56 protein-coding genes, 1 tRNA gene and 1 pseudogene (1 of these 58 cut by a window edge) are annotated in these 57,671 nt (G+C 53.4%); 22 read left to right on the top strand and 36 right to left on the bottom strand.

The features are described 5' to 3' along the window. Positions 1-18: 18 nt before the first annotated feature. The 3 genes from A3193_RS18095 (at position 19) to A3193_RS18085 (ending at position 4,991) form a co-directional block, all read left to right on the top strand. Complete coding sequence (locus tag A3193_RS18095; protein ID WP_069002739.1) at positions 19-1,842, top strand: PhnD/SsuA/transferrin family substrate-binding protein; 1,824 nt, start codon at positions 19-21, stop codon at positions 1,840-1,842. After that, positions 1,839-4,178 carry a sensor domain-containing diguanylate cyclase gene (locus A3193_RS18090; RefSeq protein WP_069015438.1) on the top strand — a complete coding sequence of 780 codons (2,340 nt, stop codon included), beginning with the start codon at positions 1,839-1,841 and terminating at the stop codon, positions 4,176-4,178. The genes A3193_RS18095 and A3193_RS18090 overlap by 4 nt, the downstream gene beginning before the upstream one ends. A 504-nt stretch (positions 4,179-4,682) precedes the next feature. Then, a complete protein-coding gene (locus tag A3193_RS18085; protein WP_069002737.1) occupies positions 4,683-4,991 on the top strand; it encodes a c-type cytochrome in 309 nt (102 codons plus the stop codon). A gap of 6 nt (positions 4,992-4,997) precedes the next feature. Here A3193_RS18085 and A3193_RS18080 read toward each other — a convergent pair whose 3' ends face one another. The 12 genes from A3193_RS18080 to A3193_RS18025 form a co-directional block, all read right to left on the bottom strand. Next, positions 4,998-5,609, bottom strand: coding sequence for a flavin prenyltransferase UbiX (locus A3193_RS18080; protein ID WP_069002736.1), 612 nt, complete (start codon positions 5,607-5,609; stop codon positions 4,998-5,000). Positions 5,610-5,614: 5 nt separating this feature from the next. Beyond that, positions 5,615-6,970 carry a UDP-N-acetylmuramate:L-alanyl-gamma-D-glutamyl-meso-diaminopimelate ligase gene (gene mpl, locus A3193_RS18075; RefSeq protein ID WP_069015437.1) on the bottom strand — a complete coding sequence of 452 codons (1,356 nt, stop codon included), beginning with the start codon at positions 6,968-6,970 and terminating at the stop codon, positions 5,615-5,617. Next, positions 6,970-7,473, bottom strand: a complete 504-nt coding sequence (locus A3193_RS18070; RefSeq protein ID WP_069002734.1) for a hypothetical protein — start codon at positions 7,471-7,473, stop codon at positions 6,970-6,972. The genes mpl and A3193_RS18070 overlap by 1 nt, the downstream gene beginning before the upstream one ends. Then, complete coding sequence (locus tag A3193_RS18065) at positions 7,470-8,240, bottom strand: SDR family oxidoreductase (protein WP_069015436.1); 771 nt, start codon at positions 8,238-8,240, stop codon at positions 7,470-7,472. The genes A3193_RS18070 and A3193_RS18065 overlap by 4 nt, the downstream gene beginning before the upstream one ends. 139 nt (positions 8,241-8,379) lie before the next feature. Continuing rightward, positions 8,380-9,891, bottom strand: coding sequence for an apolipoprotein N-acyltransferase (lnt, locus tag A3193_RS18060; RefSeq protein ID WP_069015435.1), 1,512 nt, complete (start codon positions 9,889-9,891; stop codon positions 8,380-8,382). Positions 9,892-10,057: 166 nt separating this feature from the next. Further along, on the bottom strand, positions 10,058-10,501 hold the full coding sequence (locus tag A3193_RS18055; RefSeq protein ID WP_069015530.1) for a bacteriohemerythrin: 444 nt from the start codon (positions 10,499-10,501) through the stop codon (positions 10,058-10,060). Positions 10,502-10,617: 116 nt separating this feature from the next. After that, the gene (locus A3193_RS18050) at positions 10,618-11,235 is read right to left on the bottom strand and encodes a CBS domain-containing protein (RefSeq protein ID WP_069002730.1); all 618 of its coding nucleotides are present in this window, start codon (positions 11,233-11,235) and stop codon (positions 10,618-10,620) included. Next, on the bottom strand, positions 11,235-11,699 hold the full coding sequence (ybeY, locus tag A3193_RS18045) for an rRNA maturation RNase YbeY (RefSeq protein WP_069002729.1): 465 nt from the start codon (positions 11,697-11,699) through the stop codon (positions 11,235-11,237). Before ybeY ends, A3193_RS18050 begins: the two co-directional genes overlap by 1 nt. A gap of 8 nt (positions 11,700-11,707) precedes the next feature. Continuing rightward, positions 11,708-12,682 (bottom strand): PhoH family protein, encoded by a 975-nt coding sequence (locus A3193_RS18040; protein ID WP_069002728.1) that lies wholly within the window; start codon positions 12,680-12,682, stop codon positions 11,708-11,710. Continuing rightward, on the bottom strand, positions 12,675-14,024 hold the full coding sequence (gene miaB, locus A3193_RS18035) for a tRNA (N6-isopentenyl adenosine(37)-C2)-methylthiotransferase MiaB (protein WP_069015434.1): 1,350 nt from the start codon (positions 14,022-14,024) through the stop codon (positions 12,675-12,677). The genes A3193_RS18040 and miaB overlap by 8 nt, the downstream gene beginning before the upstream one ends. Positions 14,025-14,095: 71 nt before the next feature. After that, a complete protein-coding gene (gene gmk / locus A3193_RS18030) occupies positions 14,096-14,713 on the bottom strand; it encodes a guanylate kinase (RefSeq protein ID WP_069002726.1) in 618 nt (205 codons plus the stop codon). A gap of 55 nt (positions 14,714-14,768) precedes the next feature. After that, positions 14,769-15,575: a M48 family metallopeptidase gene (locus tag A3193_RS18025; protein ID WP_069002725.1), complete on the bottom strand. Its 807-nt coding sequence runs from the start codon at positions 15,573-15,575 to the stop codon at positions 14,769-14,771. Between the two features lie 340 nt (positions 15,576-15,915). Here A3193_RS18025 and A3193_RS18020 point away from each other — a divergent pair, with 340 nt between their 5' ends. Both A3193_RS18020 and A3193_RS18015 read left to right on the top strand, forming a co-directional pair. Continuing rightward, complete coding sequence (locus A3193_RS18020) at positions 15,916-19,632, top strand: DUF1631 family protein (RefSeq protein WP_139116853.1); 3,717 nt, start codon at positions 15,916-15,918, stop codon at positions 19,630-19,632. 135 nt (positions 19,633-19,767) lie between these two features. After that, on the top strand, positions 19,768-20,235 hold the full coding sequence (locus A3193_RS18015) for a hypothetical protein (RefSeq protein ID WP_069015433.1): 468 nt from the start codon (positions 19,768-19,770) through the stop codon (positions 20,233-20,235). A gap of 22 nt (positions 20,236-20,257) precedes the next feature. Here the strand turns inward: A3193_RS18015 and A3193_RS18010 are convergent, their stop codons facing one another. From A3193_RS18010 to A3193_RS17980, 7 genes and pseudogenes are all read right to left on the bottom strand, one after another. Beyond that, entirely contained in the window at positions 20,258-20,560 is a 303-nt protein-coding gene (locus A3193_RS18010) for a hypothetical protein (RefSeq protein ID WP_069002722.1), read from the bottom strand. 181 nt (positions 20,561-20,741) lie between these two features. Beyond that, a complete protein-coding gene (locus A3193_RS18005; RefSeq protein ID WP_083218840.1) occupies positions 20,742-21,269 on the bottom strand; it encodes a pentapeptide repeat-containing protein in 528 nt (175 codons plus the stop codon). Between the two features lie 304 nt (positions 21,270-21,573). Next, positions 21,574-22,008 carry a hypothetical protein gene (locus A3193_RS18000; protein ID WP_069002720.1) on the bottom strand — a complete coding sequence of 145 codons (435 nt, stop codon included), beginning with the start codon at positions 22,006-22,008 and terminating at the stop codon, positions 21,574-21,576. 108 nt (positions 22,009-22,116) lie between these two features. Then, complete coding sequence (locus A3193_RS17995) at positions 22,117-22,488, bottom strand: hypothetical protein (protein WP_069002719.1); 372 nt, start codon at positions 22,486-22,488, stop codon at positions 22,117-22,119. Between the two features lie 126 nt (positions 22,489-22,614). Further along, positions 22,615-23,472, bottom strand: coding sequence for an SDR family oxidoreductase (locus A3193_RS17990; RefSeq protein ID WP_069015432.1), 858 nt, complete (start codon positions 23,470-23,472; stop codon positions 22,615-22,617). 96 nt (positions 23,473-23,568) lie between these two features. Next, positions 23,569-23,885 (bottom strand): annotated as a pseudogene (locus A3193_RS21135) (GNAT family N-acetyltransferase). Between the two features lie 157 nt (positions 23,886-24,042). After that, complete coding sequence (locus A3193_RS17980; protein ID WP_069015430.1) at positions 24,043-24,675, bottom strand: cation efflux transmembrane domain-containing protein; 633 nt, start codon at positions 24,673-24,675, stop codon at positions 24,043-24,045. 695 nt (positions 24,676-25,370) lie between these two features. On the opposite strand from A3193_RS17980, the gene A3193_RS17975 reads away from it, so the two are divergent. Then, entirely contained in the window at positions 25,371-25,889 is a 519-nt protein-coding gene (locus tag A3193_RS17975) for a DUF302 domain-containing protein (RefSeq protein WP_069002715.1), read from the top strand. Between the two features lie 156 nt (positions 25,890-26,045). Here the strand turns inward: A3193_RS17975 and folE are convergent, their stop codons facing one another. Both folE and A3193_RS17965 read right to left on the bottom strand, forming a co-directional pair. Next, positions 26,046-26,720, bottom strand: coding sequence for a GTP cyclohydrolase I FolE (gene folE / locus A3193_RS17970; RefSeq protein WP_069015429.1), 675 nt, complete (start codon positions 26,718-26,720; stop codon positions 26,046-26,048). 442 nt (positions 26,721-27,162) lie between these two features. Continuing rightward, a complete protein-coding gene (locus A3193_RS17965) occupies positions 27,163-28,029 on the bottom strand; it encodes a YicC/YloC family endoribonuclease (protein WP_069002713.1) in 867 nt (288 codons plus the stop codon). Positions 28,030-28,422: 393 nt separating this feature from the next. On the opposite strand from A3193_RS17965, the gene A3193_RS17960 reads away from it, so the two are divergent. After that, complete coding sequence (locus tag A3193_RS17960) at positions 28,423-29,352, top strand: serine/threonine protein kinase (protein ID WP_069002712.1); 930 nt, start codon at positions 28,423-28,425, stop codon at positions 29,350-29,352. Continuing rightward, positions 29,349-30,236, top strand: a complete 888-nt coding sequence (locus A3193_RS17955) for a PP2C family protein-serine/threonine phosphatase (RefSeq protein WP_069002711.1) — start codon at positions 29,349-29,351, stop codon at positions 30,234-30,236. Before A3193_RS17960 ends, A3193_RS17955 begins: the two co-directional genes overlap by 4 nt. A 32-nt stretch (positions 30,237-30,268) precedes the next feature. Here A3193_RS17955 and A3193_RS17950 read toward each other — a convergent pair whose 3' ends face one another. From A3193_RS17950 to A3193_RS17940, 3 genes are read right to left on the bottom strand one after another with little or no spacing between them, the layout of a single operon-like run. Then, entirely contained in the window at positions 30,269-30,556 is a 288-nt protein-coding gene (locus tag A3193_RS17950) for a GlsB/YeaQ/YmgE family stress response membrane protein (protein WP_069002710.1), read from the bottom strand. A gap of 34 nt (positions 30,557-30,590) precedes the next feature. Continuing rightward, a complete protein-coding gene (gene ypfJ / locus A3193_RS17945) occupies positions 30,591-31,511 on the bottom strand; it encodes a KPN_02809 family neutral zinc metallopeptidase (RefSeq protein ID WP_069002709.1) in 921 nt (306 codons plus the stop codon). A 10-nt stretch (positions 31,512-31,521) separates the two neighbouring features. Next, positions 31,522-31,914 carry a DUF2780 domain-containing protein gene (locus tag A3193_RS17940; RefSeq protein WP_305782051.1) on the bottom strand — a complete coding sequence of 131 codons (393 nt, stop codon included), beginning with the start codon at positions 31,912-31,914 and terminating at the stop codon, positions 31,522-31,524. 197 nt (positions 31,915-32,111) lie between these two features. Between A3193_RS17940 and A3193_RS17935 the strand changes: the two genes are divergently transcribed. From A3193_RS17935 to rdgB, 4 genes are all read left to right on the top strand, one after another. After that, the gene (locus A3193_RS17935; protein WP_069002708.1) at positions 32,112-33,593 is read left to right on the top strand and encodes a helicase HerA-like domain-containing protein; all 1,482 of its coding nucleotides are present in this window, start codon (positions 32,112-32,114) and stop codon (positions 33,591-33,593) included. Positions 33,594-33,607: 14 nt separating this feature from the next. Then, complete coding sequence (locus A3193_RS17930; RefSeq protein ID WP_069002707.1) at positions 33,608-34,300, top strand: SOS response-associated peptidase; 693 nt, start codon at positions 33,608-33,610, stop codon at positions 34,298-34,300. A 159-nt stretch (positions 34,301-34,459) separates the two neighbouring features. Further along, positions 34,460-35,176, top strand: coding sequence for a ribonuclease PH (rph, locus tag A3193_RS17925; RefSeq protein ID WP_069002706.1), 717 nt, complete (start codon positions 34,460-34,462; stop codon positions 35,174-35,176). 158 nt (positions 35,177-35,334) lie between these two features. After that, the gene (gene rdgB, locus A3193_RS17920) at positions 35,335-35,943 is read left to right on the top strand and encodes an RdgB/HAM1 family non-canonical purine NTP pyrophosphatase (protein ID WP_069002705.1); all 609 of its coding nucleotides are present in this window, start codon (positions 35,335-35,337) and stop codon (positions 35,941-35,943) included. Between the two features lie 1,005 nt (positions 35,944-36,948). Here the strand turns inward: rdgB and A3193_RS17915 are convergent. From A3193_RS17915 to A3193_RS17890, 6 genes are all read right to left on the bottom strand, one after another. Then, positions 36,949-37,383 (bottom strand): hypothetical protein, encoded by a 435-nt coding sequence (locus A3193_RS17915; RefSeq protein ID WP_069004024.1) that lies wholly within the window; start codon positions 37,381-37,383, stop codon positions 36,949-36,951. Between the two features lie 406 nt (positions 37,384-37,789). Then, on the bottom strand, positions 37,790-38,095 hold the full coding sequence (locus A3193_RS17910; protein WP_069002906.1) for a DUF1330 domain-containing protein: 306 nt from the start codon (positions 38,093-38,095) through the stop codon (positions 37,790-37,792). Between the two features lie 63 nt (positions 38,096-38,158). Further along, the gene (locus A3193_RS17905; RefSeq protein WP_201258715.1) at positions 38,159-39,538 is read right to left on the bottom strand and encodes a TRAP transporter large permease; all 1,380 of its coding nucleotides are present in this window, start codon (positions 39,536-39,538) and stop codon (positions 38,159-38,161) included. Continuing rightward, on the bottom strand, positions 39,538-40,083 hold the full coding sequence (locus A3193_RS17900; RefSeq protein ID WP_069002908.1) for a TRAP transporter small permease subunit: 546 nt from the start codon (positions 40,081-40,083) through the stop codon (positions 39,538-39,540). The genes A3193_RS17905 and A3193_RS17900 overlap by 1 nt, the downstream gene beginning before the upstream one ends. Before the next feature lie 10 nt (positions 40,084-40,093). Beyond that, a complete protein-coding gene (locus tag A3193_RS17895; RefSeq protein WP_083218108.1) occupies positions 40,094-40,441 on the bottom strand; it encodes a DUF2782 domain-containing protein in 348 nt (115 codons plus the stop codon). A 22-nt stretch (positions 40,442-40,463) separates the two neighbouring features. Beyond that, on the bottom strand, positions 40,464-41,186 hold the full coding sequence (locus tag A3193_RS17890) for an LOG family protein (RefSeq protein WP_069002909.1): 723 nt from the start codon (positions 41,184-41,186) through the stop codon (positions 40,464-40,466). A gap of 164 nt (positions 41,187-41,350) precedes the next feature. Between A3193_RS17890 and rep the strand changes: the two genes are divergently transcribed. Then, complete coding sequence (gene rep, locus A3193_RS17885; RefSeq protein WP_069015428.1) at positions 41,351-43,354, top strand: DNA helicase Rep; 2,004 nt, start codon at positions 41,351-41,353, stop codon at positions 43,352-43,354. A gap of 42 nt (positions 43,355-43,396) precedes the next feature. Here the strand turns inward: rep and A3193_RS17880 are convergent, their stop codons facing one another. Then, positions 43,397-43,927 (bottom strand): c-type cytochrome, encoded by a 531-nt coding sequence (locus tag A3193_RS17880; RefSeq protein ID WP_235615035.1) that lies wholly within the window; start codon positions 43,925-43,927, stop codon positions 43,397-43,399. A 229-nt stretch (positions 43,928-44,156) separates the two neighbouring features. Between A3193_RS17880 and A3193_RS17875 the strand changes: the two genes are divergently transcribed. Further along, positions 44,157-44,233, top strand: a tRNA-Arg gene (locus tag A3193_RS17875). Positions 44,234-44,395: 162 nt separating this feature from the next. On the opposite strand, the gene A3193_RS17870 is transcribed toward A3193_RS17875, so the two are convergent. After that, a complete protein-coding gene (locus tag A3193_RS17870; protein WP_069015427.1) occupies positions 44,396-45,088 on the bottom strand; it encodes an Lcl C-terminal domain-containing protein in 693 nt (230 codons plus the stop codon). Between the two features lie 392 nt (positions 45,089-45,480). Between A3193_RS17870 and A3193_RS17865 the strand changes: the two genes are divergently transcribed. Continuing rightward, a complete protein-coding gene (locus A3193_RS17865) occupies positions 45,481-46,191 on the top strand; it encodes a GDSL-type esterase/lipase family protein (protein WP_162272422.1) in 711 nt (236 codons plus the stop codon). An 87-nt stretch (positions 46,192-46,278) separates the two neighbouring features. On the opposite strand, the gene A3193_RS17860 is transcribed toward A3193_RS17865, so the two are convergent. Continuing rightward, positions 46,279-46,746, bottom strand: a complete 468-nt coding sequence (locus A3193_RS17860; protein WP_069002914.1) for a hypothetical protein — start codon at positions 46,744-46,746, stop codon at positions 46,279-46,281. A 344-nt stretch (positions 46,747-47,090) separates the two neighbouring features. Between A3193_RS17860 and A3193_RS17855 the strand changes: the two genes are divergently transcribed. Then, entirely contained in the window at positions 47,091-47,672 is a 582-nt protein-coding gene (locus A3193_RS17855; RefSeq protein WP_069002915.1) for a PEGA domain-containing protein, read from the top strand. A gap of 105 nt (positions 47,673-47,777) precedes the next feature. Here A3193_RS17855 and A3193_RS17850 read toward each other — a convergent pair whose 3' ends face one another. Both A3193_RS17850 and A3193_RS17845 read right to left on the bottom strand, forming a co-directional pair. Then, a complete protein-coding gene (locus tag A3193_RS17850; protein ID WP_069015425.1) occupies positions 47,778-48,425 on the bottom strand; it encodes a c-type cytochrome in 648 nt (215 codons plus the stop codon). 87 nt (positions 48,426-48,512) lie between these two features. Beyond that, a complete protein-coding gene (locus tag A3193_RS17845) occupies positions 48,513-49,775 on the bottom strand; it encodes a hypothetical protein (protein WP_069015424.1) in 1,263 nt (420 codons plus the stop codon). A 715-nt stretch (positions 49,776-50,490) separates the two neighbouring features. Here A3193_RS17845 and A3193_RS17840 point away from each other — a divergent pair. From A3193_RS17840 to A3193_RS17825, 4 genes are all read left to right on the top strand, one after another. Then, on the top strand, positions 50,491-50,715 hold the full coding sequence (locus A3193_RS17840) for a DUF6116 family protein (protein ID WP_069015423.1): 225 nt from the start codon (positions 50,491-50,493) through the stop codon (positions 50,713-50,715). A 110-nt stretch (positions 50,716-50,825) separates the two neighbouring features. After that, on the top strand, positions 50,826-51,557 hold the full coding sequence (locus tag A3193_RS17835; protein WP_069015422.1) for an ABC transporter ATP-binding protein: 732 nt from the start codon (positions 50,826-50,828) through the stop codon (positions 51,555-51,557). Between the two features lie 7 nt (positions 51,558-51,564). Beyond that, positions 51,565-53,928, top strand: a complete 2,364-nt coding sequence (locus A3193_RS17830; RefSeq protein WP_069015421.1) for an ABC transporter permease — start codon at positions 51,565-51,567, stop codon at positions 53,926-53,928. A 2-nt stretch (positions 53,929-53,930) separates the two neighbouring features. Continuing rightward, positions 53,931-55,139 carry an efflux RND transporter periplasmic adaptor subunit gene (locus A3193_RS17825; RefSeq protein ID WP_069002921.1) on the top strand — a complete coding sequence of 403 codons (1,209 nt, stop codon included), beginning with the start codon at positions 53,931-53,933 and terminating at the stop codon, positions 55,137-55,139. Between the two features lie 2 nt (positions 55,140-55,141). Here A3193_RS17825 and A3193_RS17820 read toward each other — a convergent pair whose 3' ends face one another. Next, complete coding sequence (locus tag A3193_RS17820) at positions 55,142-56,263, bottom strand: GGDEF domain-containing protein (RefSeq protein ID WP_162273667.1); 1,122 nt, start codon at positions 56,261-56,263, stop codon at positions 55,142-55,144. 566 nt (positions 56,264-56,829) lie between these two features. On the opposite strand from A3193_RS17820, the gene A3193_RS17815 reads away from it, so the two are divergent. Together A3193_RS17815 and A3193_RS17810 are read left to right on the top strand one after the other, a co-directional pair. Continuing rightward, positions 56,830-57,615, top strand: coding sequence for a PEP-CTERM/exosortase system-associated acyltransferase (locus A3193_RS17815; protein ID WP_083218838.1), 786 nt, complete (start codon positions 56,830-56,832; stop codon positions 57,613-57,615). Beyond that, on the top strand, positions 57,602-57,671 hold the 5' portion of the coding sequence (locus tag A3193_RS17810) for a ThiF family adenylyltransferase (RefSeq protein ID WP_069015420.1). It continues 818 nt past the right edge of the window; only the first 70 of its 888 coding nucleotides appear in the window; its start codon is at positions 57,602-57,604; its stop codon lies beyond the right edge, outside the window. The genes A3193_RS17815 and A3193_RS17810 overlap by 14 nt, the downstream gene beginning before the upstream one ends.

Here is a 57,671-nt window from a genome sequence, read left to right as displayed (position 1 = left end):
TCCACAACCAAACTAGCCATGGCGATCAGGTCACTGAGCCTACTGTTTTGCCTGCTGATCATCAGTTCCAATGCTTGGGCTGATGCTACCGAGGTAAACATCGGGGTGCTGGCGAAACGCGGCTATGAAAAAAGCCATCAACGCTGGGATGCGACCGCTGCCTACCTGTCGGAACAACTGCCCGAGTATAAATTTACCATCATACCGATGGGTTTTGACGATATTCCGATCATCGTTAAAAACCGACTGGTCGATTTTGTCATCGTCAACTCCGGGATCTACGTCGATCTGTCCGTCAGCTATGGCGCACGACGTATCCTCACACTGGTTAATGAACTCTCATCCGAGACTGGCAGCTCCAAATTCGGCAGCGTGATTTTCACCCTGGCCGACAATCCAGAGATCCAGAACCTGACCGACCTGAAAAACCATCGGGTTGCCGCCGTACATCCCACTTCGTTAGGCGGCTGGAATATGGCCCAACGTGAACTGCTGTACGCTGACCTGGACCGCTGGGACTTCGCCTCCCTGATGTTCCTCAATACCCATGATGCGGTAGTCAACGCAATTCAGCAGCGCAAAGCCGATGCGGGCATTGTCAGGACGGATACCCTTGAGAGGATGTCCAATGAGGGCCTGTTGGATATCACCAGCCTCCGGGTACTTTCGCCCAAGAAATTCAACCACTTTCCCTATCGGATCAGTACGCCCCTATACCCGGAGTGGCCATTGGCGATGCTGTCGCACACCCCTTTGGAATTGGCGCGCAAGGTTGCCATTACACTGCTAAGCATGCCGGAGGATCATCCGGCGACAACCGATGCCAACATACTCGGCTGGACCATCCCGGAAAACTATCAGCCGGTTGACGATCTGCTAAGGCTGTTAGCACTGCCGCCCTATGACATGCAGATCGATGAAAAATTCTTCAAAAGCCTGCTTCAACATTGGCATTGGTACCTGCTGACACTGATCGTACTGCTATCCATTGCCGCTCTCAGCTTCAGGATCATCCGCCTCAACCGCAGCTTGTCCGAACACAGAACGACCCTGGAACTCAGCCGCGAAGCCCAGTTGGCCACATTTGAAAAAGCCGCGGTAGGATTAGCCCATGTCACCCCATCCGGGCGTTTTTTGCAGATGAATCAGAAACTCTGCGATATCATTTCACTCGACAAGCAGCTGCTGCAGGATATCAATCTGAAAGACATCCTCTACAGCAGCGATCTTCCGACCTGCATCAAAGCAATTGATCAACTCTGCAAAAACAAGCTCTCCAGCACGTCGTTACAGCTGCGCATCAACTGCTCAAATGGGCAAAAAAAATGGATCCAGCTCTCCCTCTCCACAAAACCGGATGCCAATAAACAAGTCGATTATCTGGTCGCCGTAATCGATGACATCGATCAATACAAAAAGCTCGAAGCCGAAAGTCATCTCGCTCAACAGCAGAAAGAGCTGATCCTCAATATCGCCGGCGACGGCATCATCGGCCTCGATAGTGAAGCCAGGTATACATTCGTCAATCCGGCGGCTGCGGAACTGTTGGGATACGAAGTCGCAGAGATGATCGGCGAAGAGAGTCGCAGCCTGGGTAACCACGCCAGTGAGGGCAACATAGATACAATTTCCGGCCATTCACCGATTCTGGATGTGTTGAAGAGTGGGGAGACCCGTCATGGAGAACGGGACACCATTTGGAACAAGGATGGCAATCCACTGCAGATTGAGTATACCAGCACACCGATCATGAAGGGTGATATGGTAGACGGTGCAGTCATCGTTCTTCATGCAGTGACCTCTGATCAGCCACAATCCGAATCGCCTCAAACGGCCCCATGAACATCGGCAGATTCATCCGCTACTATCTTCTGTTTCTTATTCCATTGGGCGTTTTGACCAGTCTGACCTTCTGGATGATCCACAATCAGACCATGGACCGGGTAACAAGTGAGTTAAAGCTTGAATCCAATATTCTCGCCGGCCAGGTGAGAGACCAACTCAACTTGTCATTTGCGGAAATTCACTCAGACCTGAAACTGCTGACAGAGCACTACAAACTGCATCAACTGGATAGCCTCATCAAACCCAGAAATGTGATCAATGAGCTGCAGGAGTTATGGATATCCGTAGCGGAACAGAGAGCGCGATATGATCAGATTCGTTTTCTCGACGATCAGGGGCAGGAGACCATAAGGATCAACTACAGCAATCAAAAAGCGGCCGCCACACCCGAGCAGAAATTGCAGTCGAAACGCCATCGCTACTACTTCATCGAGGCCATCAACACCCCCAGCGGAGAGATCTGGAACTCACTACTCGATCTGAACATAGAAAGGAAACAGATCGAACTGCCGCTGAAACCAACAATCCGCTTCAGTACCCGGGTCAACCGCCATGACGGCCAGCCTGACGGGGTGATCATCATCAACTATCTTGCAAAAAATCTGCTGGATAAGTTTCGCCGTGTTACCGCCAGCTATTCGGGGCATGCTTTGCTGCTCAACTGGCAGGGGTATAGCCTGGTCAGCCCCAATGCCGCCAATGACTGGGGATTCATGTTTCCCGACAGCCCGCAGTCAAGAGTCTCCCTGGAGCACGAGACTGCCTGGCAAGCCACCCAGAACAACAAGCAGGGCCAACTGCTCAATCAAATGGGTCTCTATACCTACAATCAGATCGATCCATCCGGGAACAACGAAGCTGCATCAAAATGTAACAGCTGCTTGTGGTTGATGCTGCATGTTCCCAATCAACTGATCGAGGTAAAACTCTGGAGAGAGCTCTCTAAAACCATACCACTGCTGCTGTTGAGCTTCTTCCTGTTTGCAATCATACTGGGCGTGGCTTTGTGGCACAGGGAAAAACGGCAGGCTCATGAGCGACAGATTCAGGAGTTGAATCGCAATATATCCTATGAACACGAACTTTTTCTGAACAGTCCCGGCGTCATCGCCAAGTTACGCAATGAAATCGGCTGGCCGATTGAGTTTATCTCATCCAATATCGAAGAGTTACTCGATTACGATGCCGATTACTTCGCGTCAGGCAAGGTCACTTACTCCAGCATGATCGACAGTCGCTACCTGGAAAAATATACTCAGGAGACGTTGGAGGCCGAGAACAAAGGATCGAATTCATTCAGCCACTCCCCCTACCTGATTGTCGGGCGCAACAAGCGAAGTCGATGGATACAGGAAACAGTCCATGCGATCCGCGACAAACTGGGAAAATTGACCGGCTTCTATGTCCATATCAATGATGTCACCCCACTGAAAGAGGCAGAGGAGCGCCTTACCCAATCCCGGGACTATATCCAGAAAGTGGTCGACACCATACCCGATCCAACCATGGTCATCGACATCGACAGCCACGAACTGAAACTAATCAATCAGTCGGCACTCGATCTTTATAACAATGGTCAAGCCATTGATCCCGAGATAACCTGCTATCGCCTTTCGCACAAGCGCAGTAATCCGTGCAGAGGCCAGTTGGATCCCTGCCCAATCAAGCAGATCATGGAGAAGAGAACCGCCGTATCGGTGGTCCATAAACACTATGACCATCAGGGCAACATCATCCATGTGGATGTCCGGGCCACCCCCATATTCGATGACAGTGGAGAAAATATCGTTCAGATCATCGAGTCGCATCGGGATATCACCGAGACGGTGGAGATGGAGAAGCAACTGCAGCACATCGCTGAAACAGACCGGCTGACCCAGATCTACAATCGCATGAAATTCGATGAAGAGCTGAAAAATCAGATCGCCTGGGCCAGCCTGACCAACAACCGTTTCGGCTTGATCATGTTCGATCTGGACCACTTCAAAAAGATCAACGACACATACGGCCACGACATGGGGGACAAGGTATTAATAAACACCGTTGATCTTTTAAACGGGAGAATTCGTAAATCCGATGTTCTGGCCCGTTGGGGTGGTGAAGAGTTTATGATCATCGCACCGTTAATCGACACCAAAGAGCTGAGATCCCTGGTTGAATCCCTGCGCAATGCCGTACAACAGTATGAACATGAAGGGGTCGGCTCTATCACGGCCAGCTTTGGCGCCAGTGTGGTCAGGCCCTCAGACAACATTCACTCCCTGCTGAAAAGGGTTGACAGCGCCCTCTACGAATCCAAGCAGAAGGGACGCAACCGCAGCACGGTCTTCTGATCCTGAACAACATAAACGTCTCTTTCAGTCGTCGAAACACTCTACGTGAGATGACAAAGCTGTCCGGAAAAATCAGTGCGTCTGCGCTTATTCGATGAGCATGGCGATGCTTCACCTGATTACTAACCCGACCATCAACATTAAAACGGATCGTGGCTCAGTAAGCACCAAGGCGCTTCATTGTGTTTATTCAAAGCGTATTTGGTGGGGCCATGCCCCACCAATTACTGATCCTGCACAACATAACGTCTCTTTCAGTCGTCGAAGCACTCTACTGGGATGACAAAATTGTAACCAATGCGAAATGTTTGACCCTATTCACTGAATCCTTAAACCACTCGCCCCTGAAGCAGCCCCAGCCTATCCCTGGCAGTTGAAAAAAAGTACTATCTGCGCCGTCGGCTGCTTACACAAACTTATAAACAGTCGGGTTAATAATAATTTAATGGCTCAGCCAAACATGAATGTAGCAGAACAGCGCTTATTTGATTCAGAGGTTTCAAGATGAAGAAAACGACTTACCTGTCAGGTGTCAGCCTACTGGCCCTGTCGCTCAGCGGATGCAGTGACTCGAACGATTTCAAACCCATCACCGGCATGGATGGCATGGATATCTATGCCAACGCCTGTGCAAGCTGCCATGGTGAGAATGGTCAGGGCAAGTTCGGACTGCTCCTCAAACTCGCAGACAGTGAGGCAAGCCCGGAGGAGATCTCTGCGAAGATCATCAATGGCGGTCAACTGATGCCCGCATTCCCCAACATCAGTCAAGCCCAGGCTGAGCAGATTGCCGCTTACCTGAAAGCTCAGTAATCCCCGCTACTCTCCCCATCTCGGGGAGAGGCGGTTCTCCACACCCAGCTGATCGAGAATGCGTGACACCATGAAGTCAACGATATCCTCAACACGTTGCGGATTATGGTAGAAGCCTGGATTGGCCGGCATGATCACCGCCCCCATACGACTCAGTTTCAGCATATTTTCCAGATGGATCTCTGAAAAGGGGGTCTCCCTGACCACCAGAATCAATTTACGTCGCTCTTTCAGCACCACATCGGCCGCCCGTTCCATCAGATCGTTGCTGGCGCCACAGGCAATCGCGGAGAGGGCTCCCACGGTGCAGGGACAGACCACCATCGCCCTGGGAGGATTGGAGCCACTGGCTACCGGCGCCATCCACTGCTGTCGACCAAACACCTGCAGCTGTTCCGCTGTGGCATTGAATCGCTCACAGAGTATTCTCTGAATCTCTGCAGGCTGGGAAGGCAACTCCAGGCCGGACTCCATTCGCAACACCACTTGCGCGGCCTGACTGACCATCAGATAGAGTGGCTCACCCGCCTGCAGCAGGGATTCGATAAGGCGCAGCGCATAGGCACTGCCGGACGCCCCGGTAATCGCCACCGCAATAGGATTGGTCTCGATACTCATAGACACTATTGTAAAGCATCCAGCAAGCGTTGATGAATCGCTTCGAATCCGCCATTACTCATCACCAGGACATGGTCACCCGGTTCAGCCATCGCCTTTACCCGCTCAACCATCCCCTGGGTTGTCTGAAACACCTCTGCCCGGTCACCCAGCGGGGCCATCACGGCAGCGGCATCCCACTGCAGATCCTGTGGGGCAAACAGCAGAATTCGGTCAGCCGCTTCGAGTGAACCACTCAGACGCCCGGTATGGATATCCTGCTTCATGGTGTTTGAGCGGGGCTCAAGCAGCGCAATGATGCGTGCCTCACCAACCCGTTTACGCAAACCGTCCAAGGTGGTCTCGATGGCGGTGGGATGGTGTGCGAAGTCATCATAGACCCTGATACCGGCCACCTCTCCACGCAGTTCCATGCGCCGTTTAACGTTCTTGAAACTCGACAGCGCTGCTATCGAGACACTGGGAGGAACCCCGGCATGACGGGCTGCAGCAATCGCCGCCAGGGCATTGGCCAGATTATGCTGACCCAGCAGATCCCATTCGACACGACCCTGTGGCTTGTTATCGCAAACCACATCGAAAGCCTGTCCATCCGGCGTCGCATTGACCCCATGCCAATCCGTCTCTTCGATCGGGTCAAAGCGTTCAATCGGTGTCCAGGCGCCCATCCCGATCACCTCGTCCAGGGCTTGATCACGACTCGGGCAGATAATCAGACCCTGGGCAGGGACAGTCCTCACCAGATGGTGAAACTGACGTTGAATCATTGCCAGATCATCGAAGATATCCGCATGATCGAACTCCAGGTTGTTCAGCACCAGGGTTCGGGATCTGTAGTGGACAAACTTCGAGCGTTTGTCGAAAAAAGCGGTATCGTACTCATCCGCCTCGACCACGAAGAAGGGGGGGTTTCCCAGGCGTGCGGAGACGCCGAAATTCTCCGGTACGCCGCCAATCAGAAAGCCGGGCTCCAGCCCCGCCTCCTGCAGAATCCAGGCGAGCAGGCTGGAGGTACTGGTTTTACCATGGGTACCCGCAACAGCCAGCACCCAGCGATCCTGCAACACATGTTCGGCCAGCCACTGGGGCCCGGAGGTATAGACCAGGCCCTGATCGAGCATATACTCCACCGCCGGATTTCCCCGTGACATGGCATTGCCCACGACCACCACATCCGGCGCCGGCTGCAACTGTTCCGCTTCGAACCCCTCCATCAGTTTGATGCCAGCCTGTTCCAGCTGGGTGCTCATCGGCGGATAGACATTGGCATCGGAACCACTGACCTGATGGCCAAGCGCCCTCGCCAATAGTGCGATGCCCCCCATGAAGGTCCCGCAGATTCCAAGGATATGTAGATGCATCAGCCAGTTACCGGAAAGATCAGAGCCACCAGAGTACCGGCAAGCAGGGTATAGAGCAATGCGATGGCGATCCCAACATTGAGCGAGAACTCAAAGGTGTGTCTGAGGATATGACCGATCACAACCACACCCCAGGCAAATACCACCAGGAACAGAATACCGGCTTCTGCAGACTGGTTCTGTTTACCCCAGGCGATCAGAGGCAGTGCCAACATACCCAGCAGAAAGCCACACATCATCAGCGCGGTTGCCGACTGGATGAATCGCTCCAGTCGCCCATTCAGCAGCAGAGCGGCGTACAAGGCACTCATCATCAGAGCCAATTCGAACAGGGTCTGGCCAATCGCCTTTGCCGGACTCGAATCCGCATCCATCAACATCAAGACCCCGGCCAGCAGATTCAGTATGGCGGTAATCCACAACAGAACGGAGGAAGCCGGAAGATCCTGGGGACTCCGCCGTAACAGACAGAGTTCGATTGCTGCGCTGATCAGTGCCTTCAAAGATCGTCACCCAGCGTCCGGTCAACTGCAAAAGGACTCCACGCCTGACAAACGGGCATCACTTCCAAGGCATTGATATTGACATGGGGCGGCACTGCCGTGACCCAGTAGACGATTTCAGCGATATCCGGCCCGGTCAGAGGCTGGGTACCCTGATAGACATCGGCAGCCTGTTGCGCATCACCTTTCATGCGCACCAGGGAAAACTCGGTCTCTGCCAGCCCAGGTTCGATATTGGTTACCCGCAGCGGGGTGCCGACCAGATCCGCCTTCAGACCACGGCTGAACTGCTGCACGAACGCCTTGGTCGCCCCATAGGCATTACCACCCGGATAGGGCCAGCTGCCGGCCACCGAACCGATATTGATAATGTGCCCCCGGCGTCGCTGCACCATACCTGGCAGGATCAGCCGGGTCATATGCATCAATCCCTTGATATTGGTATCCACCATTGTCTGCCAATCCTGCAGGTCCGCTTCGTGTGCGGGCTGCAACCCCAACGCCAATCCCGCATTATTGACCAGCACATCAATCTCCCGACTCGCTTCCGGCAGCGCATCGAGGAAACCTTCCACCGCCTGTGGATCGGTCACATCCAGGGTCTGGATCACCACTTCAGACTGGCCGGAGAGCTCCTCACTCAGAGCCTGCAATCGATCCATTCGCCTGGCGCATAGCACCAGATCATCACCAGCCTCAGAGAAGCGGCGTGCACAAGCTTCACCGAACCCGGATGAAGCACCGGTAATCAAAACACGTTTTTTCATGTGTCAATCAAAGGGTAGTCAGTTGCTGGCCCTAAGGCCTGTTAACGCTAATTCAATCACAATAGATTACGCTTTTGAACCTTCGTCATCCGGTGGTGATTCTCAAATTTAACCAATCGTTTTTCCAATCCTGAACCGGTCAGCGACCACGCTTTGCAATGCCCCCAACCAAGGCCGGAATCAGGCTCATCAGTAACAGCAGCAGAACTGCCGGATTGCCAATCCGGGCATATGGGGTTTGACCACTCAAGGGCACAATCTCACCTTGCAGGACATCCTCTTCGAGCAGCGGTGAGACAGCCCCAAGTTTGCCACTCGGCGCAATGATCGCCGAGACACCGGTATTGGTCGATCGTAACAGATAGCGACTGCTCTCCAGGGCGCGCATGCGGGCGATCTGCAGATGTTGATGAGGGGCCAGTGAGTCACCGAACCAGGCATCGTTGCTGACATTGATCAGATAGGCCGCCTCAGGCAGTGCCTGGATCATTTCGCTACCGAAAGCATCCTCATAACAGATCGACATACCCACCGTATGATCGCCAACCCGCATCAATGGTTTGCGTGCCTGTCGTGCCGAGAAATCCGACATCGGGATGGTGAACAGATCCACCAGAGGCCACAGCAGGGACTTCAGCGGCAGATATTCGGTGAACGGCACCAGATGACCTTTGTAGTAGTGGTCGCGCTCCTCGTTGCCCAGGGAGACCAGGGCGTTGTAGTAGTTATCCCGCTGCTGGTCCATCTGCACCACACCGAACACCAGATTGGAACCCGACTCCCTGACACGCCTCTCCAGGGGTACGATAAAAGCCTCTTCCACCTGAAACTGAAAGGCTGAAACCGCCGTCTCCGGCCAGATGATCAGATCCCTGTCCAGGTTCTCCTTGGTCAGGTTGGCATACAGCACCAGACTTGGCGACAACTGCTCCGGCAGCCACTTTTGCGCCTGTGGAATGTTGCCCTGGATCAGCGCCACCGATAAGGGCTCGCCGGCGGGCCGACTCCATTCGATATCCGTGAACCACCAGCCTGCCAGCCAGATCAGCGCCAGCGCAGTCACCCGCCACGGCCGACCGACCCTACAGGTCAACAGACAGCTGAGCAGTCCCGCGCTGAGAATCACCATCCAGCTCACCCCCAGCACACCCAGCAACGGGGCATATCCGGCAAGCGGCGAATCGAGTTGGGAGTAGCCGGGCTGCAACCAGGGAAAGCCGGTTAAAAACCAGCCCCGGAACCACTCCATCAATACCCAGAGAGCCGGATAGATCAGAGCCAGTTTATGGCCTGCGCTGAAACCATGAAATCGCCCGGCCAGCCAGCCGACAAGACCGTAGTAGAGGGAGATTACAAGGATGAATCCCAGGGTAATGATCAGCGGAAACAGCCAACCCAGTTCACCGAACTGGGCAATGCTGACATAGAGCCAGGAGACGCCTGTGCCGAGCAATCCGAAGCCGTAGAAAAAACCGCTCTTGAAAGTGGGGCCAGCGCTCTTCTGCCAGATCAGAAACAGCAGCATCGGACCCAGCACTGCTATGATCCAGAGATCGAAGGGTGCAAAGGCCAGGGTGGTCAATCCACCGGCCAGGGCAGCGAAAACAGCAGGTGTGCGTAACAGCAAACGGCTCATACCAGGATCATTCATGCACTACCTGCTGGTGGGCTCCTGCAAGATTTCCAAGCAGCCCCTGTTGGCTTTTGAGCCGTACAGAGTGTCGCTTATAGCACGCCGATTCATGGTACAAATTCCATCACTTCGTGTCCTACCCAAGCGTTCTGTTTTGGCGGCAATCTGTCGCTTCATAAAATACTCAGTGGCCCCTTAAAGTCTGCGGAGGAAACGGAAACGCAGCAGTTTTATTGGATGACTTCAGATAATGCCCGATCCGGGTATCGACCTGAGTGGTATGCAGGGCGAACCATTCAAACAGGAATTCAACGATCGCCTCCAGATCGAGCACCTCGTTTCGATACTGGTGTATTTTATCGGTCAAGCGGGCAAGTAACACCTGATGCTCTTGTTGGTGGGTTTGCAGTTCCGGATAGTCGATATCGAGCATGATATTCTCTTCACTTATGAAGTGAAAAATGGCGTATTGTTTAACCTCTTCAAGGTGCTGGAGGATACGCTGGCGATCCAGATTGAGATCCAGGGCCAGGGATGCATCACTGATCAAACCCAGAAAAATCCTATGCTCGAAATCGATCCGCTCATTACCGATTTCATACTCATGGTGCCACTCAATGTTGATCATGGTCATTCCCTCTTACTGACACACCACTGATACCTAAAGCATAGCCCTAAGCCGACGCATCCTTGACCGATACCTGGTAATAATCCGGCAATCATTTAACCCCTGAGCGTTAACTATCAGGTGACTGGGTTTACCTCATCTTCCTCCGGGATATCGTGCTCATCCTCAATCTCGCCGACGATCTGTTCAAGCAGATCTTCCAGGGTCACCACACCAGCCGTGGAACCATATTCGTCGACAACCACTGCCATGTGATTACGGCTCTTTTTCAGATTCTTTAAAAGTTGATTGAGACGCATCGCTTCAGGCACGAACAACGCCTCACGCATCACTTCATTGATATCGAAGCGATCCCGCTGCTGTTTCTGAAAGAATGGCAGCAGATCCTTGGACAGCAGCATTCCCAGCACCTCATCCACATCCTCGCCGATCACCGGCATCCGGGAGTGGGCCGAATCGATGGCGACCCGCAATACCTCGTCCAGGTCATCAGCCGCCCGCACCACCTCCAGTTTGGCCCTTGGGGTCATCACGTCCCTGGCCCGCCGCTCGGAGACCAGCATCGCCCCTTCCATCATGCTCAGGGCGTCATCATCGAGCAACTCCCGCTCACTCGCCTCCTTCAGCAGATTGTAGATCTCTTCCTTGTCTTGCGGTTCGCTGCCAAACATTCGGCTGATGCGTTCCAGCCAACGATTGGAGGAACCGTTACCTGATCGGTCTTCGCTGTTCATTACTTCTCATCTGTGTATGGATTGGAAAAATTGAGCGCCTGAAGGATCTGTCGTTCCTTATCTTCCATCAATTGCGCCTGTTGATCATCCTGGTGGTCATAACCCTGCAGGTGAAGGGTGCCGTGAACCACCATATGCGCCCAGTGGGCCTCTAGGGTTTTGTTCTGTTGACGCGCCTCTGCTGAGACCACAGGGGCACATATCACCAGGTCGCCAAGCAGCGGAAGCGCGACTTCCGGCGGCGATTCAAATGGAAATGAGAGGACATTGGTCGGCTTGTCCATGCCTCGATAGTCCCGGTTCAGCTGCCGACTCTCCGACTCATCGACGATGCGGATCACCATCTCCACCTGGTGGTCGGATTCGCCCAAGGCGGCCTCGGCCCAGGCAGACAGTTGCCGATCTGAGGGGCTGGCCTCCGAATCCTCGACAATCCGTTGTATCTCCAACTTGAAGTTGCTCATGGGGGTGGTCAGTTACGCTGATCGAACTCGTCGTAGGCGCGCACGACCCGCTGCACCACCGGATGGCGCACCACATCCCGTGCGTTGAAAAAGGTAAAGCTGATCCCCTCGACATGGGCCAGAACCTCGGTCACCTGGCGTAATCCCGACTGCTGACCTCTGGGCAGATCGATCTGGGTCACATCGCCGGTTATCACAGCGGTGGAGCCGAAACCGATCCGGGTCAGAAACATTTTCATCTGCTCGGGAGTGGTGTTTTGCGCCTCATCCAGAATCACAAAGGACTCGTTGAGGGTACGCCCACGCATGTAGGCTAATGGGGCAATCTCGATGATGTTACGCTCCACCAGCTTGGCGACCTTTTCAAAACCGAGCATCTCGTAGAGCGCATCGTAGAGCGGACGCAGATAGGGATCGATTTTCTGTGACAGATCACCCGGCAGAAAGCCCAGTCGCTCGCCAGCCTCCACGGCCGGCCTGACCAGCAGGATACGTCTGACCTGATCCCGCTCCAGGGCATCCACCGCACTGGCCACCGCCAGATAGGTTTTACCGGTACCGGCCGGGCCGACACCGAAATTGATATCGTGGGTCAGCACCTTGTGCAGGTACTCTTTCTGATTCGCACCCCGGGGACGCACCAGACCCCGACGGGTCTTGATCACTGTCTCCGGCAGGTCGCTGCCCCGATTCTGATCCAGCAGCTCATCCACCCCTGCCTGCTGCAGGAAAAGATGTACCCGCTGCGGTTCGAGCTGTTCGTTCGAGGCGGCGCGATAGAGATCGTTCAGCACCTGCTCACCGGCCTGAATGGCGTGCTTCTCACCGATCAGACGAAACTGGTTGCCACGGTTGTTGATCTCGATGCCGAGGCGTCTTTCGATCAGCCGCAGGTGTTCATCCAGTTGACCGCAGACATTGGCCAATCGGGTGTTGTCGGCCGGCTCCAGGGCCAGATCCAGGGAGTCAGGGTGTTCAGCCAACGGCGCTTTCCTTGAGCTGTCCCAACCACTCGCCACGCAGGGAGTTGGGCAGTGCCTCGGTAATCCGCACCTCGACAAACTGACCGATCAGATCAGCGGGGGCGGTGAAGTTGACCACCCGGTTGTTCTCAGTGCGACCCGCCAGTTGAGACGGATCCTTTTTCGCCGGCCGCTCCACCAGAATCCGCTGGGTGGTACCCACCATCTGGCGACTGATCCGCTGCGCCTGGGTATTGATCAGCTGTTGCAGCCGCTCCAGGCGCTGCTGCTTGACCTCCAGCGGCACATCATCGGGCAGATCCGCCGCCGGGGTGCCCGGCCGACGACTGTAGATGAAGCTGTAGGAGTGATCGAATCCGACCTCCTCAATCAGTTTCAGGGTCTGCTCGAAATCCGCCTCGGTCTCGCCGGGAAAACCGACGATGAAATCGGATGAGATGGTGATATCGGGACGCACCTTGCGCAGCCGGGCAATCCTGGCCTTGTACTCCACCGCCATATGGCCCCGCTTCATCATCGCCAGCACCCGGTCGGAACCGGACTGAACCGGCAGATGGAGAAAACTCACCAGTTCGGGTACCTGAGCGTAGACATCGATCAGGCTGTCGGAAAACTCAACCGGATGGGAAGTGGTGAAGCGGATACGCTCGACACCCTCGATGGCGGCCACATACTCGATCAGCAGCGCCAGATCGGCCTCGCCCCCCTCATGCATCTCTCCCCGATAGGCATTCACGTTCTGCCCCAGCAGATGGATCTCCCTCACTCCCTGCCCGGCCAGTCCGGCCACTTCGGCGATCACATCGTCGAACGGGCGACTGATCTCCTCACCGCGGGTAAAGGGCACCACGCAGTAGGTGCAGTATTTGGAACACCCCTCCATCACCGAGACATAGGCGGTCGGTCCTTCGGCACGGGGCTCCGGCAGCCGGTCGAACTTCTCGATCTCCGGGAAGCTGACATCGACCAGAGGGGCATGCTCCCGGCGCACCTGCTGCACCATCTCCGGCAGTCTGTGCAGGGTCTGAGGGCCGAAAACCAGATCCACATAGGGGGCGCGCTGACGAATTGCGTCACCCTCCTGGCTGGCCACGCACCCCCCCACACCGATAATCAGGGCGGGATTGCGCTCTTTCCAGGGACGCCAGCGCCCCAGCTGGGAGAAGACCTTCTCCTGCGCCTTTTCCCGGATCGAACAGGTATTGAGCAGCAGCACATCCGCCTCTTCCGGATTCTCCGTCAGCTCCAGTCCGGCGGCCACGCGCAGGCCATCCGCCATGCGTGATGAATCGTATTCATTCATCTGGCAACCGAAGGTTTTGATGTAGAGTTTTCCGGCCATTGTCAGTCCCGGTTCAAAATTAGGGTCGCTATAGTATAGCTTGTGGGGTCGAGATCCAATCCTTGAACCTGTCAAACCGTGAGCAGGGCAGTGATCTGCTCGCTATGCCGCTCGGATTGGGCCACCAGTCTCAAGCGTTGTGCAGCGACGATTGCCGCCAGTTCAGCCAGCGCCGTGTCGAAGTCGTCATTGATCACCAGGTAGTCAAACTCAGCATAGTGGGACATCTCACTCACCGCCTGCTGCATTCGCCCCTGAATCACCTCTTCACTGTCCTGCCCTCTGGCGCTCAAACGCTCGTAGAGTGCCTCGGGGCTGGGCGGCAGAATAAAGATCGACACCGCTTCGGGAAAGCGTTTTCGCACCTGCCGGGCCCCCTGCCAATCGATCTCCAGTACCGTATCATCTCCTGCATCCAGCTGGGCCCTGACTTCCGACTCCGAGGTCCCATAGAAGTTACCGAACACCTCGGCATGCTCGAGAAATGCCGCAGCGCCGATCATCGCCTGAAACGCTTCCTGACCGATAAAATGGTAGTCTTTGCCATCCTCTTCACCGGGCCGCATTGGCCGGGTGGTATGGGAAATGGATACCTTCAGCGCCCCATCCTGCTGACGGAGCGATTTCAATAGACTGGTTTTACCGGCGCCGGATGGTGCCGAGAGGATGTACAGCGTGCCTGTGGCCATGTTGGGTCCTGAGATACTTGAGGCTAAGAGTGTTTGCCGACGAATCGTGCCCGGTTTACTGATAATCGAAACTGGGACGCTCACCCGGCGCATTGAAATAGGGCATCATTTTATCCGCAAGCCTGCCCAGTGTCTCGGCGCGATTGGCCGGACTCGGGTGGGTGCTGAGAAACTCCGGGGTGCGTCCGCCGGAGAGCTCCCCCATCTTTTTCCACAGGGTGGCCGCAGCGCGAGGATCATAACCGGCCTTGGCCGCCAGCTCGATGCCGATTCTGTCCGCCTCCTCCTCTGCTGTACGGCTATTGGGCAGATCGATCGCCAGCTTGGCCGCCAGCAGCGAACCGGCCACCACCGCTCTGTTGTCGGTTGATACCGCAACGGCAGCAATACCAATTTGACTGGCCATTGCCACAGACATCTTCTCGGCGGTGTGTTTCGCCAGCGCGTGCGAGATCTCGTGTGCGAGTACCTGCGCCAGCTCATCATCGGTCGGCTTGATCTTCTCCACCAGCCCGGTATAGAGCGCCATCTTGCCCCCGGCCATCGCCCAGGCATTGACGGTCTCCGGATCATCAAGCACCTTCATGCTCCAGGCCCACTTTTCGGTCTCCGGACGCAACTTCACCGCCTGTGCAATCAACCGGCCGGTTATCCGTGCCACCCTCGCCTTGAGCAGCGGATCGTTATCCAGTTTCCCTTCATCCTGGTAGGGCTTCAGCATCTCGGTATAGGCTGTTTTGGAGGAGTTGATCGCCATCTCCTCACTGACGATCATCAGTTGCTTGCGTCCGGTGGGGCTGGTGGCGCAGGCAACCAGGGTCAACAGAATCAGGATTATCGTAAGGCGATTACAGACATTCATGGTATTGAGACAGGTCCACAGGTTGTCAGTTTTGGTTTTAGTGATGGGATCTGTTCAGAGGCCCCAGGTTTCTGACATTAAAACTGACCACTATTCTGCGCTTTCGATCCATCCATTGCCAACCTTGAATGGATCAGGGGCGGTTGTTTTGGATCCATACAAGCCGCTCATAACAGAACATAATTTAACAATTCCCCCAATCAGTACGCCATCCATTGACTAAAGCCAAACACACACGCTGCCGATAACCCTATAGTTAATTTAGGGATCAACAACAGCAAACCGCTTACCCCTAATACCACTAAGGATTAAATGGACTTAACGCCAAAGGACAACAGCTTTGAAAGATCAAAGGAATCGCCGCCGCCACCCACGCTTGAAAATTGATATTCCTGTGGTAATCGAATATCAATCCGAGAGCTTTGATGACTGCCGGATGCTCAACTTTTCCCGTGGCGGCGTCTATCTATGCTGCAGCGATACCCGGCTCAATGAGGCCCTGCCCCACGGCTACATCTCGGAAGCCGACCGGGAAGAGATCCTTCTCAATGTCCCGCAGGAGTCTCAACAGGTACCGGCACGGGTTGTCTATTTCGACCATGGCGGCCTGGGGCTCTCTTTCACAAACGACAGCGGTATCAAACTTTATGAGTCGCTCTACTCCCACAACCAGGCACCCGGCCCCGACTCGGAGATCAGGGTTGCAGATCGACATCACGATCCAAAACAGCAGCAGGATCTGCTGAATCAGATCAAGAAACTGACAAAACCCTATCTGGAGCACGGTTTAAACGATTTTTTCTCGGTTGCTCAAAAGGAGCTGCAAAAAGTCATTTTTGATACGGTCGACCCCCAGGAGCAGTCCGGTCTCTTTTTCGCGCTCAACAGCCTGGAAAAGGACCAACGCAAACTCAATCAAGAGTTCATCGAACAATTTGAACATGGGTTTAACGATCTTATTGAAGGCAACGCAATTGAAGCCGCCGCAAGCTCAGACAACAACCCTGAATTGTCCCTGGTAGAGACCCAGGAGATAGAAACCTGGATTCTGGTCAATGATGTGGCCCGTCGGGCCGAATCCGAGGTCTCCCGTCCGCTCTACCATATCGAGACCGCCCTCAGCCACCTCTGCCACAGCAACGTACACAACGAACTCAATCCGATCGCCCCAATCAGCCTGCTGACCATCTTTAAAAATATACTGGACGGTTATCAGTTCGATACCAAAATCACACGCATATTACTGATTGCATTTCGCAGCACCCTGCTGAATGGCTTGAACCGCTTCTACGAAAATCTGTTGAAACAGATTAACAAAGCCCACATCGATGGCCTTGAAAACCAAGCCCAGGGTGCGTGGACAATCATCAAAAGCAGTGACGCGCCTAGCATCCAAAACACCCCGATCGACCATCTGAGCAAACTCAGTAACCTCCACCCCGACAGTGACGCCCAGGAACCAACCCAAGGCATGTCGGACGATGAACGCAAGGAGGTCATGACCAGCCTGGCCTCCCTCTCAAGACTTCAGGCCGCCACCCTGCAACAGCAGATCGAGAACATGATTCAGGAGGAGAGCTCAAAGCCGATCCAGCTCTCTGCTGAAGCTCGGGCGGCAATCGGTGCCGGTGAGGAGCTGGTCGCCACCCTGAGTGAGGATCCATTGATTACCGATCAGTTACGGGAGCTGATGGGCAGTCTTAAATTTCTCATCATCGAAGCGGTACTGCAGGATACCAGCCTGCTGGAGAACAGCGACCATCCGGTAAGACGGCTGCTCGATACCATCGAATGTCTGAAACCCTATGTCAATCGGGGAAATCAACATTCGTTACTGCGTGACCGGGATACTCAGCAGCTGATCAAGATGACCGAAGCCGTGGAGAGCGGCAAGTTCAATCACGTGGATGAGGTCAGCAGTGAACTGGAGCGACTGTTGAGCGAACAACGCAGCCGTTTCGAAGCCAACCGAAAACTCTCGATCTCCCGCTGCCTCAAGGATGAAAAACTCCGGCGGGCGCAGTTGACTACCTACCAGGCACTCTCAAAGGCCCTGCTCAACCAGACCATCTCACCGATCGTCGACAAACTGTTTCGCTTCGGCTGGGTCAATCTGATGGTACAGACCGCAGTCCTGGAAAAAGCGGATGAGAAAGGTTGGCAAGGCTATCTGCAGATCGTTGAGCTGCTGCATCGAATCTTTTCGGATAAACCAGGAAAACATCAGCTGACCACCAAGCAGCAACAGGCGATGATGACGATGATTCGCAAAGGCTTCACGGACTATCCGATCTACGCCGAACAGGCCAAGTCATTCGAACAGGAGTTACAACGACTGCTCGAGATCGGCGCGGAAGGCGACCAGTTCCCCGACCTGCGGATCGAAGTAAACGAAGCCTATCTTCACCACTATTTTCAAGGCATGAACATTGATCATGCGGACCATGGCCAGTCCAGGACAGACGTTCAGTGGCGCCACACGGTGAACAAGATCGAACTGGATACCTGGTTGGTCAAACAGAATCAGAAAGGCCAGCTCAATGTCCTCAGTCTGGCCTGGAAAAATCCGCAAACAGACCGCTATCTGCTGGTCGACGGGGATGGTTTCAAAGCACTCGATGAATCCCTGGACAGGCTGGCAAGCCGCTTTGCCGATCAACAGATCAGGGTGATGGAGTCTTCCGCCAAACCGATCGTGGAACGCACCATCGAAACCATGCTTGCCAACAGTTACAGTGACTTCAAACAGGAATCCGAGATCGATTCGCTCACCGGGCTCTACAACCGTCGGGCTTTCGAAGCTGAAGTGAGCAAATACCTCAATCAGACAGAGACAGACAGCGGCATCCTGCTGCAGATCGACCTGGACAGATTTCAGGTAGTGAACGATCTGTGCGGATTCGAGGGGGGAGACAAGCTGTTACAGACCGTCACTGACATCCTGCTCAGCTATCTGCCGGAAGGTGGTGCTTTGGGTCGTATTGGTGACGATGAATTCTCGCTGCTTTTGAAGCAGGAGAGTCTGGAGGCCGGCTATCAGGCCGCAGAGATGCTGCGTCAGACGATTGATGAGACTGCATTTGATTGGCAAGGGCGTATGATTCCGACCACCGCCAGTGTCGGTATCGTTGAAATCGACAGCAGCGACCAAAAAGCGGACAAACTGATGCAAGCCGCACTGGCTGCCTGCAACATGGCCAAACAGGGCGGCGGTAACTGTACCCGCATCTACCTGAAGAGCGATTCGGTCTATCAGCAGCGCCAGCAGTTGGTGGAATCCCTACCCGCCATCAAAGAGGCGTTGGCCAAAGGTCGCTTGGAGCTGTTTGTTCAACCGATCGTCCCCCTGCAATCCAACCAACTGACATCGCACCATCATGAGATCCTGCTACGGGTACGCAATGAAAACGGTGAAATCATGTCACCCCAGGGCTTCATCGAGGCAGCGGAAACCTATGATTTGATGCGGGATGTGGATCGTTGGGTGGTGGAGGCCTTTTTCAAACAGCTGGAACCCTTTGCCAACCAACTCCCCGACGGACAGAGCTTCTCCATCAACCTCTCCGGCAAATCCCTCGGGGACCTGGACTTCAAGCGGTTGCTGATCGAGCGCATCAAAGACACCTCTCTGGAGACCAAACATTTTGGTTTTGAGATCACCGAAACGGCCCTGGTTGGGGATATCAGCGATACGGCAGCCGCCATCAATGAGATCCGTGAACTCGGCTGCGCATTCTCCCTGGACGATTTCGGCTCCGGTTACGCCTCTTTCTCATACCTGAAGGATTTCCCGGTGGACTACGTCAAAATCGATGGCATCTTCGTGCGGGAGATTCTCAACAAACCGGCGGATTATGCGATGATCAGCTCGATTACCGAAATCGCCCATTTCATGGAAAAACGGGTAATCGCGGAATTTGTCTCGGATGAGACGACCGCTATGGCGTTGAAACATATGGGTGTCGATTACGGACAGGGCTACCACTTCGGCAAACCAAGGCCATTGGCTGAAGTCCTGAACGAGATCATCACACCGGACAAGTCCGCCGTACACTGAGCCGAGCTCACCAGTAACAATCCACAGACCTGGGACCGCAACCTGAATCCACGTTTTGGCCGGGTTCCGACTCGACTTCTTGTCACGCCCGATTCCAAGTTAGAATAGTGTCAGTAGTTGTACAAAGGACACACCATGCCCCGCACTCCACTCGTCATCCTGACTCTCAGTCTGACTTTAAGCAGTTGTGACTTTGCTCCAACCCCATCAAACGTCAAGGTCAGCAGACAACCAGCGGATGGATTGACCCAAAACTCCTTCGGTCAGAGCTTTCTGCAACAGTTGGTCGATGAGGTCAGGGAGGGTGCCAAGCTGAGCCTCAGCCAGGCGTACGACCGGAACAACATCCCGGCGGCGGAGCGCATCAGCAAACCCCAGGCGGTGGGACGCTATGAGTGGATGGGTGACAAACAACTGGCGGTGATCGACCTCAGTTACAGCTACAACCCCATGCGGGTGATGCGTGTCGTCGGCATTGAAGCTGATCAGATGGTCACCATTAATTGCATCTCACCGTCCGGAATCCCGCTCAAAATGAGAGCGTCGGAGGATGAGTGCAGTGAAGCAATTGCAGAACAGTTCAACCTGCAAGAGCTGCATTGACCTATCACTGTTTCTGCGTTGCCTAGTGGCCAGCTGTACCCAGATAACCAACCGTGAAAATGGCCATCACAATGGCAATTGGTGAAACGGCAAACAGCCAACTGATGATCTGACCAAGAGTAAAACCTGACCGAATGACAGAGAAGGTTGCCAGTGCTACTGCCGCCAGGCCAAATGCTGCCGAGATAAAGTAGTAGTTGCTGACACACTCTGTCTGACAGGTACGGGTATCAAAATGCCCTGAGAGCAGATTCACAAATGTCATGATCAGAAACCCCCAGGAGGCTAGTGCTGACAACAGGGCGACAGGCGTGATGAAACTCATGGCTCTCTCCAAACTTGTTTTAATCCATTATATTGATCAATCGGAGCCTGTTTTCAACGCTGGAGAGCTTGGGGTTATTTGGCTGTTGAGTAGCAACTGCAAGCAGTTGCTACCGATAGAAAACAGTCGAAACCTTATCCGAAACCAGACGGGTAGCGCTGTTCATACAGTCAGATCAGACCTAATTGCATTGACCAATAGAGCCTTCAGCACAGATCCTTCCATCCGTCCAGATGGCATGATCAAATTTCGCCTTGATCAAAATAGCCCCCTGCAGGTTCGCCCCACGCAGATCGGCGCCACTGAGGTCCGCATCAAACAGGCTGGCACCGGTCAGATTGGCCAACATCAGATTGGCATTCTGCAGATTTACACCATGCATGTGGGCATGCTCCAGATTGCTTAACATCAGATTGGTATCCTTGAGATTCGCCAACTGAAAGATTGAGCGGGAAAAGTTTGCGCGTTCGAAATTGGAGCGATCAAGACGGGCGGAGGCCAGCGAGGATTCATGCATATCAACACCCGGCGCCTTGGTATCAATCAGGATAGCCCAGGAACATTGGGCTTCCGGCTCCAGTTTGCAGATCGAATTGACATAAGCGGTTTCTGTAATGTTGTCGGTCCAGGCCATAACCTGTGAGACCCAGAACATAGAAGCCGTTATGACTACTAAGTAGATGCTATCAGTACAGTTAAGTTTTCTCATGAGTTCGCTCCCTGGTGTGAAATTAGATATCGCGTATCTACTGCAGGGTCGCGATAGAAATGACCTATTTTGTCGCTGGATAGGTCAATAATGCGTCAGATCTCTATATTGTTACTAAACTGGAATTTTGCTTTGATCTACAACAATTAGTATTTGCTTCTATAGCAAAAAGAGGAGCACGAGCGAAAAGTCTAGCCACTATAAAGTTCCAGCTTATTTCGCTAACACCATAATACTTATTGGCGCAGTAATGATTCAACCGTAGGAGCGCCTTGAAAGCATCTTTAGTGATTTTTGGTATTTATTACAAGTTCAACGCTTTGACTGCCAAACTCATCATTACCAAGGCGTCTACAGTCCAAAGTACAGCGAGAACATAGGCGGTTATCAGCGCCGAACGAGTTCCAATCTTTAACCCACGCTTTCCCAACACAATTCTGGTGATGCTGAAACAGCCTGGTATGTACAAATAAACGGCTCCCCCAACGAGCGCAAGCACAGGCCACCACTCATTGCCAATAATCATCAAATATCCTGATAGGGGAAGAATCCACATGAGCAAAAAATCCATGATGCCCATGCTGAATCGTTCGAAAGCAAGCATCGTAGGGTCCATTACTTCTTCAGTTTCAGAAAGCCCGAGCTTCGTGGCCAATTCATTATTAAAAACTGCCAATGTTTGCCCGACCCAGCCAATCAGACCCAAGATGATTGTGATTATACCTATCGTAATAATCATTGGCGTCTCCTTTTCTAGAAAAGCAAGGTTAAAGCTGCGCGAAGCAAATGAAACGCAGCGAAATGTGCGTCCAAACGGGAGAGTTGTTATGTGTATTTTAATATAAGGCTAGTTACTTGCTTGATATTTACCAGCGTAGTAGTAGCTATAAGCCATAAAGATGATCAGTGCAATTGCAAAAAGAAGCAGAACAATACTAAACTCAATAGCGCCATCCTGTGAAAATAGAGTTCGTGTGATAGCTAACAATGCAACGACAAGAATCGTTGGTATTAGTATCCACCTTCTTTCCAAAGGTTTTCTATCGGCCATCAATAAAAGTACGGCCCATGAGAGGATTACTGCAGATGCGAGCCCCATTGGATAGACTGTTTCAGTTACCCCCATCCTTTCAGGTATCCACACTAATATCGCGACAGCAAAGTCCGCAACTGCAGCAAGCCAATAACTGATTCGTAATAACAAAACTTGCTTTATCATTGGTCACCGTCATTGGAAGCGTGAATATACATGTTTTTAAATGACTTATTGATATAAAGTAGATAGTATTTTTTAGTTTACAGCTTGATAGATTATCAATGCTGACAATCCTTGTGTAGTAATTTGTTATCTATTTACTTGATTCAGGTTAGTAAAATATTCTCTTAATGTATGTCTTCCATACTCAGGTGCAACCATATCCATCGCCATAACTGTCATAAAGAATTCGATTGGTCCATACACTTTGCTCCCAGTAAATAATCTAACAATTTTGAGAGTAACAACGCGCACCCAATTTGGAATATGAGTTATTTTCGGTTTGATACCCAGCGCATCAAAGGCTACCGTTGCAATCTCATTATGAGATAAGGTTTCGGGCCCGCCGACCTTGATTTCCTGATCAGGCTTTTGAATAGCTTCAATACAGACTGCAGCCAGATCCTCGCCATGTATCGGGTTCGTTTTCAGCTCACCATCACCGAATAGATAGACTCGGCCTTTTGTTGCCATTTTATAAAACTCAGTCATGTCTGAGAAAAATCCATTTGGGCGAATGATGCAGTAATCCAATCCTGACTCTATCAGCTGTTTGACGAACAGCTCTTTTGCTTCACATATTTTCAAATCTCTAAGATTCTCCCCATTTAAAACAGAAATATAAATGAACTTTTTTACTCCGTGCTTTTTTGCTTCCTGCAAAAGATTCATATTTGCCTGATAGTCCACATCCATATAGGTGAGGCCTTCTTTTTGCCGTGTGATACCTACTGTAGAAATGACTACATCAATATTTTTACAGCAATCTTTGATAGAATCAGGCCGGGTTATTTCTGACTGAACTATTTCAGTTACTTCAATCTTGTTTTGTTTTAGTTTTTCAGGATTGCGCACAAGCGCTCTGACAGGATATGACAATTTCACAAGCTCTTTGGCAATATATCCGCCCAAGTAACCTGTGGCTCCTGCTATAAGGACTCTATTCATATCGCACCTCAATCAGTATCTGCATAACGCTCAGTAAACCGCTTGCGTGATAGCGTCAGACGAGTGAACAAATCTTAATCGTTGTTGAGATTTTTTTCAGGTATTTTCGTGCTGAAGTAAGAGTTCCATAGAGATATAGGTAATTCCACTATCTGTTTCTACGCTTCCAGTTATGTAAAAACCCATCTTTTGGTAGATTGGCTCGACATATGGTGAGGAATGCACTATGAGTTTTGATAGATTCGGGTCTGAAATAGATGCCTTATCTAGTGAACGAGCCAATAGTTTTTTGCTATACCTTGATGCCTGACGGTCACAAACAGCAGAGCTACCATATTTGGAGGACAAAACTCTAACATACCAACAATTGTATCATCTTGTACCGCCACCAGCACAAAGCCATCAGACTGCATACGCACTTTCAGTGCCTCTGGATTGGCGATAAACTGAAGCCATATATTCCTTAAAAACCTGTGCCACCAAAGCGCAAACCATCTGTTCTTCACCAGGACACATTTCTCGATAGCAATACGATCTCATGCAGCTCTATCTCTTAAATACTCAACGCTTTCAATAATCGGTTAGTATAGTTGAATTGTGTAGCTCAGCTTTTGCTGAGGAAATAACGCGAAACGCTGAGCGATACAATAGAATTACAAGTACTAACGCTACAATTATATCAGGCCAGCCTGACCCTGATAACCAAACAGCTCCGGCAGCAATAATTACTGAAAGATCTGAGGCAATGTCATTTCGCGAGCATGCCCATACTGAACTCATATTCACATCTTCATGGCGATGACGCCAAAGAAGAAAAAGACATATAGAATTTGCAATAAGACTTAGAATGCCGAAGATACCCATTGCCTCGAAAACAGGTACGCCTGGAACAAAAAGTTTGTAAATGATTTGGGTTGTTACAATTATTGCTGCCAAAAGAATAAGTACACCTTTAAAAAAGGCAACCTTAGCTTTCATATTATTGCCACGAGAAATAGCAAATAAGCTTAATGCATAAGTAAGAGCATCACCGAAATTATCAAAGCTATTGGCAAGTAACGCCGTAGAATCACCGTATATGGCAGCACCAACTATCACGATAAACATGATAGCATTGATGCCTAAGACAGTTTTAAGTGTTCCTCGTTGTCGCTCTTCTTGAAGGGCATTTACTGAACATCCTCCGTCACAACATCCGCTCATAAATATAATCTCTTTTGTAACCTAACTGTTGATTATGTGGACGGCACATATAATGCGTTAACACACCGATAGTACTACAAATGTTCTTGTTTGACTGCCTGATCAATATTTCAAGATCAATCTTACTTAAACTCCTCACTAACAATCTGTTTTATTTAAAAAACTATCTTAATCCTGGTTGTACATTCCACTTAGTGTCAAACATTTCACTACTCACTATTAGGCACAGGAAGTAAGTATTTTGTAAGGGGTTGCTTCAAGAGAATGACGAACAAGAGGATGAAGTACTGCTACCGCCTCTCGGGTAATAGATTCCCAGACAGATTTTGATCTATCAATTGAATGATTCGTTTGAAGAGAGGGTAAACAGAGATTACCGTTGGCTTGTGCGGTTCGATCGATTCCTCTATTTCCACAAAGAGATGCTTCCATGTTAATGGATCGTTGCTTGAATACCCCCTTTCTAGTGAATGTACTGTAAAAAGCAAGATATCCCATACATAACAGTGCCTTGCTGCATTAACACCAATCATTTCCTTCCCCTAACAGACTAATCATCCGTTACTTCAGCGACTGGGCCTATGTCGGCCGCATACCCTGACTATTCATAAGGGGATTGAGTTTTTTCAATGTGTGTATCAGCCCCATCCGACACTATTCGCACTTTACTTAACCATTCTCAGGTAGTACTACTCATGAAAAATCCCACTTTCACCGCTGCACTGCTCGGCGCCCTATTCTCTTTTAACACAACTTTCGCCTTTTCGGCTGAGTCCGGAGATCAAGACGATCCAACTGATACACCTGCTATTGTGGTCGAACAGACCATCCAACATGACTACAATAAGGCGCTGGATATCGTCAGGCAGCAGTTGAAGGACGACGGCTGGAAACTGATTGCTGAAATCAACTTAGGCACTCGCCTGGCGAAAAAAGGGGTGGAGGTTCCCGGTGGACTGGTGATCTTCAAGCTGACCAGCGGTAAGAATGCCGTACCACTGTTGGCTGCCGATGAGACCCGTTACGTCTCCGCCATGATGCCATGTGGTCTCTCCGTCTATGGCAAGCAGGATGGTACGGTTGTTATCTCACGTATGAACTTTGAGATGATGAGTTCTATGCTGGAGCCCAAGGTTGCGAAAGTGATGACGAAATCGATCGCCAAACTCAACAAGACTGTTGAGAGTGCGATAGCCAAAATGGCCGTTAATTGATTCACTGATTGTCGATTCTGACTATCCCGGGAAGGGAATCCGGGGATTCAGGTCCGCACCATTTTCGCTGAAATGCACCTTCCCCATCTGTCTTTATCTTAATTACAAATCTTTGTTGCTAACCGCCATTCCGCATTCTCGGTTGCAGACTCTTTTTTATGCCAAAAACTCTGCACGCAGGTAGGGGTCTTGTTTGAAACTGCCTCCAAGCGCTTTGGTTCTGGTGTGTGAACTACTGTCCATCACTCCTCTGGCCTTTACGCAGTAATGGGTGGCTTCGATGGAGACCGCCACATCCTCGGTATCCAGCAGCGTCTGCAGAGCAACCAGTATCTGCCGGGTGAGGCGCTCCTGTACCTGGGGCCGCTGTGCAAAAAAACGTACGATCCGGTTGATCTTTGACAGACCAATGAGGCTCGCTGAGGGTAGATAGGCCACCTTCACCTTGCCGTCGATGGTGATGAAGTGGTGTTCGCAGGTACTGGTCAGGTCGATCTCCTCGACTGAGATCATCTCATCCGAGCCCATCTTGTTATCGATCAGGGTGATCTTGGGGAAATGGCTGTAGTCGAGACCGGAAAAGATCTCATGGATATACATCTTGGCAATTCTGTGGGGTGTCTCGATCAGGCTGTCGTCCGACAGGTCGAGACCGAGTGTCTGCATCACTTCACTCATCAGATCCCGGATTCGATCGTACTTCTGATCCTGGCTCATGCCATTATCGAACATCGGTGTTTCGAGGCCATGCTCGATCAATGCATCACGCACTAAGGCTGCTTCGTCACTTATTTTTGGTTGTTTGGTAAGACGTAGAGGTTTGTTGAGCATGGCTGTGGTCTCTCCGTTGGCATGCTCTCTGAGTCAATCGGTCGATGGATTTCAACCCAAGAGTAAACATAACCGTGTGTACAAATTGATCTACTGGCGGGATTGATTGGGGTCTGGTCTGGTCAGTTCATCAATCGAGCTGATGTGAAATTTGATTCACACACCGACGCCAGATCAGTAATCGATAAAAGTTTTAAACTGTTAGAAAGATAATAGGCAGTTGATGTAGCAAAGAAAACACGCAATTCCTAAAGGAAATATATCGCTCTTTGCCAATCCAATTGACCTCTGTGAGGAGCAGGGGTTCAATGAGCATCACGTCCGGATAGATCTTAGGGTAAGGCACCAAAGGCTGAGTAGCTTAGTACAGGCACACCGCTCATACAGATAGCCGGTTCGTGCTGACAAGCCTGGAACAGAAAGAATCCGATTACAAACAGGGCTACTCTAAATTCTGCACCTGCTCGCGCATCTGTTCGATCAGTACTTTCATCTCCACCGCCGAACGTGTCACATCGACACTATTCGATTTGGAGGTGAGTGTGTTGGCCTCACGGTTGAGCTCCTGCATCAGAAAATCGAGCCGCCGTCCGATCGGCTCATCGGATTCCAGCACCCGCCTTACCTCTTCGATATGGGTCTCGAGGCGATCCAGCTCTTCATCCACGTCGAGGCGTTGGGCCAACAGCACCATCTCCTGCTCGACCCGGGATTCATCCAGCTCTTCCATCACTTCATTGAGACGGTCTTTGATCCGGCTGCGCACCGACTCCAGCACATCCGGCATCAAGCCCCTTACCCGACCCACTTCCGAAGCCAGGGCATCGCAGCGCAAACCGATGATTTCTCCCAACCGCTCCCCTTCCCGTAACCGGTTGTCGATCAGGCTGTCGAGGGCGGTCTCCAAAAGCTGCATCGCCTGCACCTTGACCGGCGTGTAGTCCCGCTCTTCCTCCTCCAGCACACCAGGCCAGCGCAGCAGGTCACCGGAGCGCATGCTGGGATCCAGTTCGATCATATCGGCCAGCTGCTGGTCCACGTCGATCAACTGCTCGACCAGTCGCTGGTTGATGCAGAGGGAGGCATCGCCGCTCGTGCCCGCTTTGTACTTCAGACTGACATCGAGTTTTCCCCGCCCAAGACGATTGTTGAGACGCTCCCGGATGTTCGGCTCCAGGGCCCTGAGCTCTTCAGGTAAACGCAGAAATGCCTCCAGGTAGCGGTGATTGACTGAGCGGATCTCCCAACTCATGTTGCCCAGTTCACCTCGATACTCTTCCCTTGCGAAGGCGGTCATACTGCTGATCATATTGGTCTGCCTGATCTTTCTGGTTGATTCGGCTGGCGGCCTGGCCCGGGTTCTGCCAGATCGTTTTGGACGGATCCAGCGGCTTTGAATGGCACCCGGCCATGCGGTTGTAACTCATCTATCATAAGCGATCTGCTGTGATTTGGGTTAAAAAAATCACCTTTCGGCGGCAAATGATTTCAGATTTCAGCGAATAGGCCGCTATCTGGAACTGGACACTATCGCTGGTGCTGCCTGCCTCCCCCGGCATAAGAATTTTTTGATGAAAATCACTTTTTTACCGACCGGCAGGGCACAAATCCGGTAAGAACAGGAGTAATTCTATTAAAAGGCCTTATAATCAGTGAGATGATGGATAGCAAACCAGCCGAGATTAACCAGTACGGGACCTAAATGGATAAGCTTCGAGACAGCATGCCGGAAGGCACTGAGATTGACTGCTATGTCATCATGAAAGTGGTCGCCAGCGGTGGCTTCAGTCTGATCTATCTTGCTGAGGATGAAGACACCCAGGATGAGGTGATCATCAAGGAGTTCCTGCCGAAAAAACTCGCCCGCCGGGCCAGCAATGGCAAGGTGATGCCCCTTGAGGAGAAACAGGTCGACAACTTCAACCGCAGTCTGCGCCTGTTCTATCAGGAGGCGAAGGTGCTGGCCTCGCTGCGTCATCCCAATATCGTCCAGGTGAGAGGCTTCTTCCTGGCCAACAACACCGGCTACCTGGTGATGGACCACGAACGGGGTAAAAACCTGGCCAGCTACATCAAAAAGCGCAGCGGCAGTCTGAGTACCCGCTTCATCATGACGGTGTTTCCTCCGATCCTCGATGCGCTGAGTCAGATCCATTCACGCAATCTGCTGCATCTCGACATCAAGCCGAGCAATATCCATCTGCGCACCGGGGGCAACCCACTACTGCTCGATTTCGGCGCGGTCCATGAAGTGCGCAATGAGGGCACCCGCACAGGCCGGGTGGTAACCACCGGCTTCTCCCCGGTCGAGCAGTACTACCAATCCGGAAATGTCGGCCCCTGGAGCGATGTGTATGCCATTGGTGCCAGCATGCGCGCCTGCCTCGACGGCAAGGCGCCCCCCTCGGCCATCGAACGACACGCCAAAGAGAAGCTGAAACCCGCCGCACGCATCTACCGCCGACGCTACCCTGCCGCAATGCTGGAAGCGATCGACTGGGCGATGGAGATCGGCTACGAGAAGCGCCCGCAAAATGCCCGGGAGCTGCTGGATGCCCTGCAAAGCAACAACCCGGTCGAATCCGAAAGTTCGCTCTCCGAACTGCTCGATGAGAAGAGGGCGATCTCGTGAAGTATGAAACAGCCCAATGCAGCCTGATCGGCAATCGCTCGATGAACCAGGATCGCTGTCTGATCATGGAAGCCCCGGATGCCATTCTGCTTGCCCTGGCCGACGGTATGGGCGGCCACCCCAAAGGGGAGATGGCGGCGCAAATCCTCATGGATAACGCCCGCAAGGCCTTCCTCACCAGCCGCAAGCCGATCTCCAATCCACGCTTTTTTCTCTCCGGACTGATGGAGATGAGCCACCAGCAGATCACCGCCTTCGGCGATCGGCAGGAGCCACCCATCGAACCCCGGACTACCGGCGTGCTCTGTCTTGTACAGGAAGACACCGCCTACTGGGCGCACATCGGCGACAGCCGTCTCTACATCATGCGTGACGGCGTGATCCACCTGCGCACCGACGACCACTCCTATGTGGAACATCTGCGGCAGCAGGGCTTGATCTCGGCAGCCCAGGTGCATACCCACAAATTCCGCAACTATGTCACCCGCTGCCTGGGTGGAAACAGCAACCGGCCGGTTGCCGAACTCAGTGGCCCCCATGATCTGAAACAGGGTGATGTGGTGTTACTCTGCAGCGATGGTTTCTGGGGTCCCCTGCCGGAACGGCCGATGGTGGACAACCTCTATAAAAACAGCGCGCCACTGCTGAACAATATCAGTGAGCTTGCCAAACAGGCCGAGACAAAAAGCAACCCAGAGAGCGATAACGTCACAGTGGTTGCTCTGCGTTGGCGGGCGAGTGAGGCCAAGCTGACGCCTGCCGATTTCAGTATGTCGCTGGCGAAAAAGAACCGGGGCATCCTGGATCACCCCGAAGAGAGTGTCGATGTCAGCCAGGCGATCGAGGATCTGCGCAAGATGGTCGACGACCTGGATGAGGAGTGAGCTGAGTCTTTCTGCTCAAGCCGGTCGCCGGATCACTCTTCCCCGGTCGATCCCTCAGCCGACTCACCACCCGACTGCTTGACCAGCCGATAGGCAAAAAGAATCAGGAAGGCGCCTGCCGTTGCGGTGAGGATATTGCTGAGACTCAATCCACCTGAGTTGCCGATCCCCAGAAATTCACCGATGTAACCGCCTACCAGAGCGCCGGCGATACCCAGCAGCATGGTGACGAAAATGCCGCCGCCATCCTTGCCCGGCATCAGCCATTTGGCCAATGCACCAGCGATCAGCCCCAGAATCACCCAAGAAATTATCCCCATCTCATCCACTCCTCATCGACTACCGGGCAACCGTTTACAGCCGGCTCACGGCAAAAGTATCGCATTTTTTCAGGTCACCGTTCTGAAAGCCCACCTGAAACCACTTCACACGCTGGGCTGAGCTTCCATGGGTAAAGGAGTCCGGACTGACATACCCCTTGGACTGCTTCTGCAATCGATCATCGCCGATGGCGCTGGCGGCGGTCAGCCCCTCTTCGATATCCCCGGACTCAAGCAACTGACGGGAGCGATCGGCGTTGAAGGCCCAGATCCCGGCAAAACAGTCTGCCTGCAACTCCTGCCGGACCGACAGCTTGTTGCCCTCCACTTCACTCAGTGAAGCCTTCGCTTTATGCACCTCTTTCGAGATCCCCAAGAGGGTTTGCACATGGTGGCCGACTTCATGGGCAATCACATAGGCCTGGGCAAAATCACCCGGCGCCTTGAAACGCTTTTTCAGATCATCAAAGAAGCTGAGGTCGATATAGACTTTATGGTCACCAGGACAGTAGAAGGGGCCCATCGCCGCCTGACCGAAGCCGCAGGCTGTCTTGGTGGCGCCACGGAACAGCACCAGATTGGGCTCCTTGTATTCGGAACCCATCTTGCGGAACAGCTGATGCCAGGTATCTTCCGTATCAGCCAGCACCACCGAGACGAACTTCACCAGCTCCTGCTCTTGTGCACTCTGCTTGACCGGCTGACCGCCACCGGTGGAGAGATTCTCACCACCGGAACCGCCACCCAGCATGCTGCCCAGATTACCACTCAGCAGACCATAGGCACCGATTGCCAGAACCGCGACGATACCGCCTTTGACACCAAACAGTTTGAAGACCATTGGCAGCAGATTGAGTAGTCCGCCACCGCCTCCCCCCAATCCCAGGGGTGAGGGGGAACGCATTCCCCGGCGATCTTCCACATTGCTGCTTTTTCGTTGTCCACGCCAGCGCATGAGCTGTTCCTCAATCCCCTTGCAGTACCTTGGCTACCAGATCGGAGAGACCGTCGCCACCCTGTGATTGCAGAAAAGAGAGTACGATCGGAACGAACTTGCCGATCATCCCAGCATCCAGATCGAGCTTGGAAAAACCGCTGGCCAGCGAAGCCATATTGCCCAACTGTTCACCACCGATTGCGGAGGCCACACCACCAAGCAAGCCACCCAGACCACCTGAGTCTTCACTGGGGGCGGCATCGATCAGAGACTCGATTCCGGGGACCGCATTCGTGACCTGACTGAAGTCTCCGGAAGAGAGCTGATCTTTCACCAGACCGAACAGCAGACCCGCGCCACCCTCAGCCTGCTCTTGACTAACACCGGCACCCGATATCAGTTGTTGTACCAATTCCATCATTGTTATTTCCCCCGTGATCCACAAGGTTGTCGTTGTTGAGCCATAAAGAAATCACAATCCCGCTTGATCAATGAATTGTCATCAGCGTATAAGTATAGCGATTTCCAAAGGCGGTATGCTTCACAGAGTCTACCCCAAACCCGAAGATAGACCAGTACTGAAGGTAAATCTTTGTCAACTATCTCAGGACCAGCAACATGACCAACAATAACATTCTGCTCGGTGGCAATGGTGATCGACAGATAGTGCTCAACGCCGGGATGGCGAACCGTCACGGCCTGATCACAGGAGCCACCGGAACCGGCAAAACCGTAACCCTTCAAGTATTGGCGGAATCCTTCTCCCGCCTCGGCGTACCGGTATTTACCGCGGATGTGAAAGGGGATCTCTCCGGTCTTGCCGGTGCCGGCAAGGCTCACCCGAAGATCACCGAACGACTCGACTATATCAAGATCGATGCGCACGACTTCGAGCCCTGCCCGGTACTCTTCTGGGATGTGTTCGGCAAACAGGGACATTCGGTTCGTACGACGGTCTCGGAAATGGGCCCGACCCTGCTGGCCAATCTGCTGGAACTCAACGAGACCCAGGAGGGCGTGCTGCAGATCGCCTTCAGCCTGGCGGATGACGAAGGGCTGCTGCTGCTCGACCTGAAAGATCTGCGTGCCATGCTCAACTGGGTTGCGGACAACGCCAAGGATCTGGAACGGGAATATGGCCGGGTCTCCCGGCAGAGCGTGACGGCCATTCTGCGACGCCTGCTGACCCTGGAGGAGGCGGGGGGTGAAATCTTCTTCGGCGAACCGGCACTGCACATCGAGGATCTGATGCAGAACGACTTCTCCGGCCGGGGGGTGGTGAGCATTCTCGATGCTACAACCCTTTATCACTCACCCCGTATCTACGCCACCTTTCTGCTCTGGCTGCTCTCCGAACTGATGGAGGAGCTGCCGGAACGGGGAGATGCGGATCTGCCAAAGCTGGTGTTCTTTTTTGACGAAGCCCACCTGCTGTTCAGCCATGCGCCGAAGGCGCTGCTGGAGAAGATCACCCAGGTGGTGCGGCTGATCCGCTCCAAGGGGGTCGGGGTGTTTTTTGTCACCCAGTATCCCAACGATGTGCCGGATCAGGTCATCGGTCAACTGGGTAACCGTATCCAGCACGCCCTGCGGGCCTTCACCCCGAAGGACAGAAAAGCGGTGAAAGCGGCGGCAGAGACCTTCCGTGAGAACCCGGCCTTCGACACCGAAGAGATGATCAGCAATCTGGGCGTCGGTGAAGCCCTGATCTCCACCCTGGATGAAAAGGGTGTGCCAAGCATGGTGGAGAAGACCCTGATGTCCCCACCCCGCTCCCAGTTCGGCCCGGTCAGTGAAGCAGAGCGCAAAAAGATCCTCGCTCGTTCGCCGCTGAAATCGAAATATGGCGAGGCGGTCGATCGGGAGTCCGCCTATGAACTGTTGAAAAAACGGGAAGAGGAGCTGATCAAGCGTCGCGAGGAGCAGGCCAAATCCGAGGAACAGGAGAAACAGGCCAAGCGCAGCAAGAGTCGCAGCGGCGGTTCAAGAAGACAGGGGGTTGGTGAGGCGTTTGCCAAATCGATCGCCCGGGCGATCGGTTCCAGGCTGGGCAAGCAGATCATTCGCGGCATCCTCGGCTCGATCATGGGGAAAGGCTAGGACCTGCTAACACCATGTGCGGCAGATTCTACCTCGATGTGATGATGGATGAGCTGGAAGGCTACTTCTCCCTGGAAGCCTCAACCATCTCCCTCAAACCCAGATACAATATCGCTCCTTCCCAGGATATCCTGGCGGTGGCAGCACCGAACGGAGCGCGAGTTCTGGGCGGTTTTCATTGGGGCCTGATCCCCTTCTGGGCCAAGGATGAAAAGATCGGCTACAAAACGATCAACGCCCGGGCTGAGACGGTGCACAGCAAACCGGCCTACCGTGCCGCCTTCAAATACCGACGCTGCCTGATTCCCTGCAGCGGCTTTTTCGAATGGAAAAAAGAGAACAACATCAAGCAGCCCTACTGCTTCCGCCCAACCAGCCAACCGATGTTCGCTCTGGCCGGTCTCTATGAGCACTGGCAGGATCAATCGGGCCGGGAGATCGACTCCTGCACCATTCTGGTCGGCGAGGCGAATCAGGATGTGGCGCCGATTCATGACCGTATGCCGATCATTCTCCAACCTGAGGATTTCGACTGTTGGCTGGATCCCCAGGTACAGACAAAGGAGCAACTGCTGCCCCTGTTGAGACAGGCGGCGCCCGGTGAGGTTGATCACTACCCGGTCAGCCGTGCCGTAAACAGCCCAGGTAACGATAACGCTGACCTGATCAAGGATATTTCAAACTCGGATCAATTCAGACTGACTTGAAACGGAATCTCCCTTATCTCCGGGCACCGACTCAAACCATCCGCAGCGAGTCAGCCATTTGATTGCCGGTCCAATAGCAACTAGGCTGACATCTCCATTTCATTCAACCATAATAGCGCCCCGACAATCACAACGGCCTTCAATCCCTTAAGGAGCGACATGAGACCTTCCGGACGCCAACCCGATCAGCTGAGAGAGATCAGCATCACCCGTAACTTTACCAAGCATGCTGAAGGATCCGTCCTGGTCTGCTTTGGCGACACCCAGGTACTCTGTACCGCCAGCGTCGATGAATCTGTACCCAGATTTCTCAAGGGCGCGGGCCAAGGCTGGATCACCGCCGAGTATGGCATGCTCCCGAGGTCGACCACCGATCGCATGGGTCGTGAGGCTGCCCGGGGTAAGCAGAGCGGCAGAACCCAGGAGATACAGCGATTGATCGGACGCTCGCTGCGTGCCGCCGTGGATCTGAAAGCGTTGGGCGAAAGAACCATCACCCTGGATTGCGATGTCATCCAGGCCGATGGCGGCACCCGAACCGCTTCCATTACCGGCGCCTGTGTCGCGCTGGTCGATGCCATTGAACATACCCGTGCGGCAGGACTGCTGGAACAGAGTCCGTTGCTGGGTATGGTGGCCTCCGTCTCGGTGGGCATTTACCAGGGTACCCCGGTACTGGATCTGGACTACGCGGAAGACTCCAATGCCGAAACCGACATGAACGTGGTGATGAATGAAAATCAGGGGTTCATCGAGGTGCAGGGAACCGCAGAAGGCGATACCTACAGCCGCGAAGAGTTGAATGCCATGCTGGATCTGGCAGACCAGGGCATTCAACAGATCTGCCAGATTCAGAAACAGGCGCTGGGTGGTTAAACCTGGGGGTGCGTGGTGCCCTCCGGGTCTGTGATCTCGCCTCCTGTTAAGCTTCAATTCAAGCTTATCGGTTAAGAGTCTGGATTCAGGGATGGCGTTTACCAGAGTGATCACCAACACTAACAGTGCAGTCAAATCAGAGAAACAGGTAGAGTGAAATGACAGGACATCATTCAGGTGAACGGATCGTACTGGCCAGTAACAATGCGGGCAAAGTCAGGGAGATCAATCAGCTATTGGCCAGCGAACAGATTACCGTTGTACCACAAAAGGATTTCAATATTCCGGACGCCATTGAAGATGGTCTCAGTTTTGTTGAAAACGCCATCAAGAAGGCCCGCCATGCATCGAGTCTGAGTGGCCTGCCGGCCATCGCAGACGACTCGGGTATCGAGGTCGACGCACTGAATGGGGCACCCGGCATCTACTCAGCCCGCTTCGCAGGAGCGGGGGCCTCTGACGAAGAGAATCTGCAGAAACTGCTGAGCCACATCGAAGATATACCGGAAGAGAGACGCACAGCCCGCTTCCAATGCCTGATGGTCTACATGCGTCACGCGGAAGATCCGACCCCTATCATCTGCCAGGGCAGTTGGGAGGGCCGAATTCTTTTTGAACCGCAAGGCGAGAACGGATTTGGATACGACCCCATATTTTATGTCCCCACCCATGACTGCAGTTCGGCACAACTGGAGCCGCAGACCAAGAACAGCCTGAGCCATCGCGGGCAGGCACTGAAGGCCCTGTTGCAGGCACTCTCGGTTTAATTATCTTAACTCCACAAATGAATGCGAATATCAATCGCGTAACTTCCTGAGCTTCAGGTTTTTGATATAACGCTAGTGGATGTCAATCGCGAAATAAGCCCCTCTCCCTTGATGGGAGAGGGGTTGGGGAGAGGGTGTACGCGAAGCGTTTCACCTGGCTAAAAATAGTGAATCCGTGGAGTCAGGTAAAAAACGCATCGAGTTCTTATGAAGATCAAAGTGCCGATTCTCCCCCTCTCCCCCGGCCCCTCTCCCGCAAGGGGAGAGGGGAGTTTATATCCCCACCAATATGCGCTTATTTATGGACTCAATCAAAACACTTAACGCATCATATTCCACGTATAGCTACCGGAACTGGTAATCGTGTAACTTCCTGAGCTTCAGGTTTTTGATATAACGCTAGTGGACGTCAATCGCGAAATAAGCCCCTCTCCCGCAAGGGGAGAGGGGAGTTTATATCCCCACCCATTTGTTTTTATTAGCGGACTTAATCAAACAGTCAACGCATCATATTCCACATATAGTTACCGGGACTGGTAATCGTGTAACTTCCTGAGCTTCAGATTTTTGATATAACGCTAGTGGACGTCAATCGCGAAATAAGCCCCTCTCCCTTGATGGGAGAGGGGTTGGGGAGAGGGTGTACGCGAAGCGTTTCACCTGGCTAAAAATAGTGAATCCGTGGAGTCAGGTAAAAAACGCATCGAGTTCTTATGAAGATCAAAGTGCCGATTCTCCCCCTCTCCCCCGGCCCCTCTCCCGCAAGGGGAGAGGGGAGTTTATATCCCCACCAATATGCGCTTATTTATGGACTCAATCAAAACACTTAACGCATCATATTCCACGTATAGCTACCGGAACTGGTAATCGTGTAACTTCCTGAGCTTCAGGTTTTTGATATAACGCTAGTGGACGTCAATCGCGAAATAAGCCCCTCTCCCGCAAGGGGAGAGGGGAGTTTATATCCCCACCCATTTGTTTTTATTAGCGGACTTAATCAAACAGTCAACGCATCATATTCCACATATAGTTACCGGGACTGGTAAAGGAGTCGACACCCCGGTTCATATCGCTGCCCATGCGATTCATGGTTGGCCCCATGGTAGCAACCGATGGCGTCATCACCTGCATGCTCTGGCGCATGGCATCCAGATCATCCGCCATCAGTTTGTACATATCCGACATATGTTGATCCACTTCGACAAACTCATGGCTCATGATTTTCATATCCTTGGACATCAGGGATATCTTCTCCCCCATGCCATTCATACTGACCTTCATCTCACGCATATCGTGAGACATATCCCCCATGTGACCACGCATGGCCCGCATGGATAGCATCATGTCATACATCACCAACAACATGATCATTGCACCGAGCCAGGAACCGATCACCACACTGACCACACCCCAGTTGATCTTTTTGTCCTTGATATTCATTTTTGTGCCGGCCTCTTTGCAATAAGAAGAAGGATCCCCTGACTGATGAATCAGGAGCCCATGATGGTAGTCATTCAGGATTCTCAGGATCTGGAGATAAAATTGTAACACCGGTTTATGACATAACTGTCAATCCGGCAGGCAAGGATGACAATTCAATTGGACATCGATGCAACATTTGTAGCCACTATGATTCGTGTTTATTTGCAGTTAAATAATCCAGCAACGAATGCTCACCATCATTCCAACACAGGCTGGATCAGAAGCACGAAACAAGAAATCCATTCAATCCTCGGACTCATTCACCAAGTATCTAGTCAGTGCATGAGTCTAACGTGATTATCAGGAAAACTCTGAAATTAATCCTGCAGTGATTAATAAATTCACAAGGGAGCGAACGATCGGTTCACGCATCCGTCTCATGCAGGGCAATCACCGTTTTACTGTTGATCGCACCATCCAGATGGCGCTGCTTGATCGCCAGGTAGTCAGGCCGTTCAAAGAACGCTTGCATCACTGCTCGATTTGGAAAATCGATGGTAAAGACCCGGTTGATCGGTTGATCGGTTTTTGAACGTAACACTTCAGCAATCTTGAAATCGTAACCGAAGGCGGCGCCGATTGAGTTCAATATCGGCTCCATCTCCTCACGATACTTTTGATACGCCTCATCATCCGTGACATTCAGCCCCATGATTCTTTCAAAACCCATAATCACGCCTCACAAGTAATTAATTGAGCAATTCAATAAGATGTTTTGATGATCAGTTCTGCCTCAGCCGTAGACCACGTCCGGCAGCCAGGTAGCCAATTGCGGCCAGTAGGCCAACAGGCCGAGCATCAGCAGCTGAATGACAATGAACGGTGCCACGCCGCGATAGATGGCCGTGGTGGAGATCTGCTTTGGCGCCACACCACGCAGATAGAACAGAGCGAAACCGAAAGGCGGGGTGAGAAACGAGGTCTGCAGATTGATGGCGATCATCACCCCAAGCCAGACCGGATCCAATCCCATCGCCAACAGGATTGGCCCAACGATCGGCACCACCACAAAGGTGATCTCGATGAAGTCGAGGATAAACCCCAGCAGGAACATCACCAGCATCACCACGACCATCGCACCGACCACTCCACCCGGCAGATCGGTCAGCAACTCGGTCACCACCTCATCGCCACCGAAACCACGAAACACCAAGGAGAAGAGTGAGGCGCCGATGAAGATCATGAACACCATGCTGGTGACTTTGGTTGTGCCGGTAACCACCTCTTTGAGGGTTTTCAGATTGAGTTGCCTTTGACTGAAGGCCAGTAGCATGGCGCCGATCGCACCCACCGAAGCGGCTTCGGTTGGCGTCGCCAGACCACCAAGAATCGAGCCGAGCACGGCAACGATCAACAACAGCGGTGGCAGCAGGACTTTCAATGTCTTGGTCAGCAAGGCTCCCTTCTCCAGCTTCTCATCGACAGGGATCGCCGGCACCGATGCCGGCTTCACCACGGCGACGAAAATAATATAGAGCAGGTAGAGCAGCACCAGCATCAGCCCTGGCAGCAGTGCACCGACAAACAGATCGCCGACCGAGACCGTGTCCGGTGAAAAGATCCCCATGTCGAGCTGGGCCTGCTGATAAGCCGCCGAGAGTACATCCCCGAGCAGTACCAGTATGATCGATGGGGGAATGATCTGGCCGAGGGTGCCGGCAGCGCAGATCACCCCACAGGAGATGGCCGGATCATAATTACGCTTGAGCATGGTCGGCAGTGACAGCAGCCCCATAGTCACCACTGTCGCACCGACGATACCGGTACTGGCGGCCAGCAGCATACCGACGATGGTTACCGAGATACCGAGCCCACCACGCAGCGTACCAAACAGACTGGCCATGGTATCGAGCAGATTCTCCGCCACCCTGGAGCGCTCCAACATCACTCCCATGAAGACGAACAGGGGCACCGCGATCAAAGTCTCATTGGTCATGATGCCGTAGAGCCGATTCGGCAGCGCCTGCAGAAAGGCATCATCGAAGTGTCCGGTATAGGTCCCCAGCCAGGCAAAGGCCAGCGAGGTGCCGCCCAGGGAGAAAGCCACCGGGTAGCCGAACAGCAGCACCAGGCAGACCAGCAGGAACAGAACCAGAGGAAGATATTCAGCCATCACCCGTCACCTTCGGCAGGGGCTTCCCCCTGCCCCAGGAGCTGACTCAGACTGCGTACCGCCAGGGAGATCCCCTGCAGCACCAGTAACACCGCCATCACCAGGATCAGACTCTTCAGCAGAAACACACCCTCCAGCCCGCCGACCTCCCTGGAGCCCTCAAAGAGCGCCCAGGATTTGGCCACGTAGTCCCAGCTGATATAGAAAATGAACAGACAGACCGGCAGCAGCAGGGTCAGGGTACCGATCAGATCGACCCAGGCCCGGCCTCGCTCGGAGAACTTGCGGTAGATGATATCGACCCGCACATGACCTTCGTGCTTGAGGGTGTAGGCGGCCCCCACCAGAAACAGGGCCGCATGCATGAAGGTGACCGACTCCTGCAACCAGATCCAGCCAAGCTGAAAAACGTAGCGCAGTACCACCACGGCCACCGTAACCAGCACCATCAACAGGCTCAACCAGGATATCGCCTGCCCCAGTCTTTCATTGATCTGGTCGAATCCCCGGGCAAATTTTTCGATGGTTGCTAGAAAATGACTCATCAAACCCCGATCACCAGCGCAGCAGTATCCATTGGGGTACGGAAATATCGGTCGGGTCGTTGGAGCGGGAATCGAACTCCCCATCCCCATCCCGGTCGCTCATGTAGTAGGCAGGCCCGTTGTCCGGCTGAATCTTCACCATATAGAGCTGGCCATTGACCCGGTATTCGGTAATCGTACCCTCATCCCGTTTGATGATGGTGATATCGGGCTCGATCACTTCACCGTCGACGATCACCTCGGGCAGGGGCAGCTCCGGTGGCTCAGGTACTGCCTGATCCTCAGCGTAGAGCGGCAGACCAGAGAGCAGCGCGACACTCAACAGGGCTTTGACCAGGAGATTCAGCTTGTTCATCATGTCCTCCCTCCATGGGAGATTATTACAGCTCAAGCAGTATCTCCTGCTCCGCAGGAGAGGGCTCGAAGCGTCGTGTTTCGTAGTGGTTGAAGATGGCATCCACAACCTGTTGCGGCTGTTCGCAGACCTGCACCAGATCCAGGTCTTCCTGGTCGATGGTGCCGGCGGGGCAGAGCGTATCGCGAAACCAATCCAGCAGCCCACCCCAGAACTTGCCATCCACCAGGATGATCGGGATCTTACGGGTTTTGCCGGTCTGCACAAGGGTCAGGATCTCAGCCATCTCATCCAGGGTTCCAAACCCGCCCGGCAGCACCACATAGGCAGAGGCGTGCTTGACGAACATCACCTTGCGGGCAAAAAAGTGACGGAAGTTGAGCGAGATATCCTGATAGGGATTACCGGACTGCTCCATCGGCAGCTGGATATTCAGCCCGATGCTGGTGGACTTCCCCTCAAAGGCCCCCTTGTTGGCGGCCTCCATGATGCCGGGCCCTCCACCGCTGACCACGGAGAATCCACTGTCGGAGAGCAACCGGGCAATCTCTTCCGCCAGGGCGTAGTGAGGATGGTCCCGTGGCGTTCTTGCCGAGCCGAAAAAACTCACCGAAGGGCTGATCTGAGCCAGCTGCTCGAAACCCTCGACAAATTCGGCCATGATCTGAAAAACACGCCAGGATTCACGGGTCAGCTGACCCTCTGCGCCACCCCGGGGATTGCGGCGTCTGTCTTGTGTTATTACCATGAAATCTCTTCTTTTTTCTGGACGCTTACAGGGCTCTTTATCGCAGTTTGCCGAAACCAGCCCTGCCCTACCCATCATATCAGGCATTGACGCCAGTGTTGAAATCGATAACGCCACTGCGTACCCTTTCGCCTCTGTCCAGCAGCCGTAAAGACCACCGTTAAATGTCCGACCTCAACCCAAGACAACAGCAAGCGGTCAACTATATCGACACACCGCTACTGGTATTGGCGGGGGCCGGCAGCGGAAAAACCCGGGTCATCACCGCCAAGATCAGCTACCTGATCAAGCGCTGCGGACTCAACCCGCAGCAGATCACCGCGGTCACCTTCACCAACAAGGCGGCCCGGGAGATGAAAGCGCGGGTCGCCAAAACTCTGGGTGATCATCAACAGCAACTTCCGCGAATCTCCACCTTTCACAATCTGGGATTGAACATCGTCCGTCAGGAGCTGAAGAGGTTGGGCTATCGGTCGGGCTTCTCGATCTTTGACCAACAGGACAGCGCCGGACTGCTTAAGGATCTGTTACGCAAACAGAACCTGGGGGACGACTCGGTGGTGAACGCCGCCCAGTGGACCATATCCGCCTGGAAAAACGACCTGATCACTCCGGAGCAGGCCCTGCAGCAGGCGGAAAACGATCTGCAACAGGGGCAGGCACTTCTCTACGCGGCCTATCAGCGCAGTCTGAAGGCCTTCAACGCGGTCGATTTCGACGACCTGATCCTACTGCCGGTAAGTCTGTTTCGCAGCCATCCCCAGGTACTCGATCAGTGGCAGGACCGGATCCGCTATCTGCTGGTGGATGAGTACCAGGACACCAATCAGGCCCAATATGAGCTGGTCAAACTGTTGGCCGGGGTAAGGGCTGCGTTCACCGTGGTGGGGGACGACGATCAATCGATCTATGCCTGGCGAGGCGCCCGGCCGGAAAACCTGGCCCGTCTGCAGGCCGATTTCCCAACCCTGAAACTGATCAAGCTGGAGCAGAACTATCGCTCCAGTGGCCGCATCCTCAGATCTGCCAACCAGCTGATCAGCAAGAACCCCCATGTGTTTGAAAAGAAGCTCTGGAGTGAGCTCGGCCTTGGCCCGGAGTTGCGAGTCCTGGTCTGCCCCAATGAGGCCCAGGAGGCAGAGCGGGTGGTATCGGAAATCATCCACCTGAAGTTCACCGCCAAGGTCAACAACCGGGATTGCGCCATTCTCTACCGGGGTAATCATCAGGCGAAACTGTTCGAGAAGGCCCTGCGCAGCCATAACATTGCCTATTTTCTCAGTGGCGGTACCTCTTTCTTCTCCCGCACCGAAGTCAAAGACGGCATGGCCTATCTGCGACTGCTGGCCAATCCCACCGATGACAGCGCCTTTTTGCGCATCGTCAACACCCCGCGCCGGGAGATCGGTCCGACCACCCTGGAGAAACTTGCCGAGTATGCCCAGCAGCGTGGCAGCGCCTTGCTGCCCGCTTGCGAAGAGATTGGTCTGAAGAGCCTGCTCAGCAGTCGCCCCTATGAGCGCCTGCAGCACTTTTCCCAACTGATCCAACACCATGCGCAAAAGGCTGACTCGGATCCGGCAGCGGCCTTCCGCGCCCTGATCGAAGAGATCGACTACCTGGGCTGGCTGAAAGAGAATGCCAGCAGTGACGGCATCGCCGAGGCACGGATGGAGAATGTCACCGATCTGATGGACTGGTTGAAAGCCCTACAGCATGGTGAACTGCAGGAGAAGACCCTGGCGGAGATGGTCAACCATCTGACGCTGATGGACATGCTGCAGCGTCAGGAGGATGAAGGCGAACAGGATCAGGTCCACCTGATGACCCTGCACGCGGCCAAAGGACTGGAGTTCCCCCATGTTTTCCTGGTCGGCATGGAGGAGGAGTTGCTACCCCATCGCAGCAGCATCGAAGAGGACAACATCGAAGAGGAGCGCAGGCTGGCCTACGTGGGCATCACCCGGGCGCAACGCACCCTGACCATGAGCTATGCCAGTAAACGCAAACGTTTCGGTGAAATGGTTGCCGGAGAGCCGAGCCGCTTTCTGCAGGAGCTACCGGAAGAGGACCTGGTTTGGGAGGGCCGAGGCAACAAGCTCAGCAAGGAGGAGCAGCAGGCGCGGGGATCGGCCCATCTGGCCAATCTGAAATCGATGCTCAGTTGAACTGCCCGACAACCACACAACTGTGGCTGCCGGACGCTTTCATCACATACTCAGGATCCACTCCACAACGACGCGGATGTTCTCATCCGAGACATGGGCGTTGGGCGGCATGGGAATCTGTCCCCAGGTACCGACACCACCGGCCTTGACTTTCGCGACCAGCGTATCAACCGCTCCAGCGTCACCTTTGTATTTAGCGGCTACCTCTTTATAGGCTGGACCGACCACCTTGGTCTCGACCTGGTGACAGGCCATGCAACCGGAGGTGGTGGCGACGGCCAGCGCATCACCAGTTGGTGCAGCCGGAGCAGCAGCAGGTGCAGCTTCTTCAGCCGGGGCGGCCTCGGCGGCCGGCGCGGCCGCTGTTTCTGTGGCGGCAGGCGCACTCTCGGCAGCCGCTGCAGGCGCAGCCTCAGCAGGCTTTGCGGCACCTTCAACAGCCACCTTGCCGATCGGGGCAATTCGTTCCAGAACCTCTGGACGCTCTTCTGCGAAAAGCTGGGCAGAAACCAGCAGCGATGCGACAGCCACACCTGTCAACACACCAGACTTAGTTACAACATGGATACTCACGGGCATAATCCTCCGTATTTCAATCGATTGCGCCGCACGCCTTGTTCATGGACTTGCTTCAAGCCCTGAGCATGGCCTATTAGGGCCTGTTAACAATGGGCATTCCGAAAAACCCGGCGATTATACCCGTGGATGAAAAAAAGAGCGAACAGGGTTGGACGACACCTCCCGGGAGGGCTAAACTACGCATCGCTGTAATCACCGCGCTGCGGAGAGTTGCAGCACCTCAGCGCCCGTAGCTCAGCTGGATAGAGTACCGCCCTCCGAAGGCGGGGGTCACAGGTTCAAATCCTGTCGGGCGCGCCATCTCACACCTCGACTTACCCGCAACACCCACATCAGGCACAGCCGATTGAGAGCCGATCGCTCTATTTTCAGTGGCCAACAGACTCCATCGGCACTCTGCAAAAAAAAAAGCGCCCTGCAGAACAGGGCGCAATCATCCTAACTCTGTGGAGTGTTGAGAAACTACGACTCGGCCATGGTTTTGTCGCGCTTGAAGAACCTCATCATCACCAGACCGGAGAGTAACAGCAGCAGTGCAGGAGGTGCCGGTACGGCAGTGACATTGCCATCCCTGACCGCCCAGACACGCAGCTCATCCCCATCTACACTGGTTGCACCCTGAATACCCAGGTGAAAGTGCAGGAAGTAGGCCATCTGATCGTTGCCGGCCACGGTGGTTTCAGACCAGTAACCCCGGTATTGCAGATTTTGAAAGGGGTTGTAGTTGCTGGAGGTCGGATTGGGTATCTCTGCAGGATCCTGCCCTGCCTCGGCGATGATCGCCGGATAGCCCAGATTGACATAGTACATAAAGGCCAACTCACTGCTCAGGCCGGTTTCGTCGTACCAGGTCCCATCACTGGGTGTAAAGGTGGTGGGCAGACGCCAATCATCATATACAACGCCACGAACCGTATCCTCATAGACCAGGCTATCGACCCAGGCAGAGGCGTCATTGTAGTTCAGCTTACCTGCATCCTGCTCACCATTTTCATAGGTGACCTTGTAGGAGGAAGCGTCCTGAAGCCAGGTGACGTCCAGCACGGTATCATAGATCAGTCCACCACCCTGATCGATCAGAGCAGCTTGTGAATGCGCTGCAAACAGGCTCGTGAAGAGCAGCGCAATAGAAAGATACCAGCTTTTTTTACCCATCGAATGTAGACTCCGTCCAATAACTTTCCGTAAGCAAATGCAAATAGTATGCCTAACATATTAATACCATTAATTTCAGGGTGTTATGTATTTATTCCTTTAGTTCTTATGAGGTTTTGTAAAGAAACTCGACACTCTTCAAACCGTTGCAGGCTTGCCCTGCCACGGGGCCCACAACTGATCTCTCCTGCCCTGCAGACGGAAGCATAATTTGTTCAGGCTCCGCAGCAAGACCCAAACCGCCCCGGATTACACATATCTCAACACGCACTGTTGCGTCGCTGGATGATTGCAATAAACTAACCGGCAAAAAACAGATCACAGGGAAGACCAGCAGAACATTCAATGGTCACTCATATTTCACAAACCGACCCATGGGAGCCAATAGCCCGATGAAATCCTTTCGAGTAACGATCCTGACCCTGCTATTTACGCCGATGCTTCTCCAGGCCCAGGAGGTCAGTATCACTGAACCACAAGCAAACCTGTTGATCACCGGCGCTTCATACGCCAAAGCCTGGCCGATCAGTCAGGTGGATTGCCTGAAAGTGACCAACACCGGAGTCAACGGTGCAGTTTCAAGTGAAGTTCGTGATCGATTTGAACAGGATTTGCTCGCCAGCAAACCCAAAGCTGTCATCATCTGGGGATACATCAACGATTTTTCCAACCACCCAAGAGAGGTTGCCGATCAGACTGGGGAGGCTGCCTTTCAAAATGTCAAAGCGATGGCGGAAACCGCCCAGCAGGCCGGTATCACACCGGTAATGGCAACAGAAATCACCATGGGTCTACCTGACTCATTCATGGATACGCTGGTAAGGTGGATCAACAACATCCGCGGAAAGCAGAGCTTCCAGGACTACATCAGCACCAATGTCATGGCTGTGAATGAGCGGGTCAGGATCTACGCGAATCAGATGGGATTCCCGATGCTGGACATTGAAAAGGTGATGACCAACGAAGAGGGGAACAGAAAGGTTGGCTACTACACCGAGGATTACTCCCATATTACCAAAGCTGCCTACCAGGCGCTGGATGCCCATGCCCTGCCGATCCTGCAAGAGAGCCTGATAAAATCCTTCAATTTGTGCGCTGAGTAAGCCAATCCGACTTCGTTTTGGACAGTCGACCAAAGCGGTCGACTGCCCCAAACAGGGCTCTTCCGACTACGTCGAACTCAGGGTTGATCAGATCGACAGGCCGTTACAGTTGGTGGTGTAGATCGCGGTTATCCGGTCTTTGGTTACCCGCAGATTCTCTACCGCCAACCGATAGGTTTCAGGGATACCCACCTCAGACCGCTCGGCCGGATAGGGCTGATTGTTCTTACCCATCACGAAGACCCGCTGAGCCAGCACGGCCTGCAGGGAGTGAAAATTGCCTTTCGATTTGATCCCGCGGGCATTCAGGTCATGCACCACCTGATTGACATTATCCAGTCGATAGACCCGACCCTCCTCTTCCTGGTAGAGGGTATGAGCCTGCCCATCGGCATCGATAGCGATCACTTTTTCAACCATGACCAGAGTATCAGGTGCATAGGGGACACCCACTGCCTGCTTGGAATCCAGGGATTCTGCATAGAGAAAAGAGACTTGAGTCATGCCGAATACCAGAACCAAAATGCTCTGAATCATAAACATGAAATGTTTCATAAATACCTCCTGAGACCGCATCAACGGGCTCAACTTTAAATTGCCACTATGGCGTTTGTGCACCAGGTCGTTTTCATCCTTTGACCTTAAACTAGCTCGTGAAACTTAAACGAAACTTAATCCCAAGCGTTCTTTTTTCAAAGTGTGAACAGTAACTTAAGTGTTAATTAAGGGTTAAGAAATCAAACCTGAAAGGAAGCGTGGACTGCCAAGCGAACAGACATGCTATATACTCATCGCGGTGACCGGGGGGAGTTGCGGCAAGTGAGAAACCACCGCCATACGCAACAAACAGTCACCAACAATAACCAGAACAGAGACACAGAGACCGATTGGATTTCCCTATGCCGAAGCAAACATTGACCCGTTTGGCAGCACCGATACTGCTGATCACACAACTTCCAGCCTGCACCGGTATTGGCGGGGTATCCGGCGAGATGCCGCTGCGCATTGAAACTCAGCCGAGTGGTGCAACGGTCTACATACTGGACGAAGCCCTGGGCGTCACCCCTCTGGAAGTCACCCAGAATCAGCTCTATCCCGCCGCCTACGACGCGGGTAAAGCCGAACTGTACGGCAAAATCGTGATCCGCAAACCGACCTGCGAGGCATTCAGCCAGCGGATCAAATATCAGGATTTCTCAAAGGGTTTACAGGTCAAACTGAACTGCGAAGATGGCGCTGAACAGAGTAAAGGTTCAGCTACAGTCGAAACCGCCCCGGCGCAACAACCGAGCAGACAGCCCGTTACTGCACAGCCGCCTGAGCAGCAGGTCAAACCGGTGGAACCCGCAACAGCTGAAACCCAGCCAGCCAATCCCAGTATCAAGGCACGCCTGCAGAGACTGGAAAACCTTCGAAGTGAGGCTGTGATCAGTGAAGAGGAGTATCGTGCGACAAGAAAAAGGATACTCAATGAGCTCTGAGCGTAGCTGCTTATGCGCCTGCAAAGGCTGGAACAGAGAATTGAAGGGAGAAGTCCGGCAACCTGCAAGCGATGCAGGCTGCCGATCGGTTCGGATTAATATGGGTTACTTGGCCAGCAGGCGGACATAGCTGAGCACACCGGCTATCTCCTCTTCTGAAAGTATGCCTTTCCAGCCAGGCATCAGGGTGTTACCTGGCGTTCCATTGGTAATTATATTCATCAGCTCACTGTTCGGATGCTTGTTCAGCTCACTGGCATCGGTGAGATTCTGAGCATTCATGGTCAGCAGTTCTGTCAACGGACCATCCCCCATGCCACCACGACCGTGGCAGGCAACACAGCGCGACATATAGACATCGTGACCCAATTCCGGATCCCCTGGCAGAGCGTGCTTGCTGTTCTGCAGAAAACGGATATAGGTCATCAGTGAACGGATCTGATTCTCCGGCATCGCCAGCCCCCACTTGGGCATCGCACTTTTCTCTGAACCATGTGCGATGGTGCCTTTGATCAGACCGAACAAGCGTTCATCGTCTGTCTTGCCATCGCTGGTGAGATCCGATGGTGACATATCCAGTTTGCCGGCCAGCGGGCCATCCCCTTTGCCGCTGGTACCATGGCACAGGAAGCAGGTTTGATTGAACAGGGAATATCCTTCATAGGCACTGCCTGCGTTAGCCGCAGACAGGGTCAGACAAAACAGGCTGAACACTGCGGCAATCTTGACCACTCTGGTAACAATTCTACTCATGAGTCTTTCCTCAATTGGTTCTCTCACGCCACCTGTATGGTGGCGTTGTCTGGGTATGGATTCTGCGACCGATACAGCGTCAGCCGATTAATAACCGGCAAACAGTTGAAACATCCACTTGCTGTCACGCTCATCGGGACGCGAATCGATACCGCTGCCACTCTCTTTGACATAGTAGAGCTCGAAGCGGATGTTTTGCGAGAACATATAGTTGCCACCAACGGTTGTGGCGTTGAACTTGTTGTCGTTATCCGAGCCGTCATCCAAAGTCCGATAGGCGAGAAATACATTCGCCTTGTTTGGCAGCAGTCCCAATTGTCCAAGGATGGCAAATGAATCCGCATCATCCGCACCATTACAAAATCCGCTGTCGGCAAAATGAGTCAAACCGCTGTTGGCGGCATCGGTGCCTTCGCATTGACCATAGCTGCCATAAACACCCAGAGGCATATTCCCCACATTGCCCTGCGCCTGCGCATCGATGACCCAGCCATCGGTCGGGATGACAGTATCCTCACCGTGATTCCTGGTTTCCGCATCACCGGTCCAGACCTGAACACCGAAACCGGTGTCCCAACTACCGATGAACGGGGTATAGGCCGCCCGGATATAGTGGGCCAGACCGGAAGGTTTCACGGTCATGTTGTTCTCTTCCCAACCCGGTGTCCAGGGGGTGTAGTTGACGAAATAGTTGTGTCCGGACGCGACCAGGGCGATACCGGTCGCTTCACCGCTTCCCAGACCCAGAGCCTGAGCGGCGCTGAAGCCTTTGCGCTCTTCGATTGGACGTTGTGAACGTTGCGCGCCGGTATTGAGCAGCTCGAAACCGTAAGCCGAGCCCAGTCCATCAGTGGAGAAAGGAATCGCACTCAACTGGGTTGCACCGGCTTTGGCTACATTGAAGTGAACTTTGGTGGAGAGGAAGGAGTTGGCGTCGGTCAGCCCGAGCTCCATCAGGAAGCCTGCATCCTTGGCCAGCTTACCACCGACCAGCAGAGCCGCCTCATCCGGCCATTCGATCTGACCATGATCGGATCCTTCATCTGTGTTGCCGTTGGTCTTCTGGTATCTGAGTTTGGTAATCACAGAGGCGTTGAGCATCAAAGGCAGAGAGATGTCGTCCCCTTCGATCATCCCCTGCCCACCGGTCAGGGTGTAGCCACCGGATCTGAATGAACGGCCAAACGAGTTAAGCGCTGGAAATTGCTGAAAATGGCAGGCTGTGCAAGGCATGCTCGTCTGGCGGGCAAAGGCCGGTACCGCCTCGGCTTGATTGCTGACTGAAAATCCCCCCAGCAGCAGCAACAGGCACATCGCATAACGATGCAGGTTCACAAGATTCTGACTCATCGAATTCTCCCATTAGAAAGCTAAACGACCAGGCCTGATCTGTTGAGTACCATTGAAAATACCCTTCAGGTAACAATGATCAGCAACGCGCCAAAAACAACCCGGAATTCACCAGCGACGATCCACCTGGTGCGGAGGTGATCGTTGCGGTCATCAAATCAGATGGAGAGGAGTCGTCTCTTGGCAAAGACAAAACAAAGCACACATGTGCCTGGTATTAAGAACACAGTCAGTGTCAATCAGGTCGGGTACTCTGAGGCAAACCAAATCACTCATTCTGCAGGAGATGCCATGGGAATTATCCGTGATCGACATACATACTGCCTGAGAATATGTCGATCACGCCAATCCCTTCTTATTGTTGTCTGTACGACACAGACCACCCCATCCATCCTCACTTGTCTCACCGCTATCCCCCGGAATCCCAGCGAGCAGTTTACTACCCATCGGACCCCATAGCGTACTTGTTACTTTTTGTGAAACAGTAACAAAACCCTAACAAGACTCATGTTTTTTTATTATGGGGTGATACCCTACTTTTGGAGGGTAGTAATACCCCTACACGCAAACCCGATACAGCTAACGAGATTGACCCATACAGCGTGAATCGAGGCTGGGAAACTCGACAATTCGACTTAACCGTTAGAGTATTGAACCTGGATGTGGAACAGACTGCCTTATATTCAAACTTGCCAAACAGTTTCGGGTAACGCCTATGCACTCGGTACCAATCATTGCTGCGATTCTCAAGTTTGCGGACCGGCTGCGCTTCCGCCAGCTGTTTCTGCTTACCGGGACGCTGTTTCTACTCGATCTTGTGATTCCCGACATGATCCCTTTTGCCGATGAACTGATACTTGGCCTGCTCACCCTGCTGTTTGCCGCCTGGCGTAAACCGAAGCAGGAGCAAAATGCCATTGAGGACAAAAGCGGTAACTGAGAGCAGTAATTGACCTCATACTGCAGCCAGGTATGCTGAGGCTGAAGGGGATCCATCTCGTCATCGGCAAACCCTGCGCTGAGCTATACTTCCATGACATGGAGTAAGTCGTGTCTGATTCAGGTCCCAGCTCAATCCCGGAAATCACCCTGCAAGGTCAGGGGCTGACCAAGGTCTATCACACAGGCAGTGTTGATGTACACGCCCTGCGTGGGGTCGACCTTGAGTTGAGAGAGGGGGAGCTTGTAGTACTGCTGGGCCCTTCCGGCAGCGGTAAATCCACCCTGCTCAACATCCTCGGTGGTCTGGACAGCCCCAGTAGCGGCGAAGTCACCTTTCGCGACATGCGGATCAGTGCCGATGACGAATCCACCCTGACCCGTTACCGTCGTGACCATGTGGGCTTTGTGTTTCAGTTCTATAACCTGATTCCGAGTCTCACCGCACGGGAAAACGTCTCCCTGGTTACCGAGATCGCCAACCGCGCCATGGATCCGGCCGAAGCCCTCGCTCTGGTTGGCCTGGCGGAACGGCTCGACCACTTTCCAGCCCAACTCTCCGGTGGTGAACAACAGCGGGTGGCGATCGCCCGGGCGATCGCCAAACGACCGGACATCCTGCTCTGCGACGAACCCACAGGCGCTCTCGACAGCCAGACCGGCATCCTGGTGTTGGAGGCGATTGAACGGGTCAACCAGGAGATGGGAACCACCACCGCAGTGATCACCCACAACAGTGTCATCGGCGAGATGGCGGACCGGGTGCTGCACTTTGCCGACGGACATGTTGCGGATTATCAGGAAAACAGCCTCCGTAAAGGGGCGCATGAATTGAGCTGGTGACAGAATCATGCGTGCCCTTAATCTAAAACTGATACGCAACCTGTGGAAGCTGAAGGGACAGGTATTGGCAATTGCGGTAGTAATCGCTTCCGGTGTGGCGGTTCTGGTAATGTCCCTGTCAGCATTGCAGGCACTCCAACAGACCGCTACAGCCTATTACGAGAGGCAGCGTTTTGCCGATGTCTTTGCCAACGTGAAGCGCGCCCCGCGCCGACTGGTGAATCAGATCAGCACACTCCCCGGGGTCCGCTCGGTGGAGGACAGAATCAAACAGATGGCCACCCTCTCCATCGATGGATTCGAAGAGCCGGTGATCGGTCAACTGGTCTCCATTCCCGAACAGGGGGAGCCGCTGCTCAACAACCTGGTACTGAGATCGGGCCGGCTGGTCAGCCTGGATCATCCGGATGAAGTGGTGCTGAACGAACCGTTTGCCGAGGCCCACGATCTGCAACTCGGCGATCAGCTCAAAGCCCTGATGAACGGCCACCAACGCAGCCTCACCGTGGTAGGCATCGCCCTCTCCCCTGAATTCATCTATACCATGGGGCCAGGCGCCTTGATGCCGGACGACAAACGTTTCGGGGTGATGTGGATGGGCCGGGAGGCCCTGGCTGCCGCTTATGATCTGGAGGGGGCCTTCAATGAAGTCAGTCTGGGGCTACTGCACGACAGCAGCCCCGAGCAGATCATCGTCAAACTTGACCGACTCCTCGAAGCCTATGGCAGCCATGGTGCGATCGCCCGCAAAAACCAGATTTCAAACTGGTTTCTGATGAATGAGATCGAGCAGCTGAAAACCATGTCGACCATTCTCCCCACCATCTTTCTTGCAGTTGCAGCGTTTCTCGGCAATATGGTCATGAGCCGCCTGATCGCCACCGACCGGAGCGAAATCGGTCTGATGAAGGCCTTCGGTTACAGCAACTGGCAGGTCGCCTGGCACTACACCAAGATGGTAATGGCGATGTGTGGTGTCGGCATTGTTCTGGGTTGGCTGCTGGGTGCCTGGCTGGGTCGGGTCAACACCGAAATCTATGCCGACCTGTTTCGCTTCCCATTACTGATTTTCCGTCCCGATCCAGGGGTCTTCGCGATCGGCGCGGCGGTCAGTCTGATTGCCGCCCTGGCAGGCTCACTTGGTGCCGTCAGACATGCGGCAACTCTGCCGCCGGCGGAAGCGATGAGCCCACCGGCACCCCCGATGTATCGCAGCAGCCGCTTCTCTCAAAGCCGTTTCGGTTTGTGGCTCGATCAACCGACCCGGATCATACTGCGACAGATCATGCGCTCCCCGTGGAGGTCACTGCTGACCAGCATCGGCATCGCCCTGTCGGTATCCGTGATGGTGATGGCACTGCAATGGATCGATGCCATCGAAGAGATCATCGAGGTTCAGTTCCACCAGACACAGCGACAGGACATGACTGTCGGTCTGGTCGAAAGCCAGTCGGATCAAACACTGCGTGAGATCCGCCGCCTGCCCGGGGTATTGGCGGCTGAACCGATGAGAAGCAAGAGCGCTGATCTGAAGGCGGGACACCTGAGCCATCGTGGCGGCATCGAGGGAGTCACCGACAATCCGCGACTGCAGCGAATCTATGATGCTCAGGGAGCCGTCGTCACCATACCTCCGGAAGGCTTGATTCTCTCGACCAGGCTGGCAGAGAAGCTGGATGTTCAGATTGGTGATTCCGTTTGGGTTGAAGTACTGGAAGGTAAACAGCCGAAGGCGTTGATACCGGTGATAAGTCTGTTCGAGACCTATATGGGGATGCCTGCCTACATGCATATCCGGGCCTTCAACAGATTGATGGGAGAGAGCGCCAGTCTCGAGGCGATCAACCTGTTGGTGGACAAGAACCAGCTGAGCCAGCTCTATCGCAGCTTGAAATCACTGCCCAAAGTCTCCGCAGTGACCCTCAAGGATGCAGCCGTCGAGGAGTTCAACGACACCATGGCTGAAATGCTGATGGTCTATATCTCCTTTTTTGCGGCCTTTGCCTGCGCACTGGGATTCGGCGTGGTTTACAACAGTACCCGGATCGCCCTTTCGGAACGGGGCCGGGAGCTGGCCACCCTGCGGGTGTTGGGCTTCCACTCTGGTGAAATCTCCTACATTCTGCTGGGTGAGGCAGCGCTGCTGATTCTGGTCGGACTGCCACTGGGCTGCCTGATGGGCCATGGTCTCGGATGGCTGATGACCAACGCGATGAATACCGAACTGTTTCGAATACCACTGGTGATCAAGGCCGCCACAGATGCCACCGCCGTACTGGTTACACTGGGCGCAACCGCTTTCTCCGCAGCTGTGGTCAGAAGGCGGCTTGACCATCTCGATCTGATTGCCGTATTAAAAACTCGTGAGTGAATATGAGCGCACACTGGAAACGTATCTTGATTTGGGGCGTAGTGAGTCTGGTTGTCCTGGCGTCACTGGTCTGGGCCTTCCAACCGAAACCGATTGCGGTTGACCTGATGACCCTGCAACCGGGGGAGCTTGTTGTAACGATCGATGAAGAGGGAGAGACCCGGGTCAGGGATGTGTTTACCCTCTCTGCACCGATCAGTGGCCGGGCGATGCGCATCGAGGCCGAAGTCGGCGACAAAGTGATTGCCAATGAGACTTTGCTGGCGGAGATCGAACCCATCGATCCAACCCTGCTCGATCCGCGCAGTGAAGCCCAGGCCAGAGCCGACATCCGCGCAGCTGAAGCGAACCGCATTCTGGCGGAAGCTGCGGTGAAAGAGGCCCGGGTTGAGCTCGATTTCGCACTCAGTGAACTCAACCGATCCCGTCGACTGCATACCGAGGCGGTGATCTCAGCAAGAGAGCTGGAATCCGTGCAACGGACCTATCAAACCCGCCAGGCTGCGTTGGAGACCGCCGTCGCCAATCGTCAGGCGAGACAGGCGGAACTTGACCGCGCCAACGCCCAACTGATCTCTCCCACGCAACCTCGTAGCAATGCAGAGGCGTGCCAATGTGTACCGATTCGTGCACCCGTCAACGGCCGGATCCTGAAAATCCAACATAAGAGTGAAGGGGTGGTCAGTGCCGGCGAGCCCCTTTTGGAGATTGGTGACCCGGACAAACTTGAGATTGTGGCTGACCTGCTCTCCTCCGATGCAATCAAGGTGGAAGCGGGGCAGCAGGTCTATATCGAAAACTGGGGCGGTGACCAAACACTCAACGGTGTGGTAAGGCGGGTTGAACCTTTCGGCTTCACTAAGGTATCGGCCCTTGGCATTGAAGAGCAGCGGGTCAATGTGATCATCGATTTCACCTCACCGCATGCGGAATGGAATCGGATCGCTCATGGCTATCAGGTGGATGTAAGGATTGTGCTATGGCGTGGTAAACAGGTACTGAAATTACCGCTCACCGCGCTGTTTCGGGATGGCAAGCACTGGTCAGTCTTCATCGAACAACAGGGTATGGCAGAACAGCGTCGGATCACCATCGGCTATCGTACCGGATTTGAAGCGGAGGTGACTGAAGGGCTAAGCCCGGGTGAACGGATCATTGTCCACCCGAGCGACAAGATCAAACAAGGTATACTGCTTGAAGGCAGAGAGTAGACTCACTTATTGACTGCCTGGGCCTGACTCCCCTCAGCCCAGAGTATGGCATTGCCATCGACACCGATGGATCGGGCACGGCCACTGGTCTTGGCGGAATACATACGATGATCGGCCAGCTCAATCTGCGCCTTCCAATCATTGACGTTGTCTTCCTGAACTTCAGCCACACCGATACTGGCCGTCACCGGCCCTCCTTCAGGACGCTCCCCAACACCTGCCGTCATGATTCGACTCACAACCTCATTCGCTTCCCTGGGATCAGCGGTAGGTAATACCACAACAAACTCCTCACCACCCCAGCGAATCACACTGTCCCCTTTACGCACACAGTTACAGATCTGTTCAGATGCGGTCTTAAGCACTTTGTCACCGGTATCGTGCCCGTAGGTATCGTTTACCGCTTTGAAGTTATCCAGATCGAAGTAGAGAATCGACATCGACCCGCCCCCCATGGAAGCCAGTCGAAACTGCAGATCAAGAACTTCTATGCCGGCACGTCGGGTAAGCATACCGGTGAGCACATCGTAACTGGCGCGACTGACCTGTGAGAGCATGTAGCGCAACTGGGTCAGGGAGGAGAACAGCGCCACTCCGAGGATCAGGATCAGCAGCCACATGGTGGAAACCGCCTGAGGTATTTCAGCTTCACTACCGGGAAACGCTGAAACCAAGGTAACCAGAAACAGGGGCACTGCATAGGCGAGGAATTCAAACAATGTTAATGGAAAGAGCGTTAATCCAGCCACCATTACAAACGGCAGCAAGCCGTAAAGCCCGGCAATGATCTGCTCCTGACTGGTGAGCGGATAACCCTCAATCCAATAGCCTGAAGCGAGATAGAAAATCGGGGTTACCGCGAGCATACCGGCCAATAGCAGGCGCGCCAGTTTCATGGTCGGTTGGCGACGGGACAACCAGGCCAGGATGGCGAAAACAATACCGGATACAGCTCTGATCGTCAGCAGACCGCCCCACAGGGCGCTGGGCAGAAAGAGCAGATCGATGATCGACCAGGCCGGTACCAGTACCGCAAAAACAACACAAAAGAAGAATACCCGGCTCTGGATAATCGCAGCCCGGTGTCCGGAGATTGGCAGACCATGTTCCTTGGTCGTGAACAACTCGTAGAGTTGATCTTTGGTATATATCCCTAGTGATTCACTGATCGTTATATACATTTTCTCAAAACTGATCATTCCGTTAGATCCCACAACATCGTGGCCGTCACTATAGCGCCTGTCACCTGAATTACTTGATCGTTAAACAAGCAATCAGTGATCCAGATCAACAGCCCCATCCATTGTATCCACACAAACACAGTCGATAGGTTCCACCGACCGGGAGGACTCGATCATCAACCGCAGAACCACGACAAATTAAGCCAGCCATTCTACATGGTTTTACCTCTACATCAGCGAAGAATCCTGTAAATTGTTCTATATTTATTGTGCTAGATCAGTTAAATCGATTGACTGAGTTGTGTCATCGGGTGTTCGTTTAAGTCAAATGCTCAAAGCGGCAACAGAATATTAGAATGAAAGAATAATTGATTATGCATCAGGTTGATGTATCAACAGACTCTTAAACGCCACATCCCTGCCCCATTGATCCCATGCCGATCAGGGGTCAACGACCAACAGGATTGGTCGTCGGTAGATTGAGCGACAGGGCATAGACCAGGAAAGTTATGGAGAGAGACATGGAGAGGCTGGCGCAAAATTTCTTTCAATTTTTCAATCCGCGCTACGCCGCTTCCCGACATCAAAAGCGTTTCAGTTACAGTATCCGCTACAAAGTCTATGCAGAAGAGCTAGGCTGGGAACCGTCCAGCAGCAGCCGACTTGAAACAGACCACTGTGATGACTATTCCCACCACTGTCTGCTTGAACATATCCGTAGTGGCGATGTTGCGGGTTGCGTCAGATTGGTGGTCCCGTCCGCGGACAGATCCGATAGCTACCTGCCCTATCAGTTGCACCAGATTCCCAACATAGAGAGCGATCGCCTGTTGCAAACCCACCCTGAGGATATCGGCGAAATATCCCGGCTGGCTGTACCACTCCATTTTCGGCGCAGGGCCAACGAAGCTGGCAAACCGTTTATCCTGGATAGTCACAACACAAACAAAATATATACTGAAGAGGAGCGACGAAATTTTCCCAATATTGCCATCGGTCTCTATTTGTCATCGATCGCCCTGGTCGATCTATGTCGACTCAAGTTGGTGCTGGTGGTCATGGAACCCAGACTGCAACGCCACCTGAATCGTTACGGACTTCAGTTCCACAAGATCAGTGACGATTTTGAACTGCATGGCAAACGGGCACTATTTGAGCTGCCGAGCAGTGAGCTGACCAGCAACATGCCTGACGACATCAGGCTACTCTACGATCTGATCAAACAGAATCTTGCGCAACAACCCTGGCAATTCCCTGGCAACAATTTGCAATTACACTCGAATGAAACACTTTGATTATCAGCTGGCGTTTTCAAGGAATATCGGCTGGGTTACCGAATCGGAGCAGCAGC

The organism is Candidatus Thiodiazotropha endoloripes (assembly GCF_001708965.1).
GTDB lineage: Bacteria > Pseudomonadota > Gammaproteobacteria > Chromatiales > Chromatiaceae > Thiodiazotropha > Thiodiazotropha endoloripes.
The sequence above is the reverse complement of the archived record's forward strand: the minus strand, read 5'-3'. Positions and strand labels throughout refer to the sequence as shown.

Bases quoted from the DNA above. Each gene is read 5' to 3' on its own strand.
- A3193_RS18015 (WP_069015433.1), top strand. From the start codon at position 19,768: ATGCCCCGCACTCCACTCGTCATCCTGACTCTCAGTCTGACTTTAAGC.
- A3193_RS17905 (WP_201258715.1), bottom strand. From the start codon at position 39,538: ATGGCTGAATATCTTCCTCTGGTTCTGTTCCTGCTGGTCTGCCTGGTG.
- A3193_RS18005 (WP_083218840.1), bottom strand. From the start codon at position 21,269: ATGAGAAAACTTAACTGTACTGATAGCATCTACTTAGTAGTCATAACG.
- A3193_RS17845 (WP_069015424.1), bottom strand. From the start codon at position 49,775: ATGAGTCAGAATCTTGTGAACCTGCATCGTTATGCGATGTGCCTGTTG.
- lnt (WP_069015435.1), bottom strand. From the start codon at position 9,891: ATGAATGATCCTGGTATGAGCCGTTTGCTGTTACGCACACCTGCTGTT.
- A3193_RS17900 (WP_069002908.1), bottom strand. From the start codon at position 40,083: ATGAGTCATTTTCTAGCAACCATCGAAAAATTTGCCCGGGGATTCGAC.
- A3193_RS17815 (WP_083218838.1), top strand. From the start codon at position 56,830: ATGGAGAGAGACATGGAGAGGCTGGCGCAAAATTTCTTTCAATTTTTC.
- A3193_RS17975 (WP_069002715.1), top strand. From the start codon at position 25,371: ATGAAAAATCCCACTTTCACCGCTGCACTGCTCGGCGCCCTATTCTCT.
- A3193_RS17930 (WP_069002707.1), top strand. From the start codon at position 33,608: ATGTGCGGCAGATTCTACCTCGATGTGATGATGGATGAGCTGGAAGGC.
- ypfJ (WP_069002709.1), bottom strand. From the start codon at position 31,511: ATGCGCTGGCGTGGACAACGAAAAAGCAGCAATGTGGAAGATCGCCGG.
- A3193_RS17890 (WP_069002909.1), bottom strand. From the start codon at position 41,186: ATGGTAATAACACAAGACAGACGCCGCAATCCCCGGGGTGGCGCAGAG.
- A3193_RS17870 (WP_069015427.1), bottom strand. From the start codon at position 45,088: ATGGGTAAAAAAAGCTGGTATCTTTCTATTGCGCTGCTCTTCACGAGC.
- mpl (WP_069015437.1), bottom strand. From the start codon at position 6,970: ATGCATCTACATATCCTTGGAATCTGCGGGACCTTCATGGGGGGCATC.
- A3193_RS17915 (WP_069004024.1), bottom strand. From the start codon at position 37,383: ATGAATATCAAGGACAAAAAGATCAACTGGGGTGTGGTCAGTGTGGTG.
- A3193_RS18055 (WP_069015530.1), bottom strand. From the start codon at position 10,501: ATGATCAACATTGAGTGGCACCATGAGTATGAAATCGGTAATGAGCGG.
- A3193_RS17995 (WP_069002719.1), bottom strand. From the start codon at position 22,488: ATGATAAAGCAAGTTTTGTTATTACGAATCAGTTATTGGCTTGCTGCA.
- A3193_RS17840 (WP_069015423.1), top strand. From the start codon at position 50,491: ATGCACTCGGTACCAATCATTGCTGCGATTCTCAAGTTTGCGGACCGG.
- A3193_RS18065 (WP_069015436.1), bottom strand. From the start codon at position 8,240: ATGAAAAAACGTGTTTTGATTACCGGTGCTTCATCCGGGTTCGGTGAA.
- A3193_RS18095 (WP_069002739.1), top strand. From the start codon at position 19: ATGGCGATCAGGTCACTGAGCCTACTGTTTTGCCTGCTGATCATCAGT.
- A3193_RS18025 (WP_069002725.1), bottom strand. From the start codon at position 15,575: ATGAATGTCTGTAATCGCCTTACGATAATCCTGATTCTGTTGACCCTG.
- rdgB (WP_069002705.1), top strand. From the start codon at position 35,335: ATGACAGGACATCATTCAGGTGAACGGATCGTACTGGCCAGTAACAAT.
- A3193_RS17865 (WP_162272422.1), top strand. From the start codon at position 45,481: ATGAAATCCTTTCGAGTAACGATCCTGACCCTGCTATTTACGCCGATG.
- A3193_RS18000 (WP_069002720.1), bottom strand. From the start codon at position 22,008: ATGATTATTACGATAGGTATAATCACAATCATCTTGGGTCTGATTGGC.
- A3193_RS18010 (WP_069002722.1), bottom strand. From the start codon at position 20,560: ATGAGTTTCATCACGCCTGTCGCCCTGTTGTCAGCACTAGCCTCCTGG.
- A3193_RS18050 (WP_069002730.1), bottom strand. From the start codon at position 11,235: ATGAACAGCGAAGACCGATCAGGTAACGGTTCCTCCAATCGTTGGCTG.
- A3193_RS17910 (WP_069002906.1), bottom strand. From the start codon at position 38,095: ATGGGTTTTGAAAGAATCATGGGGCTGAATGTCACGGATGATGAGGCG.
- A3193_RS17980 (WP_069015430.1), bottom strand. From the start codon at position 24,675: ATGAGCGGATGTTGTGACGGAGGATGTTCAGTAAATGCCCTTCAAGAA.
- ybeY (WP_069002729.1), bottom strand. From the start codon at position 11,699: ATGAGCAACTTCAAGTTGGAGATACAACGGATTGTCGAGGATTCGGAG.
- A3193_RS18085 (WP_069002737.1), top strand. From the start codon at position 4,683: ATGAAGAAAACGACTTACCTGTCAGGTGTCAGCCTACTGGCCCTGTCG.
- A3193_RS17850 (WP_069015425.1), bottom strand. From the start codon at position 48,425: ATGAGTAGAATTGTTACCAGAGTGGTCAAGATTGCCGCAGTGTTCAGC.
- A3193_RS17860 (WP_069002914.1), bottom strand. From the start codon at position 46,746: ATGAAACATTTCATGTTTATGATTCAGAGCATTTTGGTTCTGGTATTC.
- gmk (WP_069002726.1), bottom strand. From the start codon at position 14,713: ATGGCCACAGGCACGCTGTACATCCTCTCGGCACCATCCGGCGCCGGT.
- A3193_RS18090 (WP_069015438.1), top strand. From the start codon at position 1,839: ATGAACATCGGCAGATTCATCCGCTACTATCTTCTGTTTCTTATTCCA.
- A3193_RS17950 (WP_069002710.1), bottom strand. From the start codon at position 30,556: ATGGGGATAATTTCTTGGGTGATTCTGGGGCTGATCGCTGGTGCATTG.
- A3193_RS17960 (WP_069002712.1), top strand. From the start codon at position 28,423: ATGGATAAGCTTCGAGACAGCATGCCGGAAGGCACTGAGATTGACTGC.
- miaB (WP_069015434.1), bottom strand. From the start codon at position 14,024: ATGGCCGGAAAACTCTACATCAAAACCTTCGGTTGCCAGATGAATGAA.
- A3193_RS17965 (WP_069002713.1), bottom strand. From the start codon at position 28,029: ATGATCAGCAGTATGACCGCCTTCGCAAGGGAAGAGTATCGAGGTGAA.
- rph (WP_069002706.1), top strand. From the start codon at position 34,460: ATGAGACCTTCCGGACGCCAACCCGATCAGCTGAGAGAGATCAGCATC.
- rep (WP_069015428.1), top strand. From the start codon at position 41,351: ATGTCCGACCTCAACCCAAGACAACAGCAAGCGGTCAACTATATCGAC.
- A3193_RS17895 (WP_083218108.1), bottom strand. From the start codon at position 40,441: ATGATGAACAAGCTGAATCTCCTGGTCAAAGCCCTGTTGAGTGTCGCG.
- A3193_RS17940 (WP_305782051.1), bottom strand. From the start codon at position 31,914: ATGATGGAATTGGTACAACAACTGATATCGGGTGCCGGTGTTAGTCAA.
- A3193_RS17935 (WP_069002708.1), top strand. From the start codon at position 32,112: ATGACCAACAATAACATTCTGCTCGGTGGCAATGGTGATCGACAGATA.
- A3193_RS18080 (WP_069002736.1), bottom strand. From the start codon at position 5,609: ATGAGTATCGAGACCAATCCTATTGCGGTGGCGATTACCGGGGCGTCC.
- A3193_RS17830 (WP_069015421.1), top strand. From the start codon at position 51,565: ATGCGTGCCCTTAATCTAAAACTGATACGCAACCTGTGGAAGCTGAAG.
- folE (WP_069015429.1), bottom strand. From the start codon at position 26,720: ATGCTCAACAAACCTCTACGTCTTACCAAACAACCAAAAATAAGTGAC.
- A3193_RS17825 (WP_069002921.1), top strand. From the start codon at position 53,931: ATGAGCGCACACTGGAAACGTATCTTGATTTGGGGCGTAGTGAGTCTG.
- A3193_RS17990 (WP_069015432.1), bottom strand. From the start codon at position 23,472: ATGAATAGAGTCCTTATAGCAGGAGCCACAGGTTACTTGGGCGGATAT.
- A3193_RS17855 (WP_069002915.1), top strand. From the start codon at position 47,091: ATGCCGAAGCAAACATTGACCCGTTTGGCAGCACCGATACTGCTGATC.